We start from the raw sequence: 57,671 nt of genomic DNA, 5'->3' as shown, positions 1-57,671 counted from the left end.
TCTTAAGAATGAAAGAATTGACGGTAACTGGCTACTTTACGTCTGAAATCGGTGCTACTAAAGCATTAGAATACCTTCCGATTCCAGGGAAATTCCAAGGTTGTGTACCGTTGAAGCCAGGGCAAAAAGCGTGGGCATTATAATAGCTTTGAGAAATGAGCGATGAGATTTAAGTTTATGCTCTACTTTTCACAGATTTCTTTTCCAATTTTATTTTATAAAACAAAAGCTGACCGCTAAAAGCTTAAAGCTTAAAACTCATATCAAGAGATGTCAAATTTGAATATAGATGCAGTTAAAGGAATGACTTATGATGCCATTGTAATTGGTTCAGGTGTTTCTGGTGGTTGGGCTGCTAAAGAATTAACCGAAAAAGGCTTAAGAGTACTAATGCTTGAAAGAGGTAAGCAATTAGAACACGTTACTGGCTACGAAAACGCCATGAAAGACCCTTGGGAAATGAAATACAATGGTCGCTTAACGATAGAACAAAAAGAATCTCACCCAAAATTAGCCCGTGATTATCCATATAATGAAATGACGGAAAAATACTGGATGAATGATTCAGATTCATTATATAAAGAAGAAAAACGTTTTGACTGGTATCGTCCAAACATCGTTGGTGGAAAATCAATCATGTGGGGTCGTCAATCTTACCGTTTGAGTGATATTGACTTTGAAGCTAACTTAAAAGATGGTATCGCAGTTGACTGGCCAATTCGTTATAAAGACATTGCTCCTTGGTATTCTTATGTAGAGAAATACGCTGGTATTTCAGGAGAAAAATTAGGGTTGCCTCAATTGCCTGATGGCGAATTCCTTCCACCAATGGAAATGTTCTGTGTAGAGAAAGAAGTGAAGCAACGTCTTGAGAAAAACTTCCCTGGTCGTAACCTTACGATGGGACGTGTAGCTAACCTTTCAGCAGCAGCTAAAGAACAACTAGGTATTGGTCGTTCTTCTTGTCAATATCGTAACAAATGTTCTTTGGGTTGTCCGTTTGGTGCCTATTTCAGTACGCAGTCTTGTACGCTACCTCCAGCCGCTAAAACGGGTCGTTTAACTTTACGTCCTGATTCAATCGTAAGAGAAATCGTGTACGATGAAAACAAGAAAAAAGCGACGGGCGTGCGTGTGCGTGATGCCGTAACAATGCAAGACCGCGAGTATTTTGCTAAAATCATCTTTGTGTGTGGTAGTACTATCGGTTCTACTGCCTTGATGATGAACTCTGTTTCAAACCGTTTCCCTGAAGGAATGGGTAATGATTCTGGACAGTTAGGTCACAACTTGATGGATCACCATTTCCGTACGGGTGCTTCAGGCACTTGGGAAGGCGATTTAGATAAATATTATTATGGACGTAGAGCGAATGGTATTTATGTACCTCGTTATCGTAACATTGGTTCAGACAAACGTGACTACTTACGTGGTTTTGGTTACCAAGGTGGTGCAAGTCGCCAAGGCTGGCAACGCAATGTCGCAGAACTTACTTTTGGTGCTGACTACAAAAACGAAGTAACTCAGCCAGGTAACTGGTCGATGGGCTTTGGAGGTTTCGGTGAAACATTACCATACTACGAAAACAGAATGTTCCTTGACAAAACCACTAAAGATAAGTGGGGAATGCCAGTAGTTGTGTTTGATGCTGACTTACGTGAAAACGAAAAGAAAATGCGTATCGATATGGCAAACGACGCGAAGGAAATGTTGGAATCATCAGGTGTGAAAAATGTAAAAACGTATGACAATGGTTCTTATTTAGGAATGGCTATTCACGAAATGGGAACTGCTCGTATGGGACGCGACCCTAAAACTTCGGTATTGAATGCCCATAACCAAGTACACGCTGTGAAAAACGTATTTATGACGGATGGTGCTGCGATGACTTCTGCATCATGTGTAAATCCATCGCTTACGTATATGGCACTTACAGCCAGAGCAGCAGATTTTGCGGTGAAAGAATTGAAGAAATTGAATCTTTAGTGATATTCAACTCAATAATAATCCCTACAGGAATTGATTTCTTGTAGGGATTTTTGTTGTTTGACGGACTAAACTCATGCCATGACTTAAAGTCATGAGGGTGTCCGAAAAGTTTTCACAGCCAAATATTATTCTGCGAAATACCTCACCCCCAACCCCCTCTCCTTCAGAGATGGGCTTTTTGAGCCCAAAAGTTCCCCTCTCTGAAGGAGAGGGGTTAGGGGTGAGGTTGCAAACCAAAGAATATTTGGCAGTGGTTTTCTTTTTAGACAGCCTCATGAGTAAACGAGGTCAATTACAATAAAGCTTCCGTCTGCTCTGCCACAATCGAAATCCCTTCTTCAAAACTTACGGGATTATAACCTAAAATAGCAATAGCTTTGTCCAAAATAAAGCCCGTTCTCGGTGGGCGTTTGGCAGGTTGTGTGAAATTATTAGCGTTAGCTGTACTAATGAGTGATTTATCTAAGTGAAAGAAATCAGCCGTTTTAATCGCCATTTCATAAGGTGTTAAAAAGTCTTTTCCCGAAATATGAAAAATCCCCTCTGCTTCTTTATCAGTCATCAACCAACAACCTTTGGCTAAATCTTCTGCCAAAGTAGGCGTGCGAAACTGGTCGGTTACTACTTTGATATTTTTGCCTTCTTCCAACGATTTCTTTACCCATAAAATAATATTACTACGACTCATATCTGAAACGATTCCGTATACTAAAACTGTTCTGGCAATACTCCAACGACATGTCGAACGTCTTACCACTTCTTCGGCGGCATACTTCGTCCAACCATAATAACTTACTGGACTAGGTTGAGCTTCCTCTGAATATGGCCCAGCTACTCCATCAAAAACAAAATCCGTAGAAAGATGGCAAAGATAAATGTCGTGCTTTTCGCAAGCCTCCGCCAAATATTCAACAGCCTTTACGTTCATTGCCCAACACAAATCTTTCTCAAATTCACACTGGTCAACATTGGTCATGGCAGCAGTATGAATAATAGCATTAGGCTGAATCCTTTCAATTACCTCCACTAATTGTTCGGGATTAGTAATATCCATTTCCTGATATTCATAGCCATCTGTAAACGACAAACGATTGTTGCCACGGGCAGTAGCAATCAAATGAATATCCGCTTGATTCGCCAGTAATGAAACTAGCTTTTGTCCCAACAGCCCATTTGATCCTGTGATTAGTATTTTCTTTTTTGACATTATATTCAAAAATCTATTTAGATTGTTTTTTCATTTATAAGAGTTTTATTAGATAAATTAGAAAGTAAAAACCCATTCTCTACTGCTTACTTTTCTTGTCTTGAAACAAGAAAAGTAACCGCGCGGCGGACCGCAAAAGAAATTCAAGAAATTCCGAAACTCGCTTCGCTCAAACAGCGGAATTTCGAAAAAATATTTCACCATAACTAATTAAACATATTATATAAGAGATTAATGTTTTTCTCTAAACATTTACTCTCCAAACGTATATGCATACAACTTAGTAATCTTCTTTTTCCGCATCTTTTTACAGGTAATTTTCATGGCAATATCTTTCAAAGGACGATTATTCTTGTCTCTTGGCTGACTAGCCACTGAATCTATCACCCAAAGATTATCAATTACTTGTCCGAAAACTGTGTAATTTCCATCTAAATGAGGTGTGCCACCAATGGTTTTATAAACATTTTTTTGTTCCTCAGTATAAGTTCTCAAAGGGCTCCTAGCCATTTGTCTAGCCAAAGTTGAGTCATTCCAAACCTGTCCTTGAACGATATAATACTGACAGCCCGAGGAGGCCTTTTCGGGATTATTATCACGAGCGGCGGCTATTACCCCTTTTTTATGAAACAATTCAGGCGTAATTTCAGCAGGCACTTTATAGCCTACATCACCATTGCCCAATAATTCACCTTCTTTGGCTTTTTTTGAGTTGGGGTCGCCTCCCTGAATCATAAATGATTTGATGATACGATGAAAGAGTAATCCATCATAGAATTTATCGTCTACCAGTTTCAAAAAATTCTTTTTGTGTTGGGGTGTTTGATTGTGCAAAATAGCATGCATTTCTCCAAAAGGAGTACTAAAAGTCACGAGGTAGTCTTTTCGTTTACTCTGTGAGAAAGTTTGAAAAGTAATAGTGGATGCAATAAAGTATAAGAGTATTTTGCTGTTTGAATTCATGTCAAACGATGGATATTTAGTTGGATGAATGGATGAAAATTAAATATACTATTTTTTGAATGGATAGCCAGAATCTTATTGATAAAACCTTGTACAGTGTTCAATGCAAGAATTAGTTTCACTATGTTTTAAAAATCATAAAGTGTGATGAATATTAAGTAATTTTTGATTAACATTGATTATCAAATATATCACTCAATAAAACCCTCTCAAATTTTAATTTAAACCATGAAAATTGTATCTATTTTCTGTAGCATCTTGCTCATTAGTGCCTCCTCTTTCGCCCAAGAAGTCATCAAATTGTATCCAAACAAAGCCCCTGGTTCCGAAAGTTGGACTTGGTCAGAAGCTGAAAACACCACTAATCAATTCAATACCAAAATTGTTTATAATGTAGCTGACCCTAGCATCACTGCTTATTTACCCGATAAAGAAAAAGCTACAGGCACAGCCATATTAATTGCTCCAGGCGGTGCTTTTCATACGCTTTCGATTGATAACGAAGGCATTGAGGTAGCCAAATATTTAAACTCAAAAGGTATTGCTGCCTTTGTCTTGAAATACAGAGTGGCGAGAAGTTTCACCAACGACCCTGTAAAAGAATTAATGGGTAAAATGGGTAATTTCAAAACCTTGGATGAAGAAAACGCTCCTATTATTCCTTTGGCCATTCAAGATGCTTCTACAGCCATTAAATACATTAGAAAAAATGCTGAAAAATATGACATCGACCCTACTAAAATAGGCATGATGGGCTTTTCGGCAGGAGGAACTTTAACATTAGGCGCTATTTATCAAGCTACTGAAGAGAGTAAACCAAATTTCATTGCACCGATTTATCCCTATACCAAAGCACTCGACGATATCAAAAATATTCCTAAAGCAAAAACACCTATCTTTATCGCACTCGCTTCCGACGACCAGTTGGGTTTTGCTCCTGCTAATGCACAATTGTATTTAGATTGGAAAGCCGCTGGACAACCTGTAGAAATACATATTTACGAAAGGGGCGGTCATGGCTTTGGCATGAATAAACAAAAAATACCGACGGATACTTGGTATGAGCGTTTTGGAGATTGGTTGAAATTACAAGGTTATCTTAAAAAACGTTATCCAAACAAATGGGAACAGCAATTTAGTGAAGAGCAATTAGAAACGTTTTCAAAACAAAATGCTGAAAGAGAAAAAAGAGATTGGGCTAATTTGGTAAAATACAAAAAAGCCAATGTCGAAATAGGTGAACCTAAACAAGGTAAAACAAGGGTAGTATTTACAGGAGATTCTATCACCGAAGGATGGGTATCGGCTGACCCAGATTTTTTCAATACCAATAATTATGTAGGAAGGGGTATCAGTGGACAAACTTCTCCGCAAACATTACTTCGTTTTCGTCAGGATGTAGTGGCTTTGAAACCAAAAGTGGTTATCATCAATATTGGTATCAACGATATTGCCGAAAATACGGGTGACTATATGCAAGACTATACGTTGTCAAACTATCAATCAATGATAGAAATCGCTAAAGCGAATCATATCAAAGTAATCTTGGCTTCGGTAATGCCTGCGTTTGCGTTTCCTTGGAGAAAAGAAATTCAAGACGTTCCAGCTAAAGTAATAGCATTAAACGAAGGGATTAAACAATTAGCCAAACAAAACAATTTGGTTTATCTTGACTATTTTACTCCTCTGAAAGATGAAAGAAATGGATTGAGTAAAGAAATGGCTGAAGATGGCGTACACCCAACCATCAGTTGCTATAAAATCATGGAGAAATTAGCGAATGAGGCAATTAATAAAGCATTGAAATAATTCTTTTAATTTGAAAATGTGGGAATTTGAAGATTTGAAAATATTTTTGATAAATATTTAATTTTCAAATTCTCACATTTTCAAATCTTCAAATCAATTACTTTCCTACCATTGTTACAGGTCTGCCACGCAAGGCTGACCAAGTTTCGTCAATGGCTACTTGCGATACCGCTTGAAGTTCAATTAAATCAAATGCTGTCCAAACAGTTTCACGTTTGATGTCACTTTTTATTTTTCCTGTTCCTTTAGGGTAACAAGCCCAGAAAACACAATCAAATTTACCAGCCTTACCCACCGATTTCATCAAAGTCTCTAGTTCAGCTTGCTGAATGGCAAACACTTGTACAAAATCATAAATCCCCTCCGCTCTTGGTTCGGTATCATAATTTACATCTTCTAATAATGACACATACTCTGAGGGAGCATTCACAATCAACAATGCTTTATCGCTATCTAAACGAAGTTTTTTGAATATCTTTTCAGCAGACATTATAAGTAAGAGTTGTGAATTGTGAGTGATGAGTTTTAAATATTAATATAAAATACTAATTACTAACTGTTCAGTCCTGCACGAATATCTTTCAAAATTTTGTCTCCACCCAAACTTAAAATCTTTTCAGCTAGCGCTTCGCCCACAGCAACAGCATCTGTTCCTGTAATAGTCTCTTTTAAGATTTCTTTCCCATCTAAACTGATGATTCCTCCCGTCATAGCCAATTCGTTATTTTCAGTAGGCTGAGCTAGTCCAAAAACAGGAATACTACAACCTCCTTGCAAACGTCTCAGATAAGCACGTTCTGCTAATAGTTGTTGCTCCGTTTCAGGATGGTTACACAATGTTCTGATTTTGGCTTTCTTTTCAGCATCCAAACTCGCTGCACATTCTATGGCAACAGAGCCTTGCCCCACAGCAGGCGTAAAGGTATCAAGCGAAATTAATTCTGCGATATGTTCTTCATAACCCATGCGATGTACGCCTGCATAAGCCAATAATAAAGCATCACAAACGCCGCTTTCTAGTTTAGCTAAACGTGTTTGTAAATTACCACGCATATCTACAGTGTGGATATGTGGGTAAAAGTGTTTCAACATTGCCACTCTACGTGTAGAAGAAGTTCCCACTACAAAAGGTTCTCCATTTTCTAAAGAAAGATTTTTATTAAAACTTACCAAAACATCATTTACTTTTTCACGCTCGGTAAAAGCAATTAATGCTAAATCTTCCGCCAATTCCGACTGTAAGTCTTTGGCAGAATGCTGTGCTATATCAATTTCTCCAGAACGAAGTTTTTCTTCTAATTCTTCTGTAAATACACCTTTTGAGCCGATTTTTGACAACGAGCGGTCTAATATTTGGTCTCCTTTAGTATTAATAATGACGATTTCAACAGATAAGCCGCCTTTTTCTAGTGTTTCTTTGATGAAGTATGCTTGCCAAAGGGCTAGTTTTGACCCTCTCGTTCCTAATTTTATTGTACTCATGGTTGACTTATTAGCTTTGAGCTGTAAGCTGTAAGCTTTTATTATGAATAATTTTATTAACTTTTAAACAATCTACCGACGGTTAATGATAAATCTAAATGTAAAATCTTCGCCCTTGCGTTTCGTTCTAAATAATAATATACTTGACCGAATTCCTGTACAATCTGTTCGATGGCTTCTATTTTTACTGCTTTCGAAAAATTCTGAACGAAGGTAAGCTCCTCTCCTTCTAACCTTACTAAAACCTCCGCACCGTTTTTCCAGAGTAACAAATCTCTGAAAATATTCAATCCGTATTCCATCATTCCTTTTTGCTCTTCTTTGGGTAATGTATCAAATTCGTCGGCTAATTTTATCAAAGCAGCCGCATCCAGCTTATAAGCCATCCGCATCCATTTAGCAAACCACTCATGTTGTGCTTGTCCATCTTGACCTGTCAGGGCAACGGCTTTAGAGATATTCCCTTCTGATAAATAAGCAATCTGCTTGGCTCTTTCTTTAACTACGCCTTCTTTCTGAACCAGATACTCAACAGTGTCTTCATCCGAAAGTGCAGGAATCATCACCCTTTGCGTTCTAGAAAGTATGGTTGTTAATAACTTATTCGCATCATTACATACGAGAATAAACAAGGTTTTGATAGGCGGTTCTTCTAAAATTTTCAATAAAGAATTCGCCGATTCTATGTTCATTAATTCTGGTTGCCAGATAATCAATATTTTATATTCAGCCTCAAAAGCTTTCAGCGAGATTTTATCAATGATATTATGTGCTTCCTTAATAGGAATAATACCTTGTTTATTGCCCGTTGTTCCTGTAAATTCCAGCCAGTCGGTTAGGCTACGATACGGACTTTCCATTAAAAACTTCCGCCAAGTAGGCAATAATTCTAAGATGGTTTCTTTGGCACTAGGCGTTGGGAAAATATGGTGAATATCTGGATGCACCATTTTTGCCATTTTGACACACGAAGCACAATTCCCACAAGCATCCTCCTCTCCTCTTTCTTCGCAATTGATATAAGTGGCATAAGCCCATGCTAAAGCCAGATTGGCGCCACCGACTGCTCCATGAAACAATTGGGCATGAGCCACATGGTTCATCTGCACCGATCGAATCAGTGTATCTTTAATAGACCTTAACCCCGGGATATCTTTAAATAACATTTATTCTTTTCGATTTGAAAATTTGATCATTTGAAAATTTGAAAATGATTTCTCTCATCATTTGATGATTTGAAAATTTGATGATTTGAAAATAATTAATTTTTATTCCATCCACATTTTCAAATTACCACACTTTCAAATCTTCAAATTAAACACTAGTTTGCTCAAAAACTGCTTTTAATATTTGTTCTTCTACTCCATCAAACGCTTTCCCTCGGCGTTCCAATACAGCACGTGCTACTTGGTTCGCCTTACGAAGATGATATGTTTTAAACGTTCCATTGCCATTACTCCACGAAAACGAAGGAATATGTTTTGGTTGAAAATCAGCACCAAAAATATTGCAATTTACGCCTACTACCGTACCCGTATTAAACATCGTATTGATACCACATTTAGAATGGTCGGCCATGATTAAGCCCACAAATTGCGAACCCGTATTTTCATATCGATTGGTAACGTAACTCCACAATTCAACTTTTGAATAATCATTTTTCAAATTAGAATTATTCGTATCTGCTCCCCAATTACACCATTCGCCTATTACGGAATTTCCCATGAAACCTTCGTGTCCTTTGTTTGAATTGCCAAAGATAACGGAATTACTGATTTCTCCGCCCACTTTAGAGAACGGACCAATCGTAGTATTTCTCCTCATCTTAGCTCCCATATTAATTACTGAGTTCTCGCAGATAGCAAAAGGCCCTTGAATCAAAGCACCTGCTTGGATGTTTACTCCTTTTCCTAAATAGATGGGGCCATTGCTAGCATCCAATACGACTGCTTTTAGCTCTACTCCTTCTTCAATAAAAATCTGTTCTTCATTGTAAAAAGCTGTAAATCTATCATTAATAGGCTGTGATGTCCTGTTTTTAGTGATTCTTTGGAAGTCGCTAATAATCTGTTCACCATTGTGTGTATAAATATCAATTGCTTGACGAACGATTCTGAGTTCCTCTTCAAAAGCGACGGTATCTTCAAATACATCGGCTATCGTTTTGCTTCTATAAGCAAGAATAAGCCCTTCTTGTACTAAAGCCGTTGCTGGTGCTAATCCTAGAATAGCTTCTGTTAATAGCGCTGTAGGGCAAACAGCACCATTGATAAATATATTATCATCAGCCAACACGAGGGGGTATTTGGCTTGTAAATAATCTTGTGTATAAAATGACACATCGCTCCCTAGGAAGTCCTGCCATTTCTGACTGATGGTTTGTATACCTATACGGATTTCACTAACAGGGCGCGTAAAAGTGAGGGGTAACAAAGACTGACGAATCTGTATTTCATCAAAAAGAATAAAATTCATAAAGCTTAGCACGGACGGTCCCATCCGCAGGGCAAGATTATTTTATGATATGTTGTAATGATACAAAATTAGTGGATGAATAACAGCCACTTAATAACTCAAATATTATCTGTTTGTCATCAACAGGTTTATACCTACAAAGATACGTGATATATTGCCGATATTTTACAACAAAAAAGCCTTTCAGATTTCTCTAAAAGGCTTTTTGTTAATTTCGACTCCTGTTGTGCGGAAGAATTATTTCTTTCCACCAAAACGTTTGTAGAATTTATCAACACGACCCGCAGTATCCAACAATACGTTTTTACCTGTATAGAATGGGTGTGATTGAGAAGAAACTTCGATTTTGAATACTGGATAAGTTTCTCCTTCAAATTCAGTAGTTTCAGTAGTTTTAACACATGACTGCGTTAAAAACTTGTAATCAGCAGACAAATCATGGAAAACCACTGGTCTGTAATCTGGATGAATTCCTTGTTTCATGGTAATATTTTGATTTTGAGACGATTCCCCGCCGTCTCTGTATTTGTATATAATTAGTCTGTTGTTAAATTGGGAGATACAGTATTCAACGTGTTTAAGATAAATTAAACGAATTACTGATAACAATGGACAAAGGCACTTTTCTATTTGAGGGTGCAAAATTACATTTTTTTTGGTGGTTTCAAAAACTTTTTTAAGGTAATTTGATTTAAGTTTTTGAGAAAAAGTAATCTAAATTTTTTATATTTTTTTTCTGTATGATTATTCCAAGTTGAACACTTCTTAGAATGGCATCAGACCAAAACTTCTATTGTACATAACACATAGTTTGTATTTTTTTTAGATTCTTAATAGCGATTTATTCATTGCGAATAGATTAAGAAATTGTTATCTTTGAAGTGCATACCGAAACCATCCAGCAAAAAGCCTTTGCAGTTATTTAAAGATTTAGCCTATCGAATCAGATTTTGATTTCTTTGCGATAGCTATTATATAAATTCTCAAAATTTTAGATTCAATCATTTTAAATCATTTTTCCCTTTCAAAGAAAAAATAATGATTTGAATAAAAAATAATGGAGATTGCGGAATGAAAAACAAACGGTTCGTGTTCATCTGAACACCACCAAATTGGTATGAATGATATAGTCATGGTATGATTATTTGATTTCTTAAAATGATTATATTTAAACCTGTTTTCTTATTTTTCTGAATCAAACACAACAAAAACCCGAGTTATTATGTACGTTATAAAAAGAGATGGCAGACGTGAGTCTGTAAAGTTTGACAAGATTACAGCCCGAATCGAAAAACTTTGCTATAGTCTCGATCCATTCTTTGTGCAGCCTCTCGAAGTAGCTAAAAAAGTTATTACGGGGCTCTATGATGGAGTAACCACGAGCGAATTAGACAATTTAGCAGCAGAAACGGCGGCTTCGATGACAACCAAGCACCCCGACTATGCAGTGCTCGCAGCTAGAATTGCTGTCTCTAATTTGCATAAAGAGACTCTGAAGTCGTTTTCAGCAACAATGAAGCGTCTTTATAATTATACAGACCCAAAAACTGGGGAAAACGCAGCGTTATTATCCAAAGAAGTATATGATGTCATTAAGAAAAATGCAGGAGAATTAGATGCTGCTATTATTTATGACAGAGACTTTGGTTATGATTACTTTGGTTTCAAAACGTTAGAAAAGTCATATCTTCTGAAAATGGAAGGTAAGATTGCTGAACGTCCGCAACACATGTTGATGCGTGTAGCCATTGGTATTCATGGGAATGATGTTGAAAGTGCTATTGAAACCTACAATTTGCTCTCAGAACGTTGGTTTACGCATGCTACTCCCACGCTTTTCAACGCAGGTACACAAAAACCACAGATGTCATCTTGTTTCTTATTAACGATGCAAGACGATTCTATCGAAGGAATTTATGATACATTAAAACAGTGTGCAAAAATTTCTCAGTCGGCTGGTGGCATTGGATTATCTATCCATAATGTCCGTGCTACAGGGTCATATATCAAAGGAACAAACGGTACTTCAAACGGTATTGTACCGATGTTGAAAGTATTCAATGATACTGCTCGTTACGTTGATCAAGGCGGTGGAAAAAGAAAAGGTTCTTTTGCTGTTTACTTAGAACCTTGGCATGCTGACATTTTTGATTTCTTAGAATTAAAGAAAAATCATGGTAAAGAAGAAATGCGTGCAAGAGATTTATTCTATGCATTGTGGATTCCTGATTTATTCATGAAACGTGTAAAAGACAATGACACTTGGTCGTTATTATGTCCACACGAATGCCCAGGATTGGCAGATACTTATGGTGAAGAATTTGAAAAACTTTATACTAGTTATGAATTAGCGGGTAAAGCTCGCAAAGTAATTAAGGCACAGGATTTATGGTTCGAGATTCTAGAATCTCAAACTGAAACAGGTACGCCTTATATGTTATTTAAAGACCATGCAAACCGCAAATCAAACCAAAAGAATTTAGGTACGATTAAGTCTTCAAACTTATGTACTGAAATCATGGAGTATACTTCTAAAGATGAAGTTGCTGTTTGTAATTTGGCGTCTCTAGCTTTACCAAAATTCTTAAAAACCAATGCAAGAGGTTTCCAAGAGTTTGACCACGAGGCTTTGTATAAAGTAACGAAGGTTGCAGCTAAAAACTTAAATAAAATCATAGACCGTAACTATTACCCTGTTGAGGAAGCAAGACGTTCAAACATGCGTCACCGCCCAATCGGTTTAGGAGTACAAGGCTTGGCAGATGTATTTATTTTGTTAAGAATGCCTTTTGAATCAGAAGGAGCAAAACAATTAAATAAAGACATCTTTGAAACGATGTATTATGCTGCCATGGAAGCATCTATGGAGCTAGCCATCAAAGAAGGTCCTTATGAAACTTGGGCTGGTTCACCTATCTCACAAGGTATTTTCCAATTTGATATGTGGGGAGTAACACCAGAGTCAGGACGTTGGAATTGGGAAGAATTAAGAGCGAAAGTAAAAGAACATGGTGTAAGAAACTCATTGTTAGTAGCACCAATGCCAACTGCTTCGACCTCACAAATCTTGGGTAACAACGAATGTTTTGAGCCTTATACTTCAAACATTTATGCACGTAGAGTACTTTCAGGCGAATTTGCGGTAGTGAACAAACACCTTCTTCGTGACTTGGTGAAATTGAACCTATGGAACGATTCGATGAAAAACAAATTGATTTCTGCTAACGGTTCAGTACAAAACATTGCTGAGATTCCTCAGGATATGAAAGATTTGTACAAAACAGTTTGGGAAATTAAACAAAAGGTAATTATTGAAATGGCTGCCGACAGAGGTGCTTATATCTGCCAGTCGCAATCATTAAATATACATATTCAAGACCCGAACTTTGGTAAACTTACTTCGATGCACTTCTACGCATGGGAAAAAGGCTTGAAAACTGGGATGTATTATCTTAGAACAAAAGCTGCTGCCGATGCTATCAAGTTTACAGTCGAAAAACAAGCCGAAGTGGCCATTGAGCAAGCAAATGTTGTGCAAGAGCACGAGATGAGTTATGAAGCTTATGCCGCACAAGCCGCACAAGCAAAATCATCAGCTGCCTCTCTCGTTGTAGGAGGTTTAGACACCGTAGTCGAACAAAACTGGTCGGCGATGCAATGCTCAATTGACGATCCTGATGGATGCGAAGCCTGCGGGTCTTAATAGTTTCAGTGTAGTAGAAGCCCTCAATCTTAACAGATTGAGGGCTTTTTTGTAAACTTCATATAAAATAACTTAAAACAATTCCAGAAAATTATTAATTTAACCGTCTGTTCTTTGAAGTAACATCAAAAAATCACTAAAACAGTCGAGATTCCAATGAAATCAAATAATTATTTATCATTTTTAATTGCTTTATCTGTCTCTATTTTTTTACATATCAATGAAAGCAAAGCCCAATACGGTCAAGGATATGGACAAGGAGGATACGGAAGAGGTGGCTTAGGTGGTGGCAGACTTCCACAAGCAGGCGAAGGTATGCAAAGGAAACCTGAAAGCATGGATCCTGAAAAAATTGCTACTGAAGAAACCCGTTGGATGACCAAAAAGCTTAAATTAACAGAAGAGCAACTACCCAAAGTAGAGAATGCTAATATTAACTATGCTTTTAAAAGAATGGATTTTTCGGAAGAAGTAAAAAAGCTTGTACCTCCTGTATCGGAAGAAATTCGTTCAAAAATTAGAGCAAAAGCCGTAAGCATAAAAGAAGATAGAGACAAAGAATTGAAAGCGATATTAACAGAAGAGCAGTTTCAAATTTATTTGAAAAAGAAGGATAATTATTAAATAAGAAAATAAGCCTTAAAGTACAAAATCGCATGGTTGAGTAATAATAGAAAAACCTAACGATTGATAGATTGTAAAATGTAAAAGCCCTCGAAACCATATTTGATTTCGAGGGCTTTTATATTTTCAATAAACTATTTATTTACTAATTTCCAACATTGCCTTTAGAGCTTTCAATGCTGGAATCCTTACTTCTTCTGGCACCTGAATTTCTGGTAATTCATAGAACATGGCATTGTATAATTTTTCCATTGTATTCATTTTCATGTATGGGCATTCTGAACAAGCACAAGAATTTTTCTCGTTCGCTGGCGCAGGAATAAGCTTTTTATGCGGTACGGCCATTTTCATTTTATGTAAAATACCTGCTTCCGTCGCCACAATAAACTCCTGACAGTCTGATGTTTGTACAAAACTCAACAATGCTGTGGTAGAACCTACAAAATCAGCTTGAGATAAAATCACCTCCTTACATTCTGGGTGAGCAATCAATAATGCATTAGGGTTTTCTTCTTTGACTTTCTTTAATTTCTCTAAAGAAATATCAATATGAACGATACAAGCACCTTCCCACAAAATCAACTCTCGTCCTGTTTTCTTGGCTACATATCGACCTAAATTAGCATCGGGAGCAAAAATAATTTGCTTATCAGCAGGAATCGATTCTACTACTTTTACTGCGTTGGATGAAGTACAGATAATATCAGTCATCGCTTTGATATCGGCCGTGCAATTGATATAACTTACTACTACCGCATCAGGATACTTTGCTTTAAAGGCAGCAAATTCTTCTTTAGGAGCAGCATCTGCCAAAGAACAACCCGCATTTAAATCTGGTAAAACAACCTTTTTATTAGGGTTTAAAATTTTAGCTGTTTCGCCCATAAAATGCACCCCACAGAAAACAATCATGTCTGCATCTGTTTTTTCTGCCGCCTGTGCTAATCCCAAACTATCTCCTAAAAAGTCTGCGATTTCCTGAATCTCAGCATCTACATAATAGTGTGCTAAGATTACCGCATTTTTTTCCTTTTTCAGTTTTAAAATTTGTTCCTTTAAATCATCTCCTTTAAAGGGCACCGAGCGACTCACATAGCCTACTCTTTGTGATTCATCTAATAAATTCATTGTTAAAATTTTATACCGTAAGAAAAGACATCTTTTATTGAATGGGGACAAATTCCTCTCCTATTCATCAATCACTATTCACTAATGATGCTAATATGCTTTTAGACTCAAATCTAAACTATTTACATGATGTGTTAAAGCACCACAAGAAATATAATCTACCCCGCATTCAGCATATTGTCTCACTGTTTTTTCATTAATTCCACCAGATGCCTCAGTAGCATACTTTCCGTCAATCAATCGTACTGCTTCACGCAAATCTTCAAAAGAAAAATTGTCTAGCATAATTCTATGAATATTGCCTATTGCTAAAACCTCCTGAAGCTCTGTTAAGTTTCTTACTTCAATTTCTATTCTTAAATCACGCCCCGTCTCTTTCAAGTATTCATTAGCTTGGTTGATAGCATTTTTAATACCTCCCGCATAATCAACGTGGTTATCTTTAATCAAAATCATATCGAACAAGGCATAACGATGGTTTTCTGCTCCGCCTATCTTGCAAGCCCACTTTTCGCAAAGTCGAAAATTGGGTGTTGTCTTACGGGTATCTAATAATTTTGTATTTGTTCCTTCCAACAACTTCACCATAGCGTCTGTATAGGTAGCAATACCCGACATGCGTTGCATACAATTGAGTACCAGACGCTCTGCTTTAAGAATAGATTGCGAAGACCCTGCAACCGTTAAAACAACTTCTCCTTTTTTAATCGCTACACCATCTTCCAGTAATATCTGTACTTCAAGTGTTTTATCAACTTCTTCAAAAATCATTGTTGCCAAATCTACCCCTGCTAAAACTCCGTCTTCTTTCACAAGCAATCTTGCTCGTCCAGTAGCAGTACTCGGAATGGTTGATAATGACGTATGGTCACCATCACCAATATCCTCAGCTAGGGCTGTTTGAATGAATTTCTTGATATATATTGGTTCTAAATAATTAAACATTTCTAAGCATTTTATGAATGATGGCTCAAAAGTAAGAAATATTTTCAAACAGGCAGAACAATTATTTTAAGTCCGAATTTGGAAATACCAAACAAAAAGTGATAGTTTTGTAATTCAAAATGCAAAAACATTCTCACATAGCTCGTTTGGTAAGCGTCTTTTTTATGTCGCTAGTTATTGTATTTACCGTTTTTGGTAAAACAATAAATGCTTCACAAAGAAGCCAAATAGCGGTATCTAAAGTCAAAACAGAACAAACTCAGGATAATAATACGCCTAAGCAATGTTCTATTTCAGAGCTTTCGGTCATGCAGGTTTCTGTACCTGTCAACATTGATTTTGCACAAGAGTTTATTTTTAGTCCCTGCGAATTTGCTTTTTTATCAGCACAACGCCCTATTCAGGCAGTTCAAAATTTAGCATTTCGCCTACCTCATCTCGAAGTCCTCTTCGAACATTTTATCGTTACCAACGCCCCATAATTTTTCTAATACATATTTTTGATAGATAATCTATCAAAACAAAGACGTTTTGCCATGTCTGGCTAAAATGTTGCAACCCTAATCATCCGTTTTATTTACTCACAATTACTTTTTCCCTACAAAAATGCGTTATAAAAGTGCCATCATTTGGCTGACTGGAATTATTTCAGCCTTATGTCTATTTTTTCTTTCATTCACATGGAAAGCAAGTTCAGTTCGTGAAGATGCTCTTGCTTATGCTACTTCAAAATCTGGTGAATTAGACCCTGCGAAGAAAACCCACTATATTGATTCTTTGTGGAAACAACCTATCTATTTAGGTTTTACATTACAAGAAGTAACCACTTATGCATTGCATAAAGGTTTGGACTTAGAAGGCGGGCTTCATGCTGTGTTAGAGGTTTCTCCTGTAGAAATTCTTCGTGCACTATCAGGCAAAAGCAATGATCCTAATTTTATCAAAGCACTTGACCAAGCAACTGCGGCACAAGCAACTTCAACAAAAACATTCAATGAATTGTTTTATGAAGCTTTTGCTAAAATTGCTCCGAATCAAAGATTGGCAACAATTTTTGCTAATTCAATCAACCGTGAAAAATTAAATTCTAATTCTTCTGATTCACAAGTAAAGAAAGTAATTAACAACGAAATTGATGGTGCTGTTGACCGTGTTTATAAAACGATTCAAACACGTATTGATAAATTAGGCGTTGCCAACCCGAACATTCAACGTTTGCCAGGTACCAACCGTATCCAAGTTGAATTACCAGGTGTTGATAATCCAGAACGTGCTAGAAAATTATTATCTGCTGCTTCAAAATTAGAATTTATCGAAGTAGCTGAGATTTCAGAATGGGGTCCTGGCTTAAATAGCTTAGGAGAATATTTGACAGCAGAAGAAAAAGCTAAAAAAGCGGCTACAACCCCTAAAGCTACTGCAACAGATACTACTAAAGCAGGCGGTTTAGCTAGCCAGTTATCTGGTGCAGCGAAAGTAGCAAAGAAAGATTCTGCTGTGAAAGATACTACTGCTGGTTCGGCACTTACTAAATTGTTCTTGCCTTTGGATAATCAAGGACGATCATGGGGTGTTTTCCGTAAAGATACTGCTCGTGTAAACGAATTATTCAGTCGCCCAGAAGTAAAAATCATGTTCCCTTCTGGTCTTCAATTTGCTTGGAATGCTATTGGAATTCCTGCTACAAATGGTGATGAAATTATTCCTTTTGAATTCTTGAGAAAAGCGGAAGGACAAAAAGCACCTTTGGATGGAGAAGTAATTACAGATGCTGCACAGGATTTTGACCAAAATGGTCGCCCAGAAGTAACCATGAGCATGAATGGTACTGGTGCTAGAATCTGGAAAAACTTAACGGCTGCTAATGTTGGAAAAAGAATTGCTATTGTACTAGACAACTATGTTTATTCTGCACCAAACATCAATGGTGAAATTGCTGGTGGTCGTTCTTCTATTTCTGGGTCATTCACAGTTGAACAAGCGAAAGATTTAGCCAACGTAATTAAATCAGGTAAGTTATCAGCGCCTACTCGTATTGTTGAAGACGCTTTTATCGGTCCTTCATTAGGTGCTGAAGCTATCAATCAAGGGTACTTCTCGATGGCATTAGGTTTACTATTAGTAGTTATCTTTATGATTGGCTATTATGGAAGCCCAGGCTGGATGGCCAATGCTGCACTTTTCTTTAACGTATTTTTTATTGCAGGTGTATTAGTACAAATTCAAGCGGCATTAACATTGCCAGGTATTGCGGGTGTTGTATTAACATTAGGGATGGCCGTAGATGCCAACGTATTGATTAATGAACGTATCCGTGAAGAATTACACCAAGGAAAAGGTTTACTAGATGCTATTAGAGTGGGTTATGAAAAAGCACTTTCGGCAATTATTGATGGTAACGTAACGACCATTATTGTTGGGGTTATTTTAATTTTCTTTGGGTCAGGTTCTGTAAAAGGATTTGGTGTTACTCTATGTATCGGTTTGATTACTTCAGTATTTACTGCTGTTTTCGTTTCTCATGTATTAGTAGAATGGATGGCAAAACGTGCTATCAAAGCTGGTAAAGAAAAAGACGTTACTTTTGAAACATTTATTTCAAGAGACCTTTTCAAAGGAATGAATTTTGACTTTATCGGAAAACGTAAATATTCTTACTGGTTCTCATGGGGCTTAATTGCATTGGGTGCTATTGTATTGACTATCCAAGGTGGTTTTAACTTAGGTGTTGACTTTAAGGGTGGTCGTTCTTACGTAGTAGAATTATCTAAACCTGTAGAAGCAGGAACAATTAAAGATGGCTTAGCGGATAGTTTTGAAGGTAAAGGCGTAGAAGTAAAAACTTTCAACGGCGATACTAAATTAAAAATCACTACTGCTTACTTGGTTGAAGATGAATCGATTCAGGCTAACCAAAAAGTACGTAAAGCTTTAGAGAAAGGCTTAACGAAATTTGCTGATGCTAAACCAACTATTCTTTCAGAATCTAAAGTAGGTGCAACAATTGCTGATGATATTTTAAGACAATCATTCGTTTCTATTTTTTATGCTTTAGTAGGTATCTTTATTTACATTCTATTGCGTTTCCGTAAATGGCAGTATTCATTGGGTGGTATCATCGCTCTTTTACACGATTCACTAGTGGTATTAGGTATGGTTGGTATTGTTCGTTTATTCGGTTTTGAATTAGAAGTTGACCAAATCTTTATTGCTGCTATTTTGACGGTAATCGGTTACTCTATTAACGATACCGTGGTAGTATTTGACCGTATCCGTGAAGAAATCGGCGTTAATGCAGACCTTAGTAATAAAGAATTGATGATTAAGACAATCAACCAGTCTATCAACCATACAATGAGCCGTACAGTAATGACAGCTACTACAGTATTCTTGGTAGTAACGGTATTATTAATATTCGGTGGAGATATTTTAAGAGGTTTCTCTTTTGCAATGTTCATCGGTGTTGTGTTTGGTGCTTATTCTTCAATCTTCGTAGCTGCTCCAATCGTTATCGATTTAGGTACAGGCAAGAAGAAAGTAGAACCTGCGACAAAAGCTTAAATTTTAATTCAAAAGGCCTGCTAGTTTTATTACTTGCAGGTCTTTTTTTGTTTTGAGACAAAATATTCTGTATCTTCAAAGATGTTTAAACAAAATATACTTTCGTATAATTAGACATTAGTACTTTTTTAGGAAGATAAGTTTTTCTTTAATACAAAAAGCATATTAATCAAGTAACCAAAATCTAAAAATCACTTCAAATTCACACAAAAACTAAAACCCTATGAGCAACAGTATTTGGCGTAAAAAACCAATGTCAGCTTATGAAGCTGATATTAAAAACAATAAATTAAATAAAGTGCTTGGCAAATGGAGCCTCACTGCAATCGGTATCGGAGGTATCATTGGTGGAGGTATCTTCGTATTAACAGGTACTGCTGCGCATTATCATGCTGGGCCTGCTTTGGCATTATCATTTGTTGTTGCCGGTATTGGTTGTGTTTTTGCTGCATTATGTTATTCTGAATTTGCTTCAATGTTACCTGTAGAAGGTTCTGCCTATGCGTATGCATACGGTACAATGGGCGAAATTTTTGCATGGATAATTGGCTGGGGGCTAATTCTTGAATATGCCATGGGAGCAATGACCGTCGCCGTAAGCTGGTCCGGCTACTTTAATAAGCTACTGCATCTCTTCGGCATTACGATGCCCTATTACTTAACCAATGACCCTTTTTCTGGTGCTCAGTATGCTATCGATAATAATATCACAGAACCCGCAGCATTTTCTTTTAACTTGCCTGCTTTCTTGATTACATGGCTAGTTACTTGGATTCTAGTAAAAGGCGTTAAAGAAGCTGCCAATACAAATAACTTAATTGTAATTCTTAAATTATCAGCTATCTTATTTGTTATTATTGTAGGTGTATTCTTTGTGAATGTTGATAACTGGCATCCATTTATTCCTGAGCCTGAAATGGTAAAACACGCAGATGGTAAGATGCAAGAAGCTTATGGTATCAAAGGTATTTTAAGCGGTGCCGCTGCTATTTTCTTTGCTTACATTGGTTTCGATGTTGTTTCTACTTCAGCAGGTGAAGCGATTAATCCTAAAAAAGATATTCCTTTTGCCATTATTGCTTCATTAGCTATCTGTACTTTATTGTATATTTTAGTATCATTAGTACTTACGGGTATGCTAAACTATAAAGACATTACGGGTGATGCACTAAAAGCTCCAGTGGCTTATGCTTTTGACCAAGTAGGACAGCCTTGGGCAGTATTTATCATTACTACTGCTGCAACTGTAGGTTTGGTTTCAGTAATGTTGGTGATGATGCTTGGACAAACACGCGTTTTCTTAGGGATGGCTAAAGATGGTTTATTGCCAGACTTTTTCAGTAAAATTCACCCAACTTTCCAAACTCCTTGGAAAAGCACATTGTTGGTAGGTCTTGTGGTTTCATTGGTAGCCTCGTTTACTCCTATCGGTGTATTGAGTGATATGACTAGCTTCGGAACACTTTTTGCCTTCGCAATGGTTTGTTTAGCGGTATTAATTTTACGTCAACGTGAACCTAATCGTGACCGTCCTTTCAAAACTCCTTTATTGATGTTAGTTGCTCCGCTTGGGATTATTACCAATGTGGCATTGATGTCTTTATTAGATAGCAAAGCTCAATTGTTTGCATTTGTTTGGATGGGAATTGGACTAGTAGTTTATTTTATTTATAGCAAAAGCAAAAGTAACCTCAATGAGGTAGAATAATATATTATTCTTTTAGTTTGACTTTAAGACCTCACAGAAAACAAAATTCTGTGAGGTTTATTTTTTTATGAGTAATTTTGCGACTTGATTAGTTTTTTAGGACTGGGTTATTATCGCTCAGTCACTTATTTATAGATTGACAATGGCAACCATACAAGAAGAAATACATAAACGCCGTACTTTCGGTATTATCTCTCACCCCGATGCAGGGAAAACTACGCTCACAGAAAAATTGCTTTTATTTGGTGGAGCTATCCAAACGGCTGGTGCAGTAAAATCAAATAAAATTAAAAAAGGAGCAACTTCCGATTTCATGGAGATTGAACGCCAGAGAGGTATTTCGGTTGCTACTTCAGTAATGACGTTTGAATACAACAACCTTAAAATCAATATCCTAGATACACCTGGCCACAAAGATTTTGCTGAAGATACCTATAGAACTTTAACAGCCGTTGACTCAGTGATTTTGGTTATCGACTGTGTAAAAGGCGTAGAAGAACAAACAGAAAGATTGATGGAAGTTTGCAGAATGAGAAATACGCCTGTAATTGTTTTTATCAATAAGATGGATAGAGAAGGGCAAAACCCTTTTGATTTATTAGATGAATTAGAGCAAAAACTGAATATCAAAGTTCGTCCGCTTACGTGGCCTATCAATATTGGTTCAAACTTCAAAGGTGTTTATAGCATTTATGATAAATCATTGAATATCTTCAATGCTAACAAAACTAAGATTGAAAAAGAAGTAGTTGCTGTAGACATCTGGTCGGAAGAATTAGATAAAAAAGTAGGTGAAAAAGATGCCAATCAATTACGTGAAGATATTGAATTGATTGAGGGAGTTTATGGCGATTTTGACAGAAGTGTTTATCTGTCTGGAGAAGTAGCCCCTGTATTCTTTGGTTCAGCTGTTAACAATTTTGGTGTGCAAGAATTGCTGGATACTTTTACAGAAATAGCACCGAGTACACAAGCCAGAAAAACAGATGTAAGAATAGTAGAGCCAGAAGAGAAAAAATTCACTGGTTTTATCTTTAAAATTCACGCCAACCTTGACCCTAAACACCGTGATAGAATTGCCTTCTTGAGAGTTTGTTCGGGAACATTCGAGCGTAATAAGTTTTATAAACACGTTCGTTTAGACAAAAACCTTCGTTTCAACAACCCATACAACTTTATGGCACAAGAAAAGGAGGTAATTGACGAAGGCTTCCCAGGGGATGTAATTGGTTTGTATGATACAGGAAACTTTAAGATTGGTGATACGCTATCAGAAGGAGAAGCATTACAATACCAAGGTATTCCAAGTTTCTCGCCTGAGATATTCAAAGAATTGATGAACCTTGACCCAATGAAATCGAAACAATTGGAAAAAGGTATTCAACAATTAACAGACGAAGGAGTAGCCCAATTGTTTGTTCAAGCACATTTAGGAAACAGAAAAATTGTGGGTACGGTTGGGGAACTTCAATATGAAGTAATTCAGTATCGTTTAGAACATGAATACGGCGCAAAATGTCGTTTTGACCACCGTGATATTGCCAAAGCTTGTTGGGTAACCTCAGACGACGAAAAGAAACTAGCAGAATTTGTTCGTTTAAAAGCACAAAACATTGCGCAAGATAAAGATGGAAACTTTGTTTTCTTAGCAGAATCTGAATGGATTTTAAGGATGAATATTCAGAATAATCCAGATATTCAATTCCACTTTACCTCAGAGTTTAAGAGAGCGGTAGAAGTATAAAACAAAAATGGCGAGAAAGATTTCTCGCCATTTTTGTTTAAAAGATGTATTGATTACTTCAAACCTAAATCTTCTTGAATAGCTGAAACTTTCAATTTCAATTTAGCCAATACTGTTTCAAAATCCTCCGCTTTTTCTAAAGGTTCGTTTACAGAAACATAAAACTTGATTTTAGGCTCAGTTCCTGAAGGACGAGCAGATACTTTTGTACCATCTGCCAAAACCAATTGAATTACGTTTGAAGCTTCCATACCTAAACCAGTTGGAATATTTGTTACTGCTCCAGACTTCAAATCAGTTGATGTAAGATTAGTATAGTCAATTACCGTCACTGGTTCAGAACCTGCTACTGTAGCTGGTACGTTACTACGTAAATCAGCCATCATTTTCTGAATTTCTTCCGCTCCTGCTTTACCTTTTTTCGTTAACGAAATCAAGCCTTCGTAATAGAAATTGTTTTCCATGTACATGCTCGTCAAGAAATCAAATAACGACTTGCCATTATCTTTAGCATAAGCTGTTAATTCAGCAATCATGGCACATGAAGCAATGGCATCTTTATCACGCACAGCATCACCAATTAAATAACCATACGATTCTTCGCCTCCACCAATAAACTTCTCTTTACCTTCCAACTCACGAATGACAGCAGCAATAAATTTAAAGCCTGTTAAAGTATTATAACATTTAACGCCCTGTGTTTCGCACATTTTATCAATGATGTTGGTCGTAACGATGGTTTTAGCAATAAATTCTTTACCCGTTAACTTCCCAGCTTTTTTCCAAGCATCTAGTAAGTAATAGATAATCAAGCTTGCCATTTGGTTTCCATTCAACAGCACCCATTCTCCTGCTGGATTTTTTACCGCCGCTCCTACTCTATCAGCATCAGGGTCTGTAGCGATTACCAAATCAGCATCAATTTCTTTGGCCAAGTTCATGGCTAAAGTCATTGCTTCTGTTTCTTCTGGATTTGGATAAATTACCGTTGGGAAATCTCCGTTAGGTTCAGCTTGTGCTTCTACTACGTTTACATCTTCAAAACCTAATAATTTTAAGGCTTTTGGGACAAGGGTAATACCTGTTCCGTGGATAGATGAATAAACAATTTTCAAGTCTTTCTGACGCGTAATTACATCAGGGTTGATTGAATTCGCTTGAATAGTTTTCAAATATTCAGCATCAATTTCTTCTCCAATTAATGTAATTAAGTCTGGATTACCAGTAAAGTTGATTTCATCTACTGATTGGATTTTGTTTACTTCAGCAACAATGTTCTTATCGTGCGGCGCTACTACCTGCGAACCATCATTCCAATAAGCTTTGTAACCATTGTATTCACGAGGGTTGTGCGAAGCCGTAATTACTAGCCCTGCATTACATCCTAAGTGTCTTACTGCAAAAGATAATTCAGGCGTTGGACGTAATTCCTTAAATAAATACACTTTAATGCCATTGGCCGAAAAAATATCCGCAGCTACTTTAGCAAAAAATGAAGCATTATTTCTTGAATCATGAGCGATAGCCACACTAATGTTTTCTCCTGTGAAATTCGCTTTTAGGTAATTAGCAAATCCTTGTGTAGCCGAACCAACAGTATATTTGTTCATACGGTTTGAGCCCACACCCATTTCACCACGCATTCCACCCGTTCCAAACTCAAGGTCTTTATAAAAAGAATCCGTTAACTCTGTTTCTTTTCCTTCATCTAAAAATTGCTGGATGATGGCTTTTGTATCTGCATCATAGTTTCCTGAAAGCCACAAGTTAATTTTTTCTTGGGTAAGTGCGTCTAAGCTAGCGATCATAATATTATTTGTTAAGTTAAAGTCTGAGATTTTTCGACCAACAAATATAAAAATTATTTATTGTTTTGAGTACTGTTCTATAGCTTTAGTCTATTGCGATTTATTGAACGGTAATTTTTAGGAATTAGCCAATAAAAAATAGGGTTTTAATAAAACATAGTTATTTCTAAGAACCTCTAGGATTAAATATCTCGATTTAGTGAGAACAGTAAAAGAGAACAACCTACCAAAAAATAGGCTTATCTAAGTATGTTTTCAGTATATAAACTTTAAGGTGGCTAAATTGTTTGAACTGTAACCCAATTGATGAAACATCGATAAGGGTGGCTATTAATAGCAAAACATCATATATATCTAAAATAATGTCACTATTAAAGCTAGTATATATGTTACCGTCAAATGCCATACAGTAATTATCTATAGCATTTCTACTTGGTATGATTATGCTAGAGCAATACTTCTATTTCAAAAAATAGTTATATTTACCTATACTAGTATATAAAATAAAATTTATCTTTAGTATTGAATACTCTTCTATTGTTTTAGCGAATACTTATTTATTAAACGGAGTTTTTTAGTGATAACAAAATAAAAACCATGTTTTCTCAGAAAAAACACAACAAAACACCAGTAATATATGTTAATTTTAAAATAATAAATTATCAATATTCGTTTATATACTGATAATTTATAAGTATACGTTTTAAAGTAAAGTCAAACCTACCAGATTCATTTTTTTGCTAACTAAACATTCGAAACTTTAAAAACAAAATCAACAACATGAACAGAAAACTACTAATGATTTTTGTACTGATGCTGACTTTAACGCTAAAAATAGCGGCTCAGGACAGAATTATCTCGGGGAAAGTGACTTCGTCAGAAGATGGAGCAGTACTCCCAGGTGTAAGTGTGTCGGTTAAGGGTACAGCCAGAGGAACAACTACTGGTTCAGATGGTTCGTATAAAATTAGTGTTCCCAATAGTGCAACACTATCTTTTAGCTTTGTAGGATTTATTAAACAAGATGTATCGGTTGGAACAAAAACAATTGTCAATATAGCACTGGTACAAGATATTACTGATATTGAAGAAGTAGTTGTAGTAGGTTATGGAACTACTAAAAAGCAAAATTTAACAGGGTCGCAATCTACCATATCTGGAAAAGCTTTAGAAGGCAAAGCTGGAGGAAGCTCTTTCGATAACCTTTTACAAGGTAAAGCAGCAGGTCTACAAATAGTTGCCGTAAATGGTCGCCCTTCGGGTCAAACGTTTATGCGTATTCGTGGAGAAGGCTCTTTAGCTGCTGGTTCTCAACCATTAATCGTTATTGATGGTGCACCAGTAGCCAATAGTGAAGCTCAAGGCGGTATCAACATCTTGAATACTATCAATCCTAATGAAATTGAAGATATTCAGGTATTAAAAGATGCTTCTTCTGCGGCTATTTATGGTTCAAGAGGAGCCAACGGCGTAATTTTGGTAACTACCAAACAAGGCAAAAAAGGATTACCAAAACTTACTTATTCTTTCCAAGCAGGTTATTCTGAAAAAACACCTGATAATTTCAAAATGATGACTTTTGAAGAAAAGCTTCGTTATGAAAAAGATTTGGGCTATACTAACGGTTATTTTTCAGATGATATTACGAATATGACTGATGCTGAGTACCAAGCAGAAGTAACCAGACTTGCTGCTGGAAAAACAGATTGGTTTAAAACATTATTGCAAAAAGGACAATTAAGAACACATCGTTTGGGCATTAGTGGTGCAAACGAAGCTTTCTCTTATAACATTGGTCTACAAACATCAAAAATTGGCGGTTTATCAAATGCATCTAACTCAGATTTGAATACTGGTAGAATTAATTTAGAGTATCGCGCTTCTAAATGGTTAAAAACTGGTGCAAATCTGCAATTTACTTCGATAATAACCAATGAACAAAGAGATCGTTATAATGTTCAAAATCCGTTTTATGCTATTTATGCCTATAATGCCTACGAGCCAGAATTTAATGATGACGGTACTTACAACTTGACAGTGAATGGATTTAGTATTTCTGAAGCTATCGTAAATAATACTGAAAAACAAAATACGGCAAATGGCTTAGGTACTTTTTTCTTGGCATTATCTCCTGTGAAAGATTTAGAAGTACGCTCACAAATTGGTCTTACTTATACCAATTATGACAGAGAATACTATATCAAACCAGGGTCTATTCTAGATCAATATGTTGGTGACCCTTCTGCACCAGGTTCAAAGACTGATAATGGTTTTCAAAACTTCAATTATGTATTTACCAATACTGCTACCTATAGCAAATCTATTGATAATACGCATAATTTTAAAGTATTGGGCGGTATTGAATTTACGAGAGACAGAATCAAAAGTTTTTCATTATCTTCAAAAGGGTTTCCATCTGATAAAGTAAATACTCAAGATAATGCCTCAACGCCTACAGCGGCAACAACTGCTAAATTAGATTGGGCTTTGTATTCTTTGTTCGGACGTGTAAATTACGATTTCAATCAAAAATATTTTCTTGATTTATCTATCCGTCGTGATGGTTCTTCTCGTTTTGGAAAAAATAATCGATATGGTTTGTTTGGTGCAGCAAGCGTAGGATGGCATTTAGATAAAGAATCTTTTATACAAGATTTGACATTCATCAATTCGTTAAAATTAAGAGCTAGTTATGGCCTAACAGGTAATGACCGAATAGGAAACTATACTCCTCTGGGTTTATACCGTTATAGTAGTTATGGCTTAACGTCTGCTACCTTCCCTTCACAAGTAGACAACGCAGACTTAACATGGGAAAAACTAAAAGCTACTGATATTGGTCTTGATTTCTCTATCATTAATAATCGTCTGTATGGTACAATCGATTGGTATAACAAAGACAACTCTGCTTTGCTTTATAACCGTCCATTATCTGCTACGACAGGTTTCCAAGTAAGAACTGAAAACGTTGGTGCTGTACAAAACAGGGGTGTAGAATTTACAGTAGGTTATAAAATTATTGAATCAAAAGATTTGAAATGGGATGTAAACGTTAATTATTCAATCAATAAAAACAAAGTGACAGCTTTGACAGAAGATGGGTTGAATCGTGACGGAGGGCTTTCTCAATTGAGAATCGGACAACCTATCGATGTATATTTCATGACTCGTTACGCTGGTGTAAATTCACAAACTGGCGCACAACAATTCTATAATATCAATGGAGAAATTGTAGAAAACTATAGCCCTAGTGATGCCGTAGTATTAGAAGGAAAATCTCGTTTAGCTACTCGTTTTGGAAACTTCCGTACAGAAGTAAACTATAAAGGCGTTTCATTAAGTGCTGATTTGTATTATTCAGGCGGTAATTATATTTTCAACTCAATGTGGGCTGATTTAACGTCGGATGGTGAATACATTTATAATAACCAAGCAGCAGATGCTTTGAATTATTGGAAAAAAGCAGGTGATACAAATGTACTACCTACGCCAACTGGAATTAGTTATACTACTGACCGTTATTTACAAAAGGGTGATTTTATTCGTTTAAGAAATGTTACTTTAGGTTATACTATTCCTTCAAGTATTACTAAAAAAGCAAAAATACAATCTGTTAGAATTTATGCTCAGGCACAAAACTGGTGGTATTATGCTTTTGAAGCCAAAGGAGACCCTGAAATTGGGTTTGGTCAAGCAGAAAGTACAGGCGGACAAGTTCAAGGTTTATTCCGTGGCTATAGCTACCCTGTGGCACGTCAATTAACATTTGGTATTGATTTAACCTTCTAAATTCATCCATAAAACAGACTTCAAAGAAATATGAAAAAATATATTTTAACTCTTAGCATTTTTACTCTGATTGGAGTAACAAGTTGCAGCGATAAAGAACTTGAATTAAGTCCATACAACTCTGTAACTGATACGCAAGCATTTGAAACCGAGACTGATTTTGGTAACGCAGCAAGAGGAATGTATGCGCGTAGCGTAAATGGTCTATCAGGCTTATCAGGAACTTTATATTATGCAGGTTCATCTATTAGTCTTCCTGATATCATGTCCGACAATGCTATTATGTGTCGCACAGGTCGTTTGTCAAACCGTTTTTTCCAAGAATGGCGTTATAATGGCGACATCGCTTGGGATTTATGGACACAAGCTTATTCATCTATTCGTAGAGCAAATGGTATTTTGGTAAACATCAATAAATTAGCAGATGGCACAGCCAAAAACAACTTCAAAGGTGAAGCATTGGCAGTAAGAGCATTGGCTCATTTTGATATGGTTAAATTATACGGAAAAGCTTATACACAAGCAAGTGATGCTGATTTGGGGATTCCTTATGTAGTAAGCACCGATCCAAGCGCTAAACCGTCTCGTGAAACAGTTAAATCTAACTATCAAAAAATAGAAGCAGATTTAGTTGAAGCAGCAAGTTTAATTGGTAGCGCCAATGGCGTTTATCGTTTCAACAAATCAGCCGTTTATGCGTTGCTTTCACGTTTGTATTTATATGAAGGTCAGTGGCAAAAAGCAGCTGATGCGGCTACTCAATCATTAGCATTAAGCGCTAGCCCTGGTTCAATTGCTAATTTCTCAAGCATTTGGAAAGATGCAAGTAATGATGGCGTATTGTTAAAACTACAAATTGTTGATAAAGATGCCGTTTCACCAGGAGTAGAATATAGCCAAAGTTCTTCTTCGGGCGTACGTTCTGAATATGTGGTTGATTACGACTTCTTTAGATTATTTAAAGATACTGACGTTCGTAAAAGTGCTTACATTGGTTCAAGTTCATTTGGCGGTTTTAGATATAACAACATTATCAAGTATTTTGGTCGTGCTACTGGTAATGCTAACGTGGTTGACCCTAAGGTAATCAGGGTTGCGGAAGTATTATTAAATCGTGCAGAAGCTTTGGCACAATTAAACAAAGATGCTGATGCTTTAAAAGATTTGAATACTTTAAGAGCAAACCGTTATGTAGGGTTTGTAGCAGCTGATAATCAAGAAGGGGGCAATGCTTTGAAAACTGAAATTGATTTACAAAGACGCCTTGAATTAGCATTTGAAGGTCATCGTTTCTTCGATATCAAACGTAAGGGATTAGCCATTAATCGTTCAAATTGGGGAGACAGATATGATGGAACAGGAACAACCTATGGATTCAGAACGTTACCTGCGGGTGATGCTAGATTCCAATTACCAATTCCAACCAACGAAATCCGTACAAATGCTAACGTAGCTCAGAATCCTGGTTATTAACAATTATAAAAATATTTTCTTAAAAGGCTTTCTTGATATAAAAAGAAAGCCTTTTTATTCGTTTAAGATATGCCTGCTCATTGATTAACTATGTTTCTAAAACCTTTATTAATTTCTATCAAAAATAGTTATTATCTTGTGTAGCAAACACTTCAAATTCTATTTAATAAGTCTCCTAAAATTTATTTTAATATGAGAAAATTATTACTTGCTACTTTCATAACGCTGGGAAGCTTTGCTGCTTTCTCGCAAAAAATCAAAATGGAATCTATTCCTGGTAATCAGATTGTTGATTATGCACCAACACCTGAACAGGCAAAAGAGCGTGTTTTGCCAATGGGATATACAGAGATGATGAAAGCTAAACTAGAAGCAGATAAAAAGCTTGCTGCTAGTACCCGAAGTGCATCTAGCCAATCAGCTAATTTTCAGGTTTTCTATGAGCAAGGGTCAAATCTGCCTGCTGATGTAAAAAGTGTTTTTGAAAGGGCTGCTGCTACATGGGCTAATGCTTTAAATTCAGATGTGCCTATTAAAATATTGGTTCGTTGGAGAAGTCTAGCATCTGGCGTATTAGGGTCAGCAGGGGCTTCAACTTATTATCGAAACTTTCCTGGAGCAGCTAAAGCAGGCACTTGGTATCCGATAGCACTTGCTGAGAAAATGGCAAGAAAGGATTTAAATGGTGAAGATCAAGCAGATATTGTTGCTACTTTTAACTCTGACCGTACTGACTGGTACACAGGGGAATCAACTCCGACAAGATTACAATATGATTTGTATTCAGTAGTATTACATGAATATGGTCATGGACTTGGTTTTATTGGAACTTTTGGCGCAAGTGATACCATCGCTGGTTGGGGTAGTGGTAGTTTTGTGGGTTCGGCTGGTATTTTTGATAATTTCATTGTAAATAGTACAGGCGTTTCTTTGATTGACTCTACAGCTATTCCAAACTTTTCTGAGGCTCTTCGTAAGGAAGTAACGGGTGGAAAATTATTTTTAAATAGTCCATCTGCTACGAAAGCAAATGCCAACAAACAAGCTAAATTATATGCTCCGACAACGTATAGTGCTGGTTCAAGTATTTATCACGTTGATCAAGCTACCTATAGAGTTGGTGACCCAAATGCTTTAATGACTCCTTCGATGGCGGCGGGTGAAATGACTCGTAGTATTGGCCCGATTGTCTTAAACTTCTTTGCAGATTTAGGTTGGGTTAGTAGCTCAATTACACATGATCCTCTTACAGATAATGAAGATACTAGTAAAGACTACATTTTTACGGCAAAAGTATTGGGTGATACTGCCATAAAAGATGGTTCTGTGAAATTGTATATTACTACCACCAATAGTATTGCAGATGCCAAAGAAGTACCACTCACAAAGTCAGGTAATCAATATTCATACACATTACCAAAATCGACAGAAAGACGCAAAATTAGTTATTACTGGCAAGGTGAAGACTTAGCAGGCAGAAAATTAGCTACGCCCGCAGAAGCACCGTTGAGTCCTAAAGGTTTTACAAATTATTATCAATTTACCATTGGGGCAGATACTGTAAAGCCTGTTATCTCTTATACCAATAATATTTTTTCAATTTATAACACTGAAACAGAAATAAAACTTCCAGAAGGACAAGCCTATGATAACATAGGTATTGATAGCGCTTATGTAGAATATTATATTAATGATGTAAAGCAAGCGCCCATCATGTTGACCTATACTACTAGCGACAAAACCATTACTTTTAATGGCAGTTTTAAATTTACATCGGCTCAATTTAAAGGAAATGATGTAGTAAAATATCGCATTGTAATCAAAGATAAAGCAAAGGCTAAGAATACTCGATTCTCGCCAGAAGCTGGTTTTTATGAATTTAAAGTGTTGAAATTATTTGCTGCCGTAAATACTTACGTCAATAATTTTGATACTTCGCCAGCGGCTCCTGATGATTTTTACCTCAAAGGGTTTACTTTCTCGAAACCAACTAATTTTACAAGCATTGCTTTAAACTCTGACCACCCTTATAAAAATGGTTCAGAAGAGATATTTGAAGTAGATGGAAATTTATTTACAAATACTATTGCTCAATTATTAAGACCTGTCGTATTAAGAAGTGATACTGCAAAAATCTACTTTGATGAAATAGTATTGGTAGAGCCTGGTGCAGATGGTGCTGTTTTTCCTGATAGAGATTTCTTTGATTATGTAGTAGTGGAAGGGTCTAAAGACAATGGTAAAACATGGCAGTGGTTTCAATCAGGTTGGGATTCAAATGATGACCCCGACTGGAAAAAAGCTTGGACTTCTTTAAATATAGATAAAGATCAAAATTCAAAGGTAGTCGGCACTCCTAGTCTTTTTAGAAAAAGAGAAATAGATATGCTAACTTCTGGAGATTTCAAAGCGGGTGATAATGTATTGGTTCGATTCAGATTGTTAGCTGACCCTCTGGCTTATGGATGGGGCTGGACAGTCGATAACTTGAATATACAAGGGCCATCGGGCAAACCTGTGATTGTAACGCCAACAGTATTAGGTAATGAGCCAAGCAGTACAATTGAAGTAACTATTTCTCCAAACCCTTCGCCTACTGGTGAGTATAAACTAAAGGCGAGCTTTGCTAAAGCGACAAAGAGTGTAACCATCAATGTTGTAAATATCTTTGGAGTATCTGTCTTTAACGAACAACATAGCAACTCAGGAAATGAGTTTAATCATACCATTAACGTAGCGAATCTTTCAAATGGTTATTATCTTTTGAAACTTCAAACAGAGCATGGAATGATTAATAAAAAAATAGTTTTAGCTAAATAATTTTTTTAAAATAATTCAAACGAGCCTTTTTGTGTATTCAAAAAGGCTCGTTTTTGTTTTGTTACATAACAATTTTTTACAAAAATGTTATAAGTCGAAACGCAATACCTTATCTTTGCCAAGATTTTGCATTTCCAACAAATGTATTAATCATAATTATATATTGGAACAAAATGCTTTCAATCATTAACATTCGAATCTAGCAATCATAAAATATGTCTTGGTTTACCAGAAAAGATAAGGGTATTTTAACCCCTACCGAATCAAAACGTGAAGCTCCAGACGGGCTTTGGTATCAATGCCCATCTTGCAAAAAAGCAATGCACACTCGTGAACATAAGTTGTTCGCTTATACTTGTTCAAACTGCAATTATCATGAAAAGATTGGCTCTCAAGAATATTTTGAGATTCTTTTCGATCAAACAAGATATACAGAATTGGATGCCATGCTTTCTTCTGGCGACCCTTTGGAATTTGTAGATACAAAACGTTATCCTGATCGTATTAAAGCTACTGAAAAGAAAACGGGTTTAAAAGATGCTGTTAGAACTGCCCATGGCAAAGTAAATGGCATCGAGATGGTCGTTTCTGCGATGGACTTTTCATTTATTGGTGGGTCGATGGGTTCTGTAGTAGGTGAAAAAATTGCTCGTGGTATCGACTATGCTCTTGCACATAAAATTCCATTCTTAATGATTTCTCGTTCAGGGGGTGCAAGGATGATGGAAGCGGGGTTTTCGTTAATGCAAATGGCAAAAACATCTGCAAAGTTAGCTTTATTAGCTGAAGCAGGAATTCCTTATATTTCTTTATTGACTGACCCAACAACTGGAGGGGTAACGGCATCTTATGCCATGCTCGGAGATTTTAATATCTCTGAACCAGGAGCTTTGATTGGTTTTGCTGGTCCAAGAGTTATTCGTGAAACCATTGGTAAAGATTTACCAAAAGGGTTCCAAAGTGCAGAATTCGTATTAGAACATGGATTCCTTGATTTTATCGTAGATAGAAAAGATTTAAAAGATAAGCTTTCATCTTTATTAGGAATGTTGGCGTAATAGCTTTAAGCTTTGAGCAAAAAAGGGGTTGTTGATTTTGGAATCGACAGCCCCTTTTTTTGCTCAAAGCTCATTGCTTATCACTCAAAGCTAAAAAACTACATCTCACCTTTCTTACAGCAAGAAGGTAGTTTTTCATAGCCTTTTGCATTCGCTGCTACTTCGTCAGCAGCATATCCTACTTCTGAAATAGCCTTTTTGATTTTTTCTACCGATGTCTTCTTTGGATTATACGTTACTGTTACAATTTTTTCTTTACTTTCAATATCCAGATTAGACTCTGAAACTCCCTTTGTAAAAGCTAATTTTTTCTCAATACGCTCTTTGCACATTTCGCAAACAGCAGAAGTTTTAATTTTTACTGTTTCTGTTTTAGGTGTTTCCGCAAATGTAAGCACTGAAACTAATAAAAGGATTAATGCTAAGATGTTCTTTTTCATGTTGTTGTTTGTTTTATTGATTGATTATTTTGTTAAAATATAGTTGTTTTTATGGCATTTTAAAGTATAATTCAACTTCTAAATTATATTTCATCCAAAGCTTTTCTTGTGTGATATTGTGACTCCTTAAAACGACTAGGAGTCAGACTCGTTACTTTTTTAAACTGATTCGATAAATGTTGAACACTACTGTAATGCAGTTGATCAGCTATTTGACTTAGTGTTAATTCATCATATACTAGCAATTCCTTCACTCTTTCTATCTTCTGAAAAATTAAATATTGTTCAATCGTTTTTCCTTCAATTTCCGAAAATAGGGTACTCAGGTACTTATAATCTCGTCCAACACGTTCAGCAATCAGAAAAGATGGTGTTATTTTGTCAACACTATCGTCTGCTTGATAAATCATTTCAATCACTACATTCTTTATTTTCTCAACAATTTTCTTTCGTTTATCATCTAATAACTCAAAACCTACATCATTCAATTTTTGAGCCAAAGTAGCTTGTGTATGCTCATCTAAATCTTCTTGAATGATAACTTCGCCAAGTTCAATCTGCTGTACTGCAATATTCAATTGTGTAAGGATTTGGTTTACGGCCATCTTACAGCGATCACAAACCATATTTTTGATATATAACTTCATTGCTTTTATTTAATTTTATATCGCATCCCTACATACACCATTCGTCCAATAACGGGTCCCCATACCATTGAAGCATCAAAATTCTTTCCGAAAGGGTCGTTCGCTGCAATAATAGGATTGCTCTGTGTAAAGTTATTGAGATTTTCGCCTCCCACATACATTTCCCATTTCAAGAAGGCCTTCGTTACTTGTGCATTAATGTTTGAAAAAGCAGGAGCAAATACCGATGGCGACGTCACAGAGTGTACATGTCCTTCAGCAGTATCAGGAATCCTACGTCTGCCATTCCATTGCCAAGTAAAGTCAATCTTCCACTTATTATAAGGCAAGGCATAAGCGATGTTGAATAACACCCGCTCGCGGTTAACAAACTGTTTTGGTAACAAAGTAAGCTCGCCAGTTGGAGTCAACACATCATTTTTAACATCAAATAAGCGATAAGCTAATTTAGTTTCGATACGTTTACTTGGTGCATAATTGACTTCTGCCTGAAAACTATTCGAAAACGAACGCCCTTTTAAATTATAAAAACGGACTAAATCAGCATTTTCCATATCTACGATTAATTGGTTCTGGAAGTTCGTTCGGTAGGCATCTAAAATGATGTTTCCTTTCTTCCCAAAAAGATAAAAATCATTACTTATGCTCGCTCCAAAATTCCAAGATTCTTCTGGTCTGATGATTTCAGGTACAACTAATTGTCTGGAATTTACTAACATCCCAAAATTTTCGGCAATGGCATTGGGCATTCTCCAACCTTTCCCTGCACTAAGGCGTAAGTGAAGGTCAGACGTAATATCATATTTGGCATGTAAACGGGGTGTAAATCTTGTACCATATAAATTATGAAAATCTACCCTTCCTCCTACTACAAGCGTTAATTTTTCAGGAATGGTTTCTGTATATTCTACAAAAACACCCGGAACAGATTCTGTTCTTTTAAAGGTAGAATCTAAGTACTTTTCATTGTAATCATCCAACAGATAACTTATTCCTGTTTTGTATTGGTGATTGGTATTGCCTAGTATATTCTGATAAATTAAATTGGCATATAAACTCTTTTGAGTACCCGTATAGTTTTTAAATCCAAAATAAGACTGGTTGTCATGGTACAAACCATTGATAATAAGCCCTAAGCCCTGATAAGGCTTAGTTTGATATAGCTTGGCGGTTTTACTAAAAAATTCATACCGCTTTGTGGTGCTTCCAAAACCATAAGCATTTGGTGTATTGCGGTCTGTATCTGGATTAAATTTTACTTGTCCACCCAAACGGTCTTCATACAATGCTTTTATGCCAAAAGAAGCCATCATTTTATCACTTTGGTACTTCCAACGATTAATGGCATTATACTGGGTATAAAGTGGTAAATCTAAAAAACCATCTTTGTTTTTATCTAATTTAGTTTGCAAAGTACTCCCATGCGTAAGTAAAGCAACAGACCATTTTTCGTTGAGCTTATTGGCTAATGTAAGATTGATTTCTCCTCTACCCTGACTATTCAGGTAGGTGTTCAAATACAATTTTTCGGCAACATCTGGTTTAGCTAATTCTACATTCAATGCCCCCGTCATAGACTCATAACCACTTATTACTGAACCTGCTCCTTTGCCCACATCAATAGAAGAAATCCAAGTGCCGGGGATATAATTTAGTCCGAAAGTACTGTTCAAGCCACGAATAGCAGGAATATTTTCAACATTCGTTTGGATATAATTTCCTGATAACCCTAATAATTGAATTTGCTTTGCACCCGTTACCGCATCAGCATAACTGACAGACACCGACGCATTAGTTTCAAAGCTTTCAGACAAATTACAACAAGCTGCCTTGGCAAGTGCTTTTGAAGTAATAATTTCGGTATGAATAGGGTTCATTCTATCCATAGCACTAGCCTCCGCTTTTACAACAACTTCAGATAAATTCGCATTTACAGGGACAAGATTAATCTCTAAAAAGTCTAATGAATGTACCATTAGTGTATCAGTTTTATACCCGACAGAGCTAACAATTAATTGATGGTTTTGAGATTCTTTACTGATAGAGAACTCTCCTTTTTCGTTGGTGGTGGTTCCTCTTTGGGCATTCTGCCAACGGAGGGTAGCACCGATGATGGCTTCTGTTTTGCCATCAGTTTTTTTCTCTTGGACAATGCCTCGAACTGTTTCGCCACTTTGTGCAAACAATGGCGAAAACAACACTACATTGCTGAATATCAGCACAATGAACCTAGAGAATACTTTTGAAACTATAATAGAATTCATGATTTTTCATATTAAAATATTTAAACGACCGAGGTTTTTGGGTTATCAACACAATTAGATAACGCAATACCCCAAAAGATAGCGTTTGATATTCTAACAAAAATCAAATAAGAAAGGACTGAATAAAGATAAGACGGAGCCGTCCAAATAAAGGCGGAGCGGTATTATAATAATGAGGGATTTTGAAAGAAACAGATTGAGTTACCCACGTAAAAGTATAGAAAATGGGTGTTTCAATTATCCATGCTAAAGAAGGAATTTTATAGTCAATACTGATTCCTTGTGATGCATTCGGATTGATTTTATAATGAGTAACTGAATCTGAACAACATTTAGCTCTTTTGATACTAAGCTTTGATGAATGCGCTGTCATCTTGGCTTTTTTAGCACAACAACTACGCTTAGGTTGCGAAAGCATATAATTGCTTTTGCCACTTATTTTACAAAGATGCTCATACATAGCAAATCCAACGCTTGCGAAAAGCACTTGGAAGGCCATCAAAAGGCAAAATATGCGTATGAGTACTTTTTTCATGATGTGCTTTAAGAATAAAGCTTTCAGTCGTCGGCTATCAGCTTTCGGCTAAAATGTTAAATAAAATATCTTTGTATCTAATACTAAATCTTATTACAAAAGAAAAACTGATAGCTGACTACTGAAAGCTGAATGCTAAAAGTATGTTACAAATATACGTATTTTCAACATGATAAGTATTTATATTAGTTTCTGATTATGTTGCATAATTTTCCGATTTGCTACCTAAAATTAAATCCATCCTACAAAACACATTATCCACCCCTAAAAAAGACATTCTGTGTAGAATTATAGCTAATATCAGAAAATATCCATCACCTTTGATTCACAATGATACGGAAATTAAATATAGAACTCTTGTTTTGGATTAGTGGATTAATCTGGTTGTTTCTTGATAATCCACACGAAAACCATTTTAGTTTTTGTCCGATAAAAAACTTAGGATTTTCATTTTGTCCAGGTTGTGGATTAGGTCATGCTATTTCTTTTTTATTTCATGGAAACTTCCAACAATCATTTGACAGTCACCCACTTGGCATTTTTGCCCTAATCGTGATTGTTGCCAGAATTATCACTTTACTAAAATATACTTACCAACATTTAAACTTAAACATACAAGACAATGACACCCAACATAATGATGATGCTTTCGAACCTTGAGGCTGAGGAAGCAATGTTTATCCAAAGTTTAATCAAAGATATGTCTGAAGACCAACAAAAGACCTTCATCATGATGTATCAAAACAAACGTAGGGATACTACCCTTATTTTGATAACAACAGTAATCGGTTTCTTTGGATTTGCAGGTATCCAACGTTTTTTAACTGACCAAATCGGGATGGGGATTCTCTATTTCTTCACAGGTGGTTTATGTTTTATCGGTACGATTGTAGATTTAGTGAACTACAAAAGCTTGGCTTTTGAGTACAATCAAAAGGCCGCTTATGATACATTACACATGATGAAAACTTGGCATTCGTAAATCTATAGATTGCAGGATTGTTTTTTCAAAAAAATCCCCTAAATTCCAGCGAATTTGAGTATAATCTGTTTTTATATACTCTTTAAATTCTAATTCAGGACTTTTAAAAAACTATGGGAAAAACTTTTTCACGCCGAGCGGCTCTACAGGGAGTCGGTGCGGTAACTGCAACCATGCTAACTTCTTCGCTCAGTAATCGAATTGAAGCGGCAGACACACAGATAGGTGCCGCATTGAAAGGTCGAGTAAATCACTCTGCTTGTCGTTGGTGTTATGGCTCTATTCCATTTGAAGACCTTTGTAAAGCTGCCAAAGATATTGGTATGCAAAGCCTTGAGTTGACAGGTCCTTCGGAATGGGAAATTTTAAAAAAATATGATTTAACATCAGCTATTGGTTGGCCAGAAGGTAACCAATGGGGAAATGGAATGGGCTTAACTAGCTGTTTCAACAATGTAAAGAATCATGATGCACTAGTGGCTTTATATGAAGATTTGATTCCGAAAGCAGCCAAAGCAGGTGTCAAAAACTTAATTACGTTTTCTGGAAATAGAAATGGATTAAGTGATGAAGACGGACTAATCAACTGTAAGAAAGGTTTACAGAGAATCATGAAAACAGCCGAAAAACATGATGTAACCATCACGATGGAGTTGCTAAATTCAAAAGTAAACCACAAGGATTATCAATGTGACCATACTGATTGGGGTGCGGCTTTGTGCGAAATGGTTGGTTCAGATAAATTCAAATTACTTTATGATATTTATCACATGCAAATCATGGAAGGGGACGTAATTGCAACGATTAAAAAATATCATCAATATATTTCACATTACCATACAGGTGGTGTTCCGGGTAGAAATGAAATTGATGATACGCAAGAGTTGTATTATCCAGCCATTATGAAAGCTATCCTTGATACTGGTTATAAAGGATTCATCGGGCAAGAGTTCATTCCTGCAAAATCTGATAAAATCGCTTCATTGAAACAAGGTGTTTTAATTTGTGATGTATAGTTATAAGTTATAGTATAAATGAAATAGCCTTTTAATTCTGACTTGAATTAAAAGGCTATTTCATTTATATATCAATCTGTGTTATTGAAGGACAACTCTTCACTCAAAACTACGCTATTGTGTGATAACTACTTTCTTTATTCTTTCAAAACTATCTGTTTTGAGTTTGATAAAATAAATATTTCCTATAGAACCACTCAGTTTAAGCGTTCTTGGCGTATCAAATTTATTGACTTTAAATGTCTCAATCAGTCTTCCGTCCATTGTATACACTGATACATCAGCACCTATTAAATCTTCAACAACCTGAATCGTAATATCACCCGTAGCACTTGGGTTTGGATAAACGTTCATTCCTTCAAAAGTTAAATCCTGCGTATATTTATACACTAATGATGGCTGTGAATAACATTGCAGTTTACCACTTGGCAAAGCAACTTGATTATATACTGTACTTGCCTGTACTTGGTAATCACCATCCTTTTTCACTTTGATGGTGTTTGTAATAAAGCTTTTCTGTTCTTCTCCGTTATATTTCCAAATATAGCCACTTTCGTCACCAGAACTTTGAGCGATTAAGAAGAAAGCTCCAGATTGCGAAATCACTGGCGTAGTAGGAAGCGAACGAACATCTACTGTAATAGCATTTGATGGCGCCGACAAACAGAAGTTTTTATCTTCTACCCTTGCAAAATAACTTCCTGATTTATTTACTGAGATAGTATTGTTGCTACCATTTCCTAGCGAATCGTTTGTACTTCTATACCAGTATGCTTTATTGGTATTTGCAGTAGCCAACACAGTACTGCCACCGTCACAAAAAGTAAGATTACCTGTAGCACTAATTTGTGGTGTCGCTGGTAGTGGATATACACTTAAAGTAATGGGTTGTGATGATTGTGAATAACATGAAAAAGCACTCACTGCCTGTACTGTTACATTGCCCGCATAATTTACAGTTATGGTACTAGCCGTACTATTCGAAATACTCCATTTATAACTACTTGCCTGTACTCCTATCGCCGTTAAAGAAACGCTTTTATCTGCACAAAAAGGATTGGCTCCTCTCAAAGTGATAGATGGTGCAGCTGGTAATTGATTAACCGTTGTTTTGATGGTATCCGAACTTGCTACAGACTTACATCCATTCGTATCGATTACGGCTACTCCTATTCCATTAGCTTTTTTCCATGTAAAGGTTCTACCGCTGATGCCATTTTGTAATAATCCATCGACTGTCCATTGATATACATTTTTCAAGCCATTGGTAGTAGTAGTTGGTAAACTTGCTTCTAACAAAGTGCTGTCGCCATCACAGAAAATCTTTGGTCGTACTATTCTCAATGTTGGTTTAGCAGGCAATGGATTTACGGTAACTTTCAATACTTTTGAATATGCCGAAAAGCATCCAAAGGTATCTCTTACTTTTACAGCATATCTTCCCGAAGTATCAGTTGTGATAGCTCCTGTCGTAGCAATTTCTCTTTTAGTATCTTCATCTCTCCAACTATATCTATCCACGTTACCATTTGCTATTAACGCTCTTAATGTAGCTGTTCCTCCTTTACAGAAAGTAGCAATAGGCGAAGCTAAGATGCTCGCTGGCTGTGGTGCTTCACGCACAGTGATTTTTACACTTTTTGAAATCTTAGAAATACATTTCTTCGCACTAATCGCTTGCACAGCATATTCTCCTGCTTCTCCAACTATTACAGATTGAGTTTTACCAAAAACAATGCTACTTCCTATATTAGTCCACGTATATTCATTACCTACTACCGAAGACGAAAGCGTAACGGTAGAATCTGGACAGAAAATCAATGGTCCATTTGCTACAACAGTTGGTGTAGCAGGTAAAGGGTTGGCAATCACTGCAACAGGGTCGGAAGCATCTTTTGATTTACAACCTTTGTCAGAAACGGCAATGACTGAAATGGTCTTTGATTCCTTCACAATAATTTGCGCAGCATTTTGGTTGGTACTCCAAATATATCCTGAAGCCGTTGATGACCGCAACACAGTAGAATCACCATCACAAAACTCAGCAGGGCGAATAATTGAAATGGTAGGTTTAGCTGGCAACGGATTTACCGTAAGCACTGTAGCGACAGATGATTTGGAAGTACAAGTATTTGCATCTGTAAAAGTAAGGCTATAACTTCCTGCTGAGCCAACGGTAATACTCTTTGTTTTGCTACCAGTATTCCATGTATACACACCAATACCTTTGTCATTGGCTGTTAAAGTTTTACTTTCAAGTTCACAAATACTTACTGCTGTTCCCTCTAGTATAGTAGGTGCTGTTGGATTTGGATTAACAGTAACCAATTTAACATCTGAGGCAAGCGATACACATCCATTCGCATCTTTAGCTTTTACAGTATAAATCCCTGTTTTTGTAACGATTAATCCTACTGCTTTTGAAGTAATGGTATCTTTAGCAGTAGTAGAACTCCAAACATTGGCATTGGTCACATACGATGAGGTCAATGTCACGTTTCCTCCATCACAGAAAGTCGTTACTCCACCAGCAGTAATAGTTGGTTTAGAAGGAATTGTCTTAAACAATTGTAAGGTATAACCATTTGAAAAATCAGACTGACAACCAACTGAGTTTGTATATGCCACAGTATAGGTATGATTACTACCACTATTGACAAGTGAGCTATCTAATCCTCTTACTGTAATAGCACTGCTTGTAGAACCTGTCAAGGTATTGCTTCCAACAATCCAGGTATAAGAAGAACCGCCACTGGTTGCTTTTAATGTACGAGAATCCGTTCCACAGACTAGCGTTATACTAGTGTCCGGTACAATGATAGGCTTAACTGGTTTTGGAGAAACTTTTAACACAACAGCCGTCGAAACATCTGAAAGACAGCCTATTGAATTAATTAAGGTTACTGTATAACTATATTTTCCTGCTGTAGTTACATCGTTTCCTGTTACTAACAACGTATTTATTTTTGAACTTGACAATTCTATAATATCTCTTTTCCATACATAAGATGCACCTCCGCTCGTTGCTGTCAGTGTTTTATTTCCTACGCCACAAATGGCATTAGTATCAACAACTGCTTCAATAATCGGCTTTGTAGGTTTGGGAGAAACCTTTACCGCTACAGCTAAAGAAGTATCTGATACACAACCAACTGAATTTTGAAGAACAACTTTGTAGCTATAACTACCCGCTACTGATACATCGGTTCCTGTAACCGTTAAAGTATTGGTGACTGGGGATAAAATAGTAGTACCTCTTTTCCAAGTATAAGTAGCTCCGCCAGCCGTTGCTGTCAGAATTTTAGTACTTACGCCACAAATTGCGTTGGTATCAGGAACAGAAATTACAGGTCTGCTAGGCTTCGGAGAGACTTTTAGGGCAACTGCCAACGAAGTATCAGAAGAACAGCCTACAGCATTGGTAAGTACTACTTTATAATTGTAAGTACCAGCTACTGAAACATCTGTTCCAGTAACGACTTGTGTATTAATTGTTGAGCTAAGGATCGTATTATTTCTTTTCCATAAATAACTTGTTCCGCCACTAGTAGCGGTTAATGTTTTTGAATCTGTTCCACAAATTAAATCAGGAGTAACTGAGGTAATTACTGGTGTTGCTGGCTTTGGAGATACCTTTAAGCTCACTGAGGCAGAGGTATCAGAAACACAGCCTACTGCATTTTGAAGTACTACTTTATAATTATATGTACCTGTTGGTACATCCGTTCCAGTAACAGTTAAAGTGTTTATCGTAGCACCAAGAATTGTAGCATCTCTTTTCCAAGTATAACTAGCGCCTCCTGTTGTAGCCGTTAATGTTTTTGAGTCTGTTCCACAAATTAGATTGGGCGTAAGTGGCGTAATTACTGGCGTTGTGGGCTTTGGAGATACTTTTAAGCTCACAGCCGTACTTGTTGCAGTACAACCTGTAACACTATTCGTAGTAGATACGGTATATGCATAAGTGCCAGGGACAGTCACAGAACTACCTGTTACTGGCAAAGTTGCTGTGGTAACTGTTGTAGAGACACCATCTCTTTTCCAATCATAATTGGTAGCTCCGCTCGCTACTATATTTCTACTACTTACCCCACAAATGGCCGTTAGCACATCGCTTGGAGGAGTAACAGTAGGTGCCGTCGGGACAATCTGTGTTACCGTAAAAGCACTTACTGAGATATAAGACCCAACCGCAGTTTGCTTTACTTTGGCGGTATAAGTTCCCGCGGCTGCTACGTAAGTTCTTGTAGAAGCTACCAAAACATTACTTGCATTATACCATTCATAAACGGCATAGCCGCTAGGAAGCGTAAGTTGAGAAGTACCTAAACCAGTACAGGTATAAACACCCGTTGCCGTAATCGTAGGTGTTTGAGCAGACGATATCATAAATGATAAGACCAACCAAATCATCAAAAGATATGAACAGCTTTTTTTCATAATTATCATGTTGATATAATTACCATCGATTGCGGTAATGAATGAAGATGAAACAGGTAATGTCATCTACATTTAGCCTTACAGCTAAATGTAGATGATAAAGGTAATTTACTCAAAATCAATTTCTGTAGACTCTTCTGGACTTTCGCTTTCAATGACCTCAGGTTGAGCATTCTGTAACGTTGTCCATAATAAATCTTTCAATTCTGTCAGACCTTGTTGCATCACTGAAGAAATCAGGACGTAAGGTATATTGTCAGGAATCTGCTTTAAAATTCTAGCTTTGTCTTCTTCATCTGGTACTAAATCCATTTTAGAAATAGCCAAAATTCTTTCTTTATCCAATAAAGCAGGATTGTATTTTTTTAATTCATTCAATAGTATCAGGTACTCTTCTTCGATATTTTCTACCGAAGCTGGTACCATAAACAACAAAATAGAATTTCGTTCGATATGTCTTAAAAATCTGGTTCCTAAACCTTTTCCTTCTGCTGCTCCCTCAATGATTCCAGGAATATCAGCCATAATAAATGATTTGAAATTACGATAAGCCACCACCCCTAAGTTTGGAACGAGGGTTGTAAAAGGATAATCAGCAATTTCAGGAGTTGCTGCAGACATTACAGAAAGCAACGTAGATTTCCCTGCATTCGGGAAGCCCACCAAACCAACGTCTGCTAATACTTTAAGTTCTAATACAACCCACATATCTTCGCCTATTTCGCCAGGCTGAGCATAGTGTGGTGCTTGATTGGTTGATGATTTGAAATTGGTATTGCCTAAACCGCCTCTTCCGCCTTTTAACAAAATTACCTCTTCGCCATTTTTAGTAACTTCCGCTAATACCTCTCCTGTTTCAGGGTCTTTTACAATTGTTCCCAATGGAACGTCAATGATTGCGTCTTCTCCTTGAAGCCCCGAACGACGTCCGCCTTCGCCACCTTTTCCGTCTTTAGCAAAAATATGTTTTTGGTATTTCAAGTGAAGCAAAGTCCAGTGTTGCGAGTTTCCTCTCAATACAACGTGTCCTCCGCGGCCGCCATCACCACCATCTGGACCACCTTTAGGTACGTGTTTTTCACGACGGAAATGGCTTGAACCGCTTCCTCCGTGGCCCGAACGGACGTTAATTTTTACGTAGTCAATGAAGTTGGATGCCATGATATTTAATTATTATTGATTGATTTAAAATGGGTAATTCGCAGAAATACAAAATCACTACAAATTACCCCATTTTAAATTATTTTACTGCATCAATTGCAGTACAGATATTAGTAAAAATTTCTTCGATATTTCCGATTCCGTTTACTTTAGATACTTTGCCTTGTGCTTCATAATAAGGTAATACGAAAACTGTTTTAGAGAAGTACTCGTCAATTCGCTTCAATAATTTATCAGCATCGTCGTCTGCACGACCCGACACTTTTTGTCTTTCAGCAATTCTATTTTTAATTTCCTCTTCAGTCACATCTAACTGAACTACGCCATTGATTTTTTGTCCGTTTTTGGTCAAATATGCATCTAATGCCTCTGCTTGAGTGACAGTACGTGGAAATCCATCAAAGATAAAGCCTTTTGCTTCAGGATTGTTTTTTACTTCTTCTTCTAACATATCAATCGTCACTGAATCAGGTACTAAAAGCCCATCAGCTAAGATTTGTTTCACGCGCTGCCCGAGTTCAGTATTATTAGAAATGTGCATGCGGAACATATCTCCTGTAGAAATATGAACTAACTGATACTTCTCAATTAATTTAGCTGACTGTGTTCCTTTACCTGCACCCGGAGGGCCGAATAAGACTAGATTTAACATTGGTTATACCGTTATTTTTAAAGTTCTTAATAGTTGTTTTGTTATAAGACTACAAATTTACTAGAACCATAGTGAAATATCCGCTAAATGTCTGATAATTTAGCAAATGAGGTATAGATGAACAAAAATTAAAGGCAATATCCAATGATAACCGCGAGTAGAGTTTGCTAGTTTTTTGCTTATTTTTGTTAAAATTGATTTATACACAGAATCCCAATTAATAATGCTCAATGTTGCTCTTATTGGTTTTGGTTTATCTGGCAGATACCTCCAAGCCCCATTTTTCTCGGTAAATCCTAATTTCAATCTTAAAACGATTGTTTCAAACAGTCAGAATCCAAGAGATTTGTTCCCTGAGGTTCAAGTCGCTAAGAGTTTAGAAGAAGTATTAGCTGATGATACGATTGATTTAGTTAGTATTTGTTCGCCCAATGCTACGCATTATGAATTTGCAAAAAAATGTTTACTGGCAGACAAGCACGTATTAGTAGAAAAACCTTTTACAGCCACAGCCAGTGAAGCGGAAGAATTGATACAATTATCTAAAGAACGAGGTAAAGTTATTTCTGTTTATCAGAATCGTCGTTTTGATAGTGATTTTATGACCGTCAAAAAAGTAATTGAAGATGGTTTATTGGGCGATTTATTGAGCTATGAAGTACATTACGATCGTTATAAGCCCATTTTGAATGCTAAGAAATGGAAAGAAACTAATAATGCGGCTAATGGAATTTTGTATGATTTAGGTGCACATATCATCGACCAAGCGATAGTACTTTTTGGCGTTCCCCAACAGGTTTGGGGCGAAACTTGTACGGAAAGAGAAGGCTCTGAAATTGATGACTCTTTCGATATCAGGCTTAACTATGGTAAATTGAAAGTTACTTTAAAATCGAGCTTATTAGTTCGTGAAGAAGGTCCAAGATATATTTTGTATGGAACAAAAGGTTCTTTTGTAAAGTACGGAATAGATGTACAAGAAGACCATCTGAAAGCAGGCATCATGCCTAATATGGATGCCTTCGGTATTGAATCTGAAAGTAATTCGGGCATTATCAATACAGATATTAATGGTTTACATTTCCGAGGAACTATTGAAACAAAGAAAGGCGATTGGGGATTACTCTTCCAAAATCTTTACGAAGCCATTACTGGAAAAGCTGAATTACTGATAAAACCAGAAGAAGTATTAGAGCAGATTAAGATTATGGAGCAGATTAAGAGGTATTAATTATAGGCTTTCGGGTCTCGGTTTTCGGGTATCGGTCAAAATTTGTATTAGAGTCCACTAAACACTCCTCCTTAAAGAACAAATTCACAGATATGTAACAATATAAAAAGTATGGCAAAATTTTCGCATATTAGTGAGTTATGGCAACTCAATAACAAACTTCCAAAGGACATAACAATTATAAATAAGTAAAAATATGGGTGTAGATGTAGGTTACAGTATTAAAATAATTAATTCCGAACAAAAAGAAATTAAAACCATAGGTATTAATTCTTTTGGAGCAGCAAATTCAAATTCATTCGACAGTCTTTTCTACGAGAATACTGAAATACAGAATACAACCATCCCTTTGAGTTTGAAAAATATTCTAACAGAAGATGAGATTGATATTTTCAGGTTATATGCAGATGAAGAAGCTGAGGAATTACTAGGAGAAATGTTAGACGACATGACAAGTGTATCTAAAATTATGAGTGCAAATACGGCTTTAACTATTTTTGAGAAAATTGAATTGTCAGTTCGAGAAAACTCTATTGATTGCCTACTTAAAGATATTTTTCACTTGGATAGTACAAATGTAACGAATGATGAAAAATTAAGCATACAAAAATTTATCGTAAGTGATTACTACACTTTGAAAAGCGATATAAGTTTTGCGTGTGGAGTTTTAGAGCTTGCAAAACAACTGAACTATGACATTCAGTTTATAGCAGAGTATTTCTAAATATTTTTTGATATTTCTAACACTTTGCCCTTAGTAGATGGCCCATTGCGTACAGGACTTAGCTTAAAAGAGCAAAATCTTTTTTATAGAATTAACGATAAAGAAATTCATTGTGGAAAGATTAATTTAAGAAAATTGGTGTTACAGAAATAAACATAAAGCCAGTGTACAACATAGTTTTTTATACAAGTGGAGCTTGACATTGTAATATCAGCTATTTGCAAACTCAGCTATTAGATTTGTTCCGAAGGGCAAATTGAACGACAGATTATAACGTTCTCTAAACGTTTAGGCATTTAATCTTATACTTATTTTTCAGAAAACGTAAAAAATCTTAGTAAATCTACAAATCTTGTGTCTTGTATCTTTCAGTCTTCAAGTCCAAAAATCCTAAAGTCAAAAAAAATGCCCTCTGAAATGAATCAAAGGGCATTTTTTATATTGCTACAAAATTAGATTACACAATCCAACGAGCTTTACGATAACCTCCAACCTTTTCTTGGGCTTTGGCTTCCTTAGCTGTTTCTACTTGTTGTAATTCTTCTTTAGAAGTAATCACATAGTCTGCATATTTACGAACACCCGTACCTGCTGGGATTAAGTGACCAACAATTACGTTTTCTTTCAAGCCATCTAATGTATCAGCTTTAGCACGGATAGATGCTTCAGATAATACTTTCGTTGTTTCTTGGAAAGAAGCCGCAGAAATGAATGAATCAGTTCCTAAAGATGCTTGAGTGATACCTTGTAAGTTTGGTTGAGAAACCGCTGGTGAAGCATCACGTACTGTAACAATCTTCATATCACGACGTTTCAATGAAGAGTTTTCGTCACGTAAAGCACGAGCAGAAACAATCATACCCACTTTCATTTTCTCAGAATCTCCAGCATCCATAACTACTTTCTTATCCATGATTTTATCATTTTCCTCACGGAATAAGAATCTATCAACATTTTGTCCGTTCAAGAACATAGTATCTCCAGATTCAACGATGATTACTTTCTGCATCATCTGACGAACGATAGCCTCGATGTGCTTATCGTTAATCTTCACACCTTGCAGACGGTAAACGTCTTGGATTTCATTTACTAAGTACTCTTGTACAGCCGTTGGTCCTTTAATAGCCAAAATATCTGAAGGCGTAATAGCACCATCTGAAAGTGGTACACCAGCACGCACAAAGTCATTATTTTGAACAAGGATGTGTTTAGACAACGGCACCAAGTATTTACGTTCGCCACCATCTTTAGCACGTACATAAATCTCACGGTTACCACGTTTGATACCTCCTAAAGTAATAACACCGTCAATCTCAGAAACTACCGCTGGGTTAGATGGGTTACGTGCTTCAAACAATTCAGTTACACGTGGAAGACCACCCGTAATATCACGTGTTTTACCAGCAGCACGAGGAATTTTCGCCAAGATTTGTCCTGGTTTAATTTTCGTTTTGTTTTCAACTGATAAACGAGCCGCCACTGGTACGTTATAAGCTACTGGTTCGTCAGCACCTTTTACGTTCACCAAGATAGCAGGGTTTTTAGTCTTATCTTTCGATTCGATAATTACCTTCTCACGTAAACCTGTTTGCTCATCGGCTTCTTCCTTATAAGTAACATTTTCTTCGATAGCATCGAATTGAATAGTACCTTCAACCTCCGATAAGATTACAGCATTATATGGATCCCAAGCACAAATTTCTTCACCTTTAGTAATCGTCTGTCCGTCTTTAACTCTCAAATAAGAACCGTAAGGAACGTTATTAGCGATAAATACTTGTTGAGGATTATTAGCATTCAAAATTTGAACCTCACCTGAACGACCCATTACAATTTCAACTGGTTTTCCTTCTGGGTCAACCGAAGAAACTGTACGCATCTCTTCAAATTTAATAATACCGTCGAATTTAGCTTTGATAGCTGCATCTAACGTTACGTTTTGAGCAGTACCCCCAACGTGGAATGTACGAAGTGTAAGCTGTGTACCTGGTTCACCGATTGACTGTGATGCAATTACACCTACAGCTTCACCGATACCTACCATTCTACCTGTTGAAAGGTTACGTCCATAACATTTAGCACAAACACCATAACGCGTTTCGCAAGTTAATACCGAACGAATTTCGATTGAATCAATCGCAGTATCATCTACAGAAAGAGCTGCCTCTTCGCTGATTTCTTCACCTGCTGTGATTAACAATTTACCTGTAACTGGATCATACACATCATGGATAGAAACACGACCCAAGATACGTTCTGACAACGGTTCGATGATTTCCTCGTTATCTTTCAATGCTGATGTTTGAATACCTCTTAAAGTACCGCAATCATCTTCATTTACGATTACATCTTGAGCAACGTCATGCAAACGACGAGTTAAATAACCCGCATCGGCAGTTTTCAAGGCTGTATCCGCAAGACCTTTACGCGCACCGTGCGTAGAGATAAAGTATTCAAGTACGTCTAGACCTTCTTTAAAGTTAGAAAGAATTGGGTTTTCGATGATTTCACCTACAGAACCTTGTAAGTTCTTCTGAGGTTTCGCCATCAAACCACGCATACCACCTAACTGACGAATCTGTTCACGAGAACCACGGGCTCCAGAGTGCATCATCATATAGATGGCATTGAAACCTTGTTTATCGTTTTCCATTTGATTCATCAAGGTATCAGTGATTTTCTTGTTCACTGACGTCCAAATGTCAATTACAGCGTTATAACGTTCGTTATCTGTAATTAAACCCATCAAATAGTTATCTGTTACTTCAGATACTCTATCTTTTGCTTGTGCTACAAGAGCAGCTTTTTCTTCTGGAACGATGATATCACCAATACCCATTGAAAGACCACCTTTGAATGCCATTTGGTATCCTAAGTCTTTAATATCATCTAGGAATTTCGCAGTACGAGCAACACCAGAGATTTTAAATACTGTAGCAATGATTTGTTGCAATTTCTTCTTAGTCAACAATTCATTGATATATCCTACTTCTTCAGGAACACAAAGGTTGAATAATACACGGCCAGCAACAGTTTTCACCATTTCAGAAACCAACGTACCATCATCTTTACGAACAACTGCTTTTACTTCAATATTAGCGTGTTTAGAAACAACACCTTCGTTCATCCCGATTACCACTTCCTCGAAACCGTAGAACTTCATTCCTTCACCTTTCACTTCATATTCTGGTGTATTTCTACGTCCTTTTGTTACGTAGTATAAACCAAGAACCATATCTTGTGAAGGTACAGTAATAGGAGCTCCGTTGGCTGGGTTCAAGATATTGTGTGAACCTAACATTAAAAGAGATGCTTCCAAAATTGCCTCTTGACCTAGTGGTACGTGTACCGCCATCTGGTCACCATCAAAATCGGCGTTGAATGCCGTACAAGTTAATGGGTGCAATTGGATTGCTTTTCCTTCAATCAATTTAGGTTGGAATGCCTGAATACCCAAACGGTGAAGCGTTGGAGCACGGTTTAGAAGAACAGGGTGTCCTTTCATTACGTTTTCCAAAATATCCCACACTACTGGGTCTTTTCTATCAACAATTTTCTTGGCAGATTTTACCGTTTTCACGATACCTCTTTCAATCAATTTTCTGATAACAAATGGTTTGAAAAGCTCAGCAGCCATATCTTTTGGCAAACCACATTCGTGCATTTTCAATTCTGGACCAACCACAATTACCGAACGACCTGAATAATCGACACGTTTACCTAGTAAGTTCTGACGGAAACGTCCTTGCTTACCTTTCAACATATCTGAAAGTGATTTCAACGCACGGTTACCTTCTGAACGAACAGCGTTAATTTTACGCGAGTTATCGAATAATGAATCGACAGCTTCTTGTAACATACGTTTTTCGTTACGTAAGATTACCTCAGGAGCTTTGATTTCAATCAAACGCTTCAAACGGTTGTTACGGATAATTACACGACGGTAAAGGTCGTTCAAATCCGAAGTCGCAAAACGACCACCATCTAAAGGTACAAGCGGACGCAATTCTGGTGGAATTACTGGTACCATTTTGATAACCATCCATTCTGGTCTGTTCTCGATACGAGTACCTGCCTCACGGAAAGCTTCAACTACTTTCAAACGTTTCAAGGCTTCAGCCTTACGTTGTTGAGAAGTATCGTTTGCAGCCGAGTGACGTAAATCGTAAGATAAGTTGTCTAATTCAGTACGTTTCAACAACATATCCAACGCCTCAGCACCCATTTTAGCAATGAATTTCTGAGGGTCTTCGTCTGGTAATAATTGGTTTTCGCGAGGTAACTTGTCGATAATGTCCAAATATTCGTCTTCTGTTAAGAAGTCCATTTTGTTTACACCATCTTCAGCTTTTACCCCAGCTTGAACTACTACGTATCTTTCGTAATAAATTACTTGGTCAAGTTTTTTCGTAGAAAGACCTAACAAATAACCAATTTTGTTAGGTAAGCTACGGAAGTACCAGATGTGGGCTACAGGCACAACTAACTCGATGTGTCCCATACGCTCACGACGTACTTTTTTCTCAGTAACTTCTACCCCACAACGGTCGCAGATGATACCTTTATAACGAATACGTTTATATTTCCCACAGTGACATTCCCAGTCTTTTGTAGGGCCGAAAATACGCTCACAGAACAAACCACCCATTTCTGGTTTATAAGTTCTGTAGTTGATTGTTTCCGGTTGTGTAACTTCTCCGTGTGATCCTTCAAGAATCGACTCAGGTGATGCCAATGAGATGGTCACCTTAGAGAATTCACTGTTCAATTTTCTATTCTTTTTGAATGACATATAAGAATGTATTTTATTGACGTTCAATTAATTATCAATCAGATGAAAACTATTAAAATATCACTTTTTCAATCGAAATCTCAGTAGTATTACTGAAGCCCCATTGATAAGGACTATCTAATTGAATTGATTTAATCTTTGTATTTTTCAAACCACCCGTGTTAAAAAACTTCATGGCGTCTGAAAAACTCTTTACTTTAATATTGGCAACAACTCCTCCTTTTAATACCGATGGAATTACTCTAAACCTTTCTACAGTATTGTCGTCATAAACAAAGTTTACAAACAAATAAGGCGGCTGAAAAGCTAATCTGGTAACTTGTCCAAACAAGGAATATTTCAGGTTGAATTTTACAAAAAGTAACTCATCTGAATTAGGTAAATCAATCTTTTCAAAAGTGTTTATGACAGCTTTTTTAGTCAGATTATATTTAACTTCTTTCTTATTCAAGTTTTGTTTTAAAACCAGTAGACTATCGTAACCAACAGACTGTTTAACGGCAAGTGTATCAACAACTTTGTAATTGGCCAGCATCGTTAATTTAGTTCTGTCTTCATCCCAGAAGAAATACTGTTCTCTGTAAGGAAATTCCTGATATAATAAATAATCAGGAGCCGTAGCAGATTGGTACTTCTGAGCATTCAGACTATCTAAATAACCAGAATATGCCTGATATGTTTGTACAATGGGTCTTGGATTATACTTTAGTTTATTAACCATTATATAAGATATTTCCCAAGGCAAAATATCAACTGTTCCTTTGCTTAGATAATCATTCACTTCCTTCGGGAATGCTCTTTCCAGTGAATCTACTTTGGTGTAAGTAACGATTTCGTCATCAAATGAATGCGTAAAAAACCGTACTGCCGAAGAGCTACTGATAAAAGTGCCGATACCTTCGAGTGTTGATTTTCTGTGTTGCCAATTCCCTAAATCTCTTTTAGCGGTTGGCAAAGCTGAAAACACATATTCTTTAAAATTGCTTTTTGACCAAGACCAATGAATGATGTTTCTAAATACAAGACTACAGAGAATCAAAATGATTACTTTTATTTGTATCCTTTTGTTGTTTTCAACCAATAAGATTAACCCTATCATTACTGGAAAAAACAAAAAGAAACCATATAAATTGGTTGATGATAATGAAGCAAAACTTTGTTTATAACTCAGAAACAAAGACATTGCTATCAAACAAATCACATAGAAACGGTCTGCCATTAAGTCCTTATTGTTCGCTTTGAATGGTAGATAATCCCAACAGATTGCTAGAAATAGAGATACTATCACCAATAATGCCAATAAAGCTAAAACAAGCCTAATTCCATTAATATCGTTCATCACAGCCTGCGCATCTATATATCCATCGACCAACTTAATACCTGAAGACAGGTACACCATTATATCCGTTTGTAATATATATGCCAGAATCAGCATCAGTACAATAGTAGTACTAGCCAATGCTATGACAAATTTTATTGTTAAATAACGCCTTAAACCAAAGAACAATAACGAACCGAACCATATTACTAGCATCGCTAGGCTTAAATTCAGTTTAATAAAAAAGGCAAGTATTGTGATGGTGGTAACGACGCCCAAGCTGTAGATTTTCTTACGTTGCAGAAAGACTAACAAAAATCCTATTTGAAGAATCAATAAGGAAAATGATAAGTCGCCTACAAAGCGATAAGGAAAAAAACAAAGCCCCGCAAAAAACAAAGCCATCACTTTTGATACTGACTTTTTTACGATTTCAATGATTAATACAACAAAACCAACTTGTATTAACAAATGAACTAAAAATGCTACAAGCTGATAAATAAAGCCCTCGGGCGTATATCCTGTATTCAAAAACCCTAGTGGGCCATAAGTAAAAAGGAAATCTTGTCCGAACTTAAATTTATCTTCAATCGCTACCTTTAATGCGATACACCAAGAGGGGTCGAGTCCTTTAGTATATTCATGTACCCCTTCAAATGATGGCAAAAGCAAAAAAATCATCCACATCCAAGCAATCCATACGAAGGTTTTTTTTGAATATTGACTCATAAATAAACGATTGACCTTTACACTTTACATGATTATCTTTTAATTGGCACACGATTCCTCGTGTGCCAATCTATCTATTACTCTAACGTAATCTCTAATGCTAAACCTCTTAATTCGTGAATCAATACGTTGAATGATTCTGGAATACCTGGTTTTGGCATGCTTTCTCCTTTAACGATAGCTTCGTAGGCTTTAGCTCTACCAATCACGTCATCAGATTTCACCGTTAAGATTTCTTGCAAGATATTAGCAGCACCGAAGGCTTCTAATGCCCAAACCTCCATTTCACCAAAACGCTGACCACCAAACTGAGCTTTACCACCCAATGGTTGTTGTGTAATTAATGAGTATGGTCCGATTGAACGAGCGTGCATTTTATCATCAACTAAGTGACCTAATTTCAACATATAGATAATACCTACTGTTACTGGTTGGTCAAACATTTCTCCTGTTAAACCATTGTATAAGTAAGTACGTCCCCATGATGGTAAACCTGCTTCTTCTAATTCTTTGGCAACTTCAGCTTCAGTACCACCGTCGAAAATTGGTGAAGCGTATTTACGACCAAGTTTTTCACCTGCCCATGCTAATACGGTTTCATAAATCTGACCGATGTTCATACGTGAAGGTACCCCTAGTGGGTTCAACACGATTTCAACTGGTGTTCCGTCTTCCAAGAATGGCATATCTTCATCACGTACAATACGGGCAACAACCCCTTTGTTACCGTGACGACCCGCCATCTTATCACCTACTTTCAACTTACGTTTCTTAGCGATATATACTTTCGCCAATTTTACGATACCTGCTGGTAATTCATCTCCTACTTCTAAAACAAACTTCTCGCGTTTGTAGCGACCTACTACTTCGTTACGACGAACGTTATAGTTTTTCACCATTTGCAACAACAAGATGTTGATTTCAGATTCTTCAGTAGCATTTTCAAGAATTAAGTCAGCTAATAAGTTAGCTTCTTCAGGAACGCTATATGAACTATCGTCACGGTATAAGTTTTTAGCTGGGAACAACGCTTCTTCGATCATACGACCAGTCAATTTCGTTCCTGCTTCAATAATTACCGTTCCGAATTTATGCTTGATACCACCAGAAATTTTACCTTCTAACAATTCAATCATCTTACCAATCATCATTGCACGAATGGCAGTCAAATCTTTAGATAATTGTTTTGAAAGTCCAGCGATTTCTTTCTTAGCTTTCTCGCGTTCGTCTTTATCTTTCTTAGGACGGCTGAAAAGTTTTGTATCAATTACAACACCTTTCAATGATGGAGGTGCTTTTTTAGAAGCATCTTTCACATCACCCGCTTTATCACCAAAGATAGCACGCAATAATTTTTCTTCTGGAGTAGGGTCAGACTCTCCTTTTGGTGTAATCTTACCAATCAAAATATCTCCTTCTTTTACTTCAGAACCTACACGAATCACACCGCTTTCATCCAAGTTTTTCACAGTTTCTTCTGCTACGTTCGGGATTTCCGCTGTTAATTCTTCTTCACCACGTTTTGTATCACGTACTTCCAATTCAAATTCTTCAATGTGAATAGAAGTAAAGATATCATCACGAACAACTTTTTCAGAAATTACAATCGCATCCTCGAAGTTGTAACCTTGCCATGGCATGAAGGCCACTTTCATGTTACGTCCTAATGCTAATTCTCCTTGCTGAGTAGCGTATCCTTCACAAAGTGCTTGTCCTTTTGAAACGCGCTGTCCTTTACGAACGATTGGCTTTAAGTTGATAGTAGTATCTTGGTTGGTTCTACGGAATTTAATTAATTTATATTCCTTAGTATCTCCGTCAAAACTTACTAAATATTCTTCTGGCGACATATCGTATTTTACTACGATTTTGATACTGTCTACATATTCAATTACACCGTCAGCTTCAGCAACAACTAAAGTACGTGAATCTAAAGCAACGCTTGCTTCTAAGCCAGTACCTACAATTGGATTTTCAGGACGTAACAATGGTACAGCCTGACGTTGCATGTTTGAACCCATCAAGGCACGGTTGGCATCATCATGTTCCAAGAAAGGAATCAAAGAAGCCGCTACCGATACAATCTGGTTTGGTGCAATATCCATCAATTGAGCTTCCTTAGGATTAACCAACGGGAAGTCACCTTCAAAACGAGCTTTTACACGGTCTGCAGTAAATACGCCATCTTCATCATAACGAGCATTCGCTTGTACGATGTTTTTGCCATCTTCTTCTTCAGCAGTAAAGAATGTAATCTCATCAATTTTCACTTTACCGTCTTCAATCGTACGATAAGGAGTTTCGATAAAGCCCATCGAGTTGATTTTAGCATGCACACAAAGTGATGAAATCAAACCGATGTTTGGTCCTTCTGGTGTTTCGATAGTACACAAACGACCGTAGTGTGTATAGTGAACGTCACGAACCTCAAAACCTGCACGTTCACGAGATAAA

General features: G+C 36.7%; 38 protein-coding genes (2 of these 38 running past the window's edge). 18 read left to right on the top strand and 20 right to left on the bottom strand.

The window, feature by feature from the left end; translation table 11 throughout:
* Both AC07N0_RS07165 and AC07N0_RS07160 read left to right on the top strand, forming a co-directional pair.
* Positions 1–143: the end of a gluconate 2-dehydrogenase subunit 3 family protein gene (locus AC07N0_RS07165; RefSeq protein WP_494588651.1), read on the top strand. It extends 388 nt beyond the left edge of the window; 143 of the gene's 531 nt are visible here — the last part of the coding sequence; its start codon lies off the left edge, out of view; its stop codon occupies positions 141–143.
* Positions 144–270: 127 nt separating this feature from the next.
* Entirely contained in the window at positions 271–1,986 is a 1,716-nt protein-coding gene (locus tag AC07N0_RS07160; protein ID WP_492801817.1) for a GMC oxidoreductase, read from the top strand.
* 295 nt (positions 1,987–2,281) lie between these two features.
* Here AC07N0_RS07160 and AC07N0_RS07155 read toward each other — a convergent pair whose 3' ends face one another.
* Together AC07N0_RS07155 and AC07N0_RS07150 are read right to left on the bottom strand one after the other, a co-directional pair.
* A complete protein-coding gene (locus AC07N0_RS07155; protein ID WP_494588650.1) occupies positions 2,282–3,196 on the bottom strand; it encodes an SDR family oxidoreductase in 915 nt (304 codons plus the stop codon).
* A 252-nt stretch (positions 3,197–3,448) separates the two neighbouring features.
* Positions 3,449–4,159, bottom strand: a complete 711-nt coding sequence (locus AC07N0_RS07150) for a peptidylprolyl isomerase (protein ID WP_494588649.1) — start codon at positions 4,157–4,159, stop codon at positions 3,449–3,451.
* Between the two features lie 228 nt (positions 4,160–4,387).
* On the opposite strand from AC07N0_RS07150, the gene AC07N0_RS07145 reads away from it, so the two are divergent.
* On the top strand, positions 4,388–5,968 hold the full coding sequence (locus AC07N0_RS07145; protein ID WP_494588648.1) for a GDSL-type esterase/lipase family protein: 1,581 nt from the start codon (positions 4,388–4,390) through the stop codon (positions 5,966–5,968).
* Between the two features lie 97 nt (positions 5,969–6,065).
* On the opposite strand, the gene AC07N0_RS07140 is transcribed toward AC07N0_RS07145, so the two are convergent.
* The 5 genes from AC07N0_RS07140 to AC07N0_RS07120 form a co-directional block, all read right to left on the bottom strand.
* Positions 6,066–6,458, bottom strand: a complete 393-nt coding sequence (locus AC07N0_RS07140; RefSeq protein WP_494588647.1) for a hypothetical protein — start codon at positions 6,456–6,458, stop codon at positions 6,066–6,068.
* 62 nt (positions 6,459–6,520) lie between these two features.
* Positions 6,521–7,450 (bottom strand): hydroxymethylbilane synthase, encoded by a 930-nt coding sequence (gene hemC, locus AC07N0_RS07135; RefSeq protein WP_494588646.1) that lies wholly within the window; start codon positions 7,448–7,450, stop codon positions 6,521–6,523.
* A gap of 56 nt (positions 7,451–7,506) precedes the next feature.
* Positions 7,507–8,616 (bottom strand): DNA polymerase III subunit, encoded by a 1,110-nt coding sequence (locus AC07N0_RS07130; RefSeq protein ID WP_494588645.1) that lies wholly within the window; start codon positions 8,614–8,616, stop codon positions 7,507–7,509.
* A gap of 148 nt (positions 8,617–8,764) precedes the next feature.
* Positions 8,765–9,925: a GlmU family protein gene (locus tag AC07N0_RS07125; protein ID WP_494588644.1), complete on the bottom strand. Its 1,161-nt coding sequence runs from the start codon at positions 9,923–9,925 to the stop codon at positions 8,765–8,767.
* 237 nt (positions 9,926–10,162) lie between these two features.
* Positions 10,163–10,408, bottom strand: a complete 246-nt coding sequence (locus tag AC07N0_RS07120) for a type B 50S ribosomal protein L31 (RefSeq protein WP_309913032.1) — start codon at positions 10,406–10,408, stop codon at positions 10,163–10,165.
* A gap of 739 nt (positions 10,409–11,147) precedes the next feature.
* Here AC07N0_RS07120 and AC07N0_RS07115 point away from each other — a divergent pair.
* Positions 11,148–13,628, top strand: a complete 2,481-nt coding sequence (locus tag AC07N0_RS07115) for a ribonucleoside-diphosphate reductase subunit alpha (protein WP_494588643.1) — start codon at positions 11,148–11,150, stop codon at positions 13,626–13,628.
* Positions 13,629–13,784: 156 nt separating this feature from the next.
* Positions 13,785–14,252 (top strand): DUF4890 domain-containing protein, encoded by a 468-nt coding sequence (locus AC07N0_RS07110; RefSeq protein WP_494588642.1) that lies wholly within the window; start codon positions 13,785–13,787, stop codon positions 14,250–14,252.
* A gap of 138 nt (positions 14,253–14,390) precedes the next feature.
* On the opposite strand, the gene nadA is transcribed toward AC07N0_RS07110, so the two are convergent.
* Positions 14,391–15,380, bottom strand: a complete 990-nt coding sequence (nadA, locus tag AC07N0_RS07105) for a quinolinate synthase NadA (RefSeq protein WP_494588641.1) — start codon at positions 15,378–15,380, stop codon at positions 14,391–14,393.
* Between the two features lie 90 nt (positions 15,381–15,470).
* On the bottom strand, positions 15,471–16,325 hold the full coding sequence (gene nadC / locus AC07N0_RS07100; RefSeq protein WP_494588640.1) for a carboxylating nicotinate-nucleotide diphosphorylase: 855 nt from the start codon (positions 16,323–16,325) through the stop codon (positions 15,471–15,473).
* Positions 16,326–16,444: 119 nt separating this feature from the next.
* On the opposite strand from nadC, the gene AC07N0_RS07095 reads away from it, so the two are divergent.
* The 4 genes from AC07N0_RS07095 (at position 16,445) to AC07N0_RS07080 (ending at position 23,338) form a co-directional block, all read left to right on the top strand.
* Positions 16,445–16,807 carry a hypothetical protein gene (locus tag AC07N0_RS07095; RefSeq protein WP_494588639.1) on the top strand — a complete coding sequence of 121 codons (363 nt, stop codon included), beginning with the start codon at positions 16,445–16,447 and terminating at the stop codon, positions 16,805–16,807.
* 124 nt (positions 16,808–16,931) lie between these two features.
* Positions 16,932–19,886, top strand: a complete 2,955-nt coding sequence (secDF, locus tag AC07N0_RS07090) for a protein translocase subunit SecDF (protein ID WP_494588638.1) — start codon at positions 16,932–16,934, stop codon at positions 19,884–19,886.
* Between the two features lie 223 nt (positions 19,887–20,109).
* Positions 20,110–21,594 carry an APC family permease gene (locus tag AC07N0_RS07085; protein ID WP_494588637.1) on the top strand — a complete coding sequence of 495 codons (1,485 nt, stop codon included), beginning with the start codon at positions 20,110–20,112 and terminating at the stop codon, positions 21,592–21,594.
* A gap of 142 nt (positions 21,595–21,736) precedes the next feature.
* Positions 21,737–23,338, top strand: coding sequence for a peptide chain release factor 3 (locus AC07N0_RS07080; protein ID WP_494588636.1), 1,602 nt, complete (start codon positions 21,737–21,739; stop codon positions 23,336–23,338).
* Positions 23,339–23,391: 53 nt separating this feature from the next.
* Here the strand turns inward: AC07N0_RS07080 and AC07N0_RS07075 are convergent, their stop codons facing one another.
* Entirely contained in the window at positions 23,392–25,146 is a 1,755-nt protein-coding gene (locus AC07N0_RS07075) for a phospho-sugar mutase (RefSeq protein ID WP_492801792.1), read from the bottom strand.
* A 780-nt stretch (positions 25,147–25,926) separates the two neighbouring features.
* Between AC07N0_RS07075 and AC07N0_RS07070 the strand changes: the two genes are divergently transcribed.
* From AC07N0_RS07070 to accD, 4 genes are all read left to right on the top strand, one after another.
* On the top strand, positions 25,927–28,935 hold the full coding sequence (locus tag AC07N0_RS07070) for a SusC/RagA family TonB-linked outer membrane protein (protein WP_494588635.1): 3,009 nt from the start codon (positions 25,927–25,929) through the stop codon (positions 28,933–28,935).
* A gap of 30 nt (positions 28,936–28,965) precedes the next feature.
* Positions 28,966–30,408, top strand: coding sequence for a RagB/SusD family nutrient uptake outer membrane protein (locus AC07N0_RS07065; protein ID WP_494588634.1), 1,443 nt, complete (start codon positions 28,966–28,968; stop codon positions 30,406–30,408).
* A 192-nt stretch (positions 30,409–30,600) separates the two neighbouring features.
* Positions 30,601–33,228, top strand: coding sequence for a T9SS type A sorting domain-containing protein (locus tag AC07N0_RS07060; RefSeq protein WP_494588633.1), 2,628 nt, complete (start codon positions 30,601–30,603; stop codon positions 33,226–33,228).
* A gap of 215 nt (positions 33,229–33,443) precedes the next feature.
* Entirely contained in the window at positions 33,444–34,286 is an 843-nt protein-coding gene (gene accD / locus AC07N0_RS07055; RefSeq protein ID WP_492801787.1) for an acetyl-CoA carboxylase, carboxyltransferase subunit beta, read from the top strand.
* 98 nt (positions 34,287–34,384) lie between these two features.
* Here accD and AC07N0_RS07050 read toward each other — a convergent pair whose 3' ends face one another.
* The 4 genes from AC07N0_RS07050 to AC07N0_RS07035 all read right to left on the bottom strand — a co-directional run bounded on the left by AC07N0_RS07050 (position 34,385) and on the right by AC07N0_RS07035 (position 38,172).
* The gene (locus AC07N0_RS07050; protein ID WP_494588632.1) at positions 34,385–34,726 is read right to left on the bottom strand and encodes a heavy-metal-associated domain-containing protein; all 342 of its coding nucleotides are present in this window, start codon (positions 34,724–34,726) and stop codon (positions 34,385–34,387) included.
* 83 nt (positions 34,727–34,809) lie between these two features.
* On the bottom strand, positions 34,810–35,373 hold the full coding sequence (locus AC07N0_RS07045; RefSeq protein WP_494588631.1) for a helix-turn-helix domain-containing protein: 564 nt from the start codon (positions 35,371–35,373) through the stop codon (positions 34,810–34,812).
* Between the two features lie 5 nt (positions 35,374–35,378).
* Positions 35,379–37,637, bottom strand: a complete 2,259-nt coding sequence (locus AC07N0_RS07040; RefSeq protein WP_494588630.1) for a TonB-dependent receptor — start codon at positions 37,635–37,637, stop codon at positions 35,379–35,381.
* A gap of 103 nt (positions 37,638–37,740) precedes the next feature.
* Positions 37,741–38,172, bottom strand: a complete 432-nt coding sequence (locus tag AC07N0_RS07035) for an HYC_CC_PP family protein (RefSeq protein ID WP_494588629.1) — start codon at positions 38,170–38,172, stop codon at positions 37,741–37,743.
* A 330-nt stretch (positions 38,173–38,502) separates the two neighbouring features.
* On the opposite strand from AC07N0_RS07035, the gene AC07N0_RS07030 reads away from it, so the two are divergent.
* From AC07N0_RS07030 to AC07N0_RS07020, 3 genes are all read left to right on the top strand, one after another.
* Positions 38,503–38,832: a DUF2752 domain-containing protein gene (locus tag AC07N0_RS07030; RefSeq protein ID WP_492801779.1), complete on the top strand. Its 330-nt coding sequence runs from the start codon at positions 38,503–38,505 to the stop codon at positions 38,830–38,832.
* Complete coding sequence (locus tag AC07N0_RS07025) at positions 38,795–39,154, top strand: TM2 domain-containing protein (RefSeq protein WP_309913091.1); 360 nt, start codon at positions 38,795–38,797, stop codon at positions 39,152–39,154. The genes AC07N0_RS07030 and AC07N0_RS07025 overlap by 38 nt, the downstream gene beginning before the upstream one ends.
* Positions 39,155–39,267: 113 nt before the next feature.
* The gene (locus AC07N0_RS07020) at positions 39,268–40,170 is read left to right on the top strand and encodes a hydroxypyruvate isomerase family protein (protein WP_309913094.1); all 903 of its coding nucleotides are present in this window, start codon (positions 39,268–39,270) and stop codon (positions 40,168–40,170) included.
* A 114-nt stretch (positions 40,171–40,284) separates the two neighbouring features.
* Here AC07N0_RS07020 and AC07N0_RS07015 read toward each other — a convergent pair whose 3' ends face one another.
* The 3 genes from AC07N0_RS07015 to AC07N0_RS07005 all read right to left on the bottom strand — a co-directional run bounded on the left by AC07N0_RS07015 (position 40,285) and on the right by AC07N0_RS07005 (position 46,423).
* Positions 40,285–44,610, bottom strand: coding sequence for a T9SS type A sorting domain-containing protein (locus AC07N0_RS07015; RefSeq protein ID WP_494588628.1), 4,326 nt, complete (start codon positions 44,608–44,610; stop codon positions 40,285–40,287).
* 108 nt (positions 44,611–44,718) lie between these two features.
* On the bottom strand, positions 44,719–45,771 hold the full coding sequence (obgE, locus tag AC07N0_RS07010) for a GTPase ObgE (RefSeq protein WP_494588627.1): 1,053 nt from the start codon (positions 45,769–45,771) through the stop codon (positions 44,719–44,721).
* Between the two features lie 79 nt (positions 45,772–45,850).
* Complete coding sequence (locus tag AC07N0_RS07005) at positions 45,851–46,423, bottom strand: adenylate kinase (protein WP_494588626.1); 573 nt, start codon at positions 46,421–46,423, stop codon at positions 45,851–45,853.
* 223 nt (positions 46,424–46,646) lie between these two features.
* Here AC07N0_RS07005 and AC07N0_RS07000 point away from each other — a divergent pair, with 223 nt between their 5' ends.
* Both AC07N0_RS07000 and AC07N0_RS06995 read left to right on the top strand, forming a co-directional pair.
* Entirely contained in the window at positions 46,647–47,654 is a 1,008-nt protein-coding gene (locus tag AC07N0_RS07000; protein ID WP_494588625.1) for a Gfo/Idh/MocA family oxidoreductase, read from the top strand.
* Between the two features lie 196 nt (positions 47,655–47,850).
* Positions 47,851–48,378 carry a hypothetical protein gene (locus tag AC07N0_RS06995; protein WP_494588624.1) on the top strand — a complete coding sequence of 176 codons (528 nt, stop codon included), beginning with the start codon at positions 47,851–47,853 and terminating at the stop codon, positions 48,376–48,378.
* A gap of 457 nt (positions 48,379–48,835) precedes the next feature.
* Here AC07N0_RS06995 and rpoC read toward each other — a convergent pair whose 3' ends face one another.
* The 3 genes from rpoC to rpoB form a co-directional block, all read right to left on the bottom strand.
* On the bottom strand, positions 48,836–53,170 hold the full coding sequence (gene rpoC / locus AC07N0_RS06990) for a DNA-directed RNA polymerase subunit beta' (RefSeq protein ID WP_492801769.1): 4,335 nt from the start codon (positions 53,168–53,170) through the stop codon (positions 48,836–48,838).
* A 52-nt stretch (positions 53,171–53,222) separates the two neighbouring features.
* A complete protein-coding gene (locus AC07N0_RS06985; RefSeq protein WP_494588623.1) occupies positions 53,223–55,217 on the bottom strand; it encodes a hypothetical protein in 1,995 nt (664 codons plus the stop codon).
* Between the two features lie 77 nt (positions 55,218–55,294).
* Positions 55,295–57,671, bottom strand: partial view of a DNA-directed RNA polymerase subunit beta gene (gene rpoB, locus AC07N0_RS06980; protein WP_492803649.1) — the 3' portion only. The gene runs 1,484 nt beyond the window's last position; only the last 2,377 of its 3,861 coding nucleotides appear in the window; its start codon lies off the right edge, out of view; it ends in the stop codon at positions 55,295–55,297.

The sequence above is a fragment of the Arcicella sp. GW821-FHT09D11 genome, assembly GCF_059416265.1.
Note: the sequence above shows the minus strand (reverse complement) of the source record. Positions and strands in the feature narration are given on the sequence as shown.

Coding starts and splice junctions, on each gene's coding strand:
- AC07N0_RS07160 (WP_492801817.1), top strand. CDS start 271: ATGTCAAATTTGAATATAGATGCAGTTAAAGGAATGACTTATGATGCC.
- AC07N0_RS07155 (WP_494588650.1), bottom strand. CDS start 3,196: ATGTCAAAAAAGAAAATACTAATCACAGGATCAAATGGGCTGTTGGGA.
- AC07N0_RS07150 (WP_494588649.1), bottom strand. CDS start 4,159: ATGAATTCAAACAGCAAAATACTCTTATACTTTATTGCATCCACTATT.
- AC07N0_RS07145 (WP_494588648.1), top strand. CDS start 4,388: ATGAAAATTGTATCTATTTTCTGTAGCATCTTGCTCATTAGTGCCTCC.
- AC07N0_RS07140 (WP_494588647.1), bottom strand. CDS start 6,458: ATGTCTGCTGAAAAGATATTCAAAAAACTTCGTTTAGATAGCGATAAA.
- hemC (WP_494588646.1), bottom strand. CDS start 7,450: ATGAGTACAATAAAATTAGGAACGAGAGGGTCAAAACTAGCCCTTTGG.
- AC07N0_RS07130 (WP_494588645.1), bottom strand. CDS start 8,616: ATGTTATTTAAAGATATCCCGGGGTTAAGGTCTATTAAAGATACACTG.
- AC07N0_RS07125 (WP_494588644.1), bottom strand. CDS start 9,925: ATGAATTTTATTCTTTTTGATGAAATACAGATTCGTCAGTCTTTGTTA.
- AC07N0_RS07120 (WP_309913032.1), bottom strand. CDS start 10,408: ATGAAACAAGGAATTCATCCAGATTACAGACCAGTGGTTTTCCATGAT.
- AC07N0_RS07115 (WP_494588643.1), top strand. CDS start 11,148: ATGTACGTTATAAAAAGAGATGGCAGACGTGAGTCTGTAAAGTTTGAC.
- AC07N0_RS07110 (WP_494588642.1), top strand. CDS start 13,785: ATGAAATCAAATAATTATTTATCATTTTTAATTGCTTTATCTGTCTCT.
- nadA (WP_494588641.1), bottom strand. CDS start 15,380: ATGAATTTATTAGATGAATCACAAAGAGTAGGCTATGTGAGTCGCTCG.
- nadC (WP_494588640.1), bottom strand. CDS start 16,325: ATGTTTAATTATTTAGAACCAATATATATCAAGAAATTCATTCAAACA.
- AC07N0_RS07095 (WP_494588639.1), top strand. CDS start 16,445: ATGCAAAAACATTCTCACATAGCTCGTTTGGTAAGCGTCTTTTTTATG.
- secDF (WP_494588638.1), top strand. CDS start 16,932: ATGCGTTATAAAAGTGCCATCATTTGGCTGACTGGAATTATTTCAGCC.
- AC07N0_RS07085 (WP_494588637.1), top strand. CDS start 20,110: ATGAGCAACAGTATTTGGCGTAAAAAACCAATGTCAGCTTATGAAGCT.
- AC07N0_RS07080 (WP_494588636.1), top strand. CDS start 21,737: ATGGCAACCATACAAGAAGAAATACATAAACGCCGTACTTTCGGTATT.
- AC07N0_RS07075 (WP_492801792.1), bottom strand. CDS start 25,146: ATGATCGCTAGCTTAGACGCACTTACCCAAGAAAAAATTAACTTGTGG.
- AC07N0_RS07070 (WP_494588635.1), top strand. CDS start 25,927: ATGAACAGAAAACTACTAATGATTTTTGTACTGATGCTGACTTTAACG.
- AC07N0_RS07065 (WP_494588634.1), top strand. CDS start 28,966: ATGAAAAAATATATTTTAACTCTTAGCATTTTTACTCTGATTGGAGTA.
- AC07N0_RS07060 (WP_494588633.1), top strand. CDS start 30,601: ATGAGAAAATTATTACTTGCTACTTTCATAACGCTGGGAAGCTTTGCT.
- accD (WP_492801787.1), top strand. CDS start 33,444: ATGTCTTGGTTTACCAGAAAAGATAAGGGTATTTTAACCCCTACCGAA.
- AC07N0_RS07050 (WP_494588632.1), bottom strand. CDS start 34,726: ATGAAAAAGAACATCTTAGCATTAATCCTTTTATTAGTTTCAGTGCTT.
- AC07N0_RS07045 (WP_494588631.1), bottom strand. CDS start 35,373: ATGAAGTTATATATCAAAAATATGGTTTGTGATCGCTGTAAGATGGCC.
- AC07N0_RS07040 (WP_494588630.1), bottom strand. CDS start 37,637: ATGAATTCTATTATAGTTTCAAAAGTATTCTCTAGGTTCATTGTGCTG.
- AC07N0_RS07035 (WP_494588629.1), bottom strand. CDS start 38,172: ATGAAAAAAGTACTCATACGCATATTTTGCCTTTTGATGGCCTTCCAA.
- AC07N0_RS07030 (WP_492801779.1), top strand. CDS start 38,503: ATGATACGGAAATTAAATATAGAACTCTTGTTTTGGATTAGTGGATTA.
- AC07N0_RS07025 (WP_309913091.1), top strand. CDS start 38,795: ATGACACCCAACATAATGATGATGCTTTCGAACCTTGAGGCTGAGGAA.
- AC07N0_RS07020 (WP_309913094.1), top strand. CDS start 39,268: ATGGGAAAAACTTTTTCACGCCGAGCGGCTCTACAGGGAGTCGGTGCG.
- AC07N0_RS07015 (WP_494588628.1), bottom strand. CDS start 44,610: ATGAAAAAAAGCTGTTCATATCTTTTGATGATTTGGTTGGTCTTATCA.
- obgE (WP_494588627.1), bottom strand. CDS start 45,771: ATGGCATCCAACTTCATTGACTACGTAAAAATTAACGTCCGTTCGGGC.
- AC07N0_RS07005 (WP_494588626.1), bottom strand. CDS start 46,423: ATGTTAAATCTAGTCTTATTCGGCCCTCCGGGTGCAGGTAAAGGAACA.
- AC07N0_RS07000 (WP_494588625.1), top strand. CDS start 46,647: ATGCTCAATGTTGCTCTTATTGGTTTTGGTTTATCTGGCAGATACCTC.
- AC07N0_RS06995 (WP_494588624.1), top strand. CDS start 47,851: ATGGGTGTAGATGTAGGTTACAGTATTAAAATAATTAATTCCGAACAA.
- rpoC (WP_492801769.1), bottom strand. CDS start 53,170: ATGTCATTCAAAAAGAATAGAAAATTGAACAGTGAATTCTCTAAGGTG.
- AC07N0_RS06985 (WP_494588623.1), bottom strand. CDS start 55,217: ATGAGTCAATATTCAAAAAAAACCTTCGTATGGATTGCTTGGATGTGG.